Raw genomic sequence first — 56,711 nt, 5'->3', positions numbered from 1 at the left:
GCGGTGGTCTCCGGCCGGTCCTCCAGGAAGTCCACGAACACGTCCACCAGGTCGTGCAGCGCCCGCCGGACCTCGCCCGGCCCGCTGTGCAGGGCCTGCCGGGCGCGCCCGGCCGCCGCCTCGAGCGCCTCCCGCTCGGCGGCGAAGACCCGCGCGAAGCAGGCGTCGTAGAGTTGCGCCTTCGTACCCGTGTGGTGCGAGACCGTGGCGACGTCGACGCCGGCGGCCGCCGCGACCTCCCGCAGCCCGACGGCGTCGAAGCCCCGCCGGGCGAACAGCGCGGTCGCGGCGGTGAGCACCACCTCCCGGGTCGGTCGGGTCTCCTCGCGGCGGGGCCGCCCGGGTCGACGGCGGGGCATGGTCATGGCCGCCATTCTGCCCCTACAATCCAGCATCCGTTGGATTGCGGGCGGCGTGCCCGCCGAGGAGGCCGCCATGACCGGGCTCGACCAGCAGCCGGCCGGTACGGACACCACCACCACCGCCCTGCCCCGGGGGCCGTTGCTCGGCTTCGCCGCCGGTTCCCTCGGCATGGGCGTCTGGGTGACGGTCCCCGGCCTGCTGCTGCTCTACTTCCTCACCGATGTGCTGGCCGTCGCCCCCTGGCTGGCCGGCCTGGCACTGCTGCTGCCGAAGATCGCCGACGTGCTGCTGCACCCCTGGATCGGGCACCGCTGCGACGTCGAACAGGCCCGCCGGGGCGACCGGCGCCGGCTGCTGCTGCTCGGCTGCGCCCTGCCGCTGGCCTTCGCCACGCTGTTCGCCGTGCCCGGCGGGCTCACCGGCGCGCCGGCCGCCGCCTGGGTGGCGCTCGCCTTCGTCGCCGGCAACCTGCTCTTCGCCGCCTACCAGGTCCCCTACCTGGCCACCCCCGCCGACCTGCGGATCGGCTACCACGAGCGCACCCGGCTGATGGCCTTCCGGATGGTGGTGCTGACCCTCGGCATCCTCGTCTCCGGGCTGCTGGCGCCCCTGCTGACCGGCGGCGAGGACGCCACCCGGGCCGGCTACCAGCGGATGGGCGTGCTGCTGGCCGTCGGGATGCTGGCCGCCATGCTGGTCGGCGTGGCCGGCATCGCCCGGCTGCGCCGGGCCGCCGCCGCGACACCCGCACCGCACGGCGGCGGCTGGCGGGCGCTCGTCGTGGCGCTGCGCGACCGACAGTTCCGTTGGCTGGTCGCCGCGTACCTGGCCATGTCCACCACCACCCACCTGGTCCTGGCCGCGGTGCCCTACTACGCCGAGTACGAGCTGGGCCGCCCCGCCCTGACCACCGTGCTGGTGGCCGCGTTCGTCGCCCCGGCGCTGCTGGTCACCCCGGCGTGGCTGGTGATGGCCCGCCGCGTCGGCAAGCAGCGGGCGCTGCTGGGCGCCCAGGGCGCCTTCGCGGCCGGCTCGCTGGTCCTCGCCGTCGGCCGTCCCGCCGGGTTGCCCCTGCTGGTGGCCGCCGTCGCGGTGCTCGGAGTCGCCTTCGCCGGCATGCAACTGCTGCCGTTCTCGATGGTGCCCGACGTCATCCGCGCGGGCGGCGGCGCCGCCGGCACCTACACCGGGGTCTGGACGGCCACCGAGGCCACCGGCGCGGCGCTGGGCCCGTGGGCGTACTCGCTGTGCCTGGCCGCGGGCGGGTTCGTCGCCTCCACCGCCGGCGAGGGCGTCACGCAGCCCGACGGCGCGCTGACCGCGATCCGCTGGGGCTTCGGGCTGCTGCCCGCGGCGGCGATGCTCGTCGCGCTGCTGCTGCAACGCCGCTACACCCTGGACCGCACGGCCCGCCCGGCCGGCTGAGCGGCCGACCGCCGCCGCCCGTCACAGGTCCGCCGCCGTCGCGCACCCGTCTTCGTCACGGGTCGGGCAGGCCGGGATCGCGGCGACCCGGGGGCGGCGGGCGCACCGCTGGTGGCCACCGGACCCGGCAGTAGACTCCGCCCTCGATGGACGCCGAGCCCACCCCCGCCGAGACCCGCCCCTGCGCCCACTGCGGACGCCAGGTGCCGCAGCGCGTCGGCGCCGGCCGGCCGTTCCGCTACTGCCGCGACAACGACGGCGCCTGCCAACGGGCCTCACGCAACAGCCGGATGCGGCACCGCAACGCCCCCGGCCTGCCCGGCCAGGTGGCCCGCACCTGGGAGGCGGTCGACCGGCTGGAGCAGGTCGCGGAGACCCTCGCCGACGCCCTGCACGCCGAGTTGTCCCCGGTGGGGGTGGAACGCCAGCTCGCGCAGGCCCGCGCCGACGCGGCGACGCAGGTCGCGGCGGCCCAGACCGAACGCGACGAGGCCCGCCGCGACGCCGAGGACGCCGCCGCGTCCGCCGTCCGGGCCCGCGAGGAGGCCCGGTCCGCCGCCGCCGAACGCAACGCCGCCCACGACGAGGCCCGGCGCGCCGGCGAGCGGGCCACGGCCGCCGTCGAACGCGCCGACCGGGCGGAGGCCGCCCGCGACGACGCCCGTCAGCAGGCCAGCGCCGCGGAGGCCCTGCGCACCCAGGCCGAACGCGACCGCGACACGGCCCGCCACGAGCTGCGCGCGCTACGCGTCGAGATCGACGCCGAACGCCGCCGCGGCACCGAACTCACCGGCGAACGCGACGCCGCCCGCGCCGACGCCGACCGGGCGACCCGCGCCGCAACCGAGGCCCTCGACCGCGCGCAGCGCCTGCACGCCGAGGCCGAGCAGGCCCGCGAGCGCGCCGGTCAGGCCCGCGCCGAGGCCGACGCCGCCCGCACGGCCGCCGCCGAGGCCGACGCGGCCCGGCAACGCGCCGAAGCCACGCACCGGGACGCCGAGGCCGCCAGGCGGCGCGCCGAGGCCACCGCCGAGCAGGCCCGCACGGAACTGGCCGCGCTCACCGGCCGGCACGACACGCTGCGCGCCGACCTGGCCGCCGCGCGCGAGGCCGCGAGCGCCGCCGAGGGCCGCGCTGCCGAGTTGACCGTACGGCTGCGCGCCGCCGAGACCGACCGCGACGAGGCGCAGCGGCGGGCGGCCCAGCTCGCCGAGCAGGTCAGCCACCTCGCCGCCGCCCTGGCCCACCTGGGCCCCCGCGCGACCGGCTGAGCTATCTCCGGTCACCCACGGGCGGTGGCGGTGTAGCGGCGGGCCAGCCGCGCGAAGGCGTCCCTGAGCTCGGCCGGGCCGACGACCTCGATGTCGACGTCGAAGCGGCCGATGGAGGCGGCCAGCCCCACCCACGACCACGAACCCAGGACGAGCCGGCAGCGGTGCGGGCCGAGTTCCTCGACTAGCGCGTCGTGCAGGTACCCGGACACCACAGCGGCCGGCAGGTCGAGGATCACCTCCCCGCGGCAGGGCCAGCCGTCGGCGCCCCCGGAGCCCTGGAAGCGGCTGGTCACGAAGGTCGCCACGTCACCCCCGGGCAGCTCACGTGGGGTGAACCGGGGCCCGGTGGGGGTACGCGGGCTGATCCGGTCGGCGCGGAAGGTGCGCCAGTCCCCGCGGTCGAGGTCCCACGCCACCAGGTACCAGCGTCCGCCCCACGTGACGAGGTGGTGCGGCTGCACCCGGCGCGGCGCGGGCAGCCCACCGTCGCCGTCGGCCTCCGGCGGGGTCACGGGGGTGTAGTCGAAGCGCAGCACCTCGCGGGCGTGCACGGCGGCGCCGAGCGCCATGAGCACGCCGCTGTCGACCTGCCGGGCCGCCCGGGTCGGGGACCGCTCGACGGCGGTGACCTGGAGGATGTCGATGCGGTGGCGCAGCCGGGCGGGCATGACCTGCCGGACCGTGTGCAGTGCGCGCGCCGCAGCTTCCTCGATGCCGGCACCGGCGGTCGTGGCGCTCTGCAACGCGATGGCCAGGGCCACGGCCTGCTCGTCGTCGAACAGCAGCGGCGGCAGCTGCGCACCGGCGGCGAGGCGGTAGCCACCGTCGGGTCCCTTGACGGCCGCGATGGGGTAGCCGAGCTCGCGCAGCCGCTCGACGTCGCGCCGTACGGTGCGCGCGCTCACGTCCAGCCGCGCGGCCAGCAGCCCTCCCGGCCAGTCCCGGCGTGCCTGCAACAGCGACAGCAACGCCAGCAGGCGTGCGGAAGTTTTCGGCATTCCCCCATGGTGCCCGCAGAAGCGGACACATCCTGTCCGCTTCGGCTGCGAACGTGGTCCACGTGCCCACCGATGACGACACGAAGGACCCGAACGCCGTGACCGACACCGCCACCGCCACGCCCCCGACGACCCTCGACCCCGAGCGGGCCGACCTGCTCGCCGCGCTCTCGACCGCCCGATCCGCCCTGACCGGCACCGTCCGCGGCCTCACCGACGAGCAGCTCGGCCAGCGCCCGACGGCCAGCGCGCTGTGCCTGGGCGGGCTGGTCAAGCACGTTGCGGCCATGGAGCAGTCGTGGCTGCGCTTCGTGGTCGAGGGCCCCTCGGCCATGTCCTTCGCCCTGCCCGACGGGGTCACCTGGGCCGACATCACGGCCGGCACCGCCCGCGAGGTGCCGCAGTGGCTCGTCGAGCACGAGGCCGGCTTCCGGATGCTGCCCGGCGACACCCTGGCCGGGATCCTCGACCACTACGCGCAGGTCGCCGCCCGCACCGAGGAGACCGTCGCCGCCGTCGCCGACCTGTCGGCGACCCACCCGCTGCCGTCGGCGCCGTGGCACGAGGTGACGGGGGTGCTCAGCGTACGGGGGGTGCTGATGCACGTCATCGCCGAGACCGCCCAGCACGCCGGGCACGCCGACATCCTGCGCGAGAGCCTCGACGGGCAGCGGGCCACCTGAGCGCCCGGCGGGTTCCGGCCACCTGACCGGGACCCGCCCGACCCCCGCCTCCGCCGACCCGCAGGGAAGACGTGCACCGATGACCGTTCTCGACGCCCGGGCGCTCAACCGCGCCACGCTGGCCCGGCAGCTGCTGCTCGACCGCGCCGACGTACCGGTCCTCGACGCCGTCGCGCACCTGTGCGGTCTGCAGGCGCAGGAACCACAGGAGCCGTTCGTCGGGCTCTGGTCCCGGGTGCGCAGGTTCGACCCGGCGGCGCTGTCGGACCTGCTGACCGGCCGGCGCGTGGTGCGGATGCACCTCATGCGCCGCACCGTGCACCTCGTCACCGCCGACGACGCGCTGGCGTGGCGGGCCCGCCACGACGGCATGCTGCGCCAGCGGGTACTCGGGGTCTACCGTCGCGAACTCGCCGGCGTGGACCTCGACGAGCTCGCCACGGCGGGCCGGGAGGTGCTGGCCGACGGCGAGCCCCGCTCGATGACCGGGCTCGCGCGGGCGCTCGCCGACCGGTGGCCGGCACCGGGACCGAGGGCGCTGGGCGAGATGCTGCTCGCCGCCCTCGTCCCGGTGGTGCAGCTGCCGCCGCGCGGGCTGTGGCGCACGAGGGCGGGCGTACGCAACGCGCTGCTCTCCTCCTGGCTGGGCCGCGAGATCGACCCGCCGGCCCCGCCGGGCTGCGACCCGGTCGGCGAGGCGATCGTGCGGCGCTACCTGGCCGCCTTCGGTCCGGCCTCGACGGCCGACCTGCGCGCCTGGTCCGGCCTCGCCGGCCTGCCGGCGGCGGTGACCGCGATCCGCGAGGAGCTGGTCGTCCTGCGCGACGAGCGCGGGCGGCGGCTGTGGGACCTGCCCGACGCGCCGCGCCCCGACGCCGACACGCCCGCGCCGGTGCGGTTCCTGCCGGCGTTCGACAACGCGCTGCTCGGCTACGACGACCGCAGCCGCATCGTCGACGACGCCCACCGTGGCCTGTCGGTCGCCGGCGAGCGCGTCGTCCTGGTCGACGGCCGGGTCGCCGCCACCTGGAGCGTCGCGGCCGACACCGTGACCGTCGCCCCGCTGCGGCGCCTCTCCCGCGCCGAACGCGCCGCCGTGGCCGAGCAGGGACGGGCGGTGGCGTCGTTGCTCTCCGACGACGCCAGCGACCGCGTACGCATCGCCGCGTCCACGCCCTGAGCACCGCACCGCCCGGGGCAGCGGGGCGGCCCGCCGCCGGGCCATGATGCCGGGGTGGGAAAGACACACGAGCGCATCGAGGGCCGGCTGCGCAGCTTCATCGAGGACCAGCCCCTGTTCTTCACTGCCACGGCGCCGCTGTCGGGCGACGGCACCATCAACCTGTCCCCGAAGGGGCTGCGTGGCTCGTGGGCGGTCGTCGACGCGCACACCGTGGCCTACCTGGACTTCGCCGGCAGCAACGCCGAGACGATCGCGCACCTGCGGGAGAACGGGCGGATCACGCTCATGTGGTGCGCGTTCGACGGGCCGCCGAACATCGTGCGGGTGCACGGGCGCGGCGAGCCGGTGTTTCGCGACGACCCCCGCTGGGCGGAGCTGACGGGCCACTTCCCGGACATCGACACCAGCCTCCACGGCCTGCGGGCGATCATCGTCGTACGCGCCGAACTGATCCGCGACACCTGCGGCTACGCGGTGCCGTTCATGTCCTACGACGCCGACCGCGACCTGCACGGCCGGCGGTTCGCCCGGGAGGACGACGCGTCGCTGAGCGACTACTTCGCCGGCAAGGACCACGTGGCCCGCAGCATCGACGGGCTGCCGGGCCTGCCGCTGCCGCTGCCACCGACCCCGGCGACCTGAGCCGGCCGCCGGCGTTCCCGGCGCGGGCTCACGGGCGAGCGGGGCGACGGCGAGGGGCGCGGCCGGCGCGTCACCGGCCGTGGCGACCTGCGCGGCTTCGGGGCGGCTACCATCGCCGGTGGCACAGCGAAACCCTCCACCCGCCCGACCCGGCCCGGGGCGACCCCGCCGGGCGGCTGGCGTGGCCGGCTACCCTTGTGCAGGCTCGCCCGGCGTACGGGCGGGAATGGCCCGGCGGGAACGGACCGTTACACCGAGAAGACCAGCACCACGAACGAGGGGAAGTCGATCATGGGCGAGCGTATGCTGCGTGGCAGCCGTCTGGGCGCGGTCAGCTACGAATCCGACCGCAACACGGAGCTCGCGCCGCGTCAGACCCGCGAGTACCTCTGCGCCAAGGGCCACCAGTTCGAGGTTCCGTTCGCCGTCGACGCCGAGGTCCCCACGACCTGGGAATGCAAGTTCGACGGCAGCGTGGCCCGGCTGGTCGACGGCAACGAGCCGGAGCAGAAGAAGGCCAAGCCGCCGCGTACCCACTGGGACATGCTGCTGGAGCGGCGTTCCATCGCCGAGCTGGAGGACATCCTCGCCGAGCGGCTGCAGGAGGTCCGCACCCGCCGCGGCCGCGCCTGAGCCGCACCGTCAACGCCACGGCGCCCCGGGAGCATCGCTCCCGGGGCGCCGTCGTGTCCAGGTCAGCTTCGGCCGGGCTCCACGATCTCCCCCTCGATGGCGCGGCCCCCGTCGACGACGGTGGGCTCGGCAGCCGGCTGCGGCTGCGGCGGCTGCTGCTGCGGCGCGCCCCGGCGCACCCGCACCCGGCGCGGCCCGAACAGGTCACCGGCGACCATCGACGACACCCGCCGCTCCGCGGCCCGCTGCACCCCGTTGCGGGCCAGCCGACGCACCGGCGGCACCAGCAACGACACCCCCACCAGGCCACTGAGCAGGCCCGGCATCGCCAGCAGCAGCGCCCCGAGCAGCCCCACGAGACCGTCGGTGACCTGCCGGCCCGGCGGCTGACCGGCCTGCGCGGAGGCCTTGAAGCCACGCCAGGCGCGCATCCCCTCCCGACGCAGCAGCACCAGCCCCAGCAGCGACACCGCGAACACCACCAGCAGCGCCGAGCCGAACCCGATCGCCCGCCCCACCACGACGAACACCACCAGCTCCAGCAGCGTCGCCGCCAACAGGGCCAACGGCACAAACCTCAGTCCTCGGCGCATCTCACCCCATTCGCCATCAGCGGCGCCTACGGCGGGGCCACCCCGCGCGGGCGCCGGCGCCCCATCCAGCATGACACGCCGCCGCTCAGGGCCACCGCACCTGACCGGTGGGGGTGCCGTGCAGGCCACGCCGTACCGCCTGCCGCCGGTCCTGCACCCCCCACGTCGTGATCCGCCACAACGCCTCCGCCACGATCAGCGGGCTCATCTTGCTGCTGCCGCGCTCCCGCTCGGCGAACGTGATCGGCACCTCCACGATGCGTGCCCCGGACCGGTGCGCCAGCCGGGACAACTCCACCTGGAACGAATACCCCTGCGAACAGACCGACGCCAGGTCGAATGCGTCCAGGGCCGCCAGCCGGTACACCCGGTAGCCGCCGGTGGCGTCGGACAGCGGCATGCCCAACACCAGCCGCGCGTACAGGTTGCCGCAGCGCGACAGCAGCAGCCGCCGCAGCGGCCAGTTCACCACCCGCGCCCCGGCGGTCCACCGGGAGCCGATCACCACGTCGGCGTCGCGGGCGGCGGACAGCAACGCGGGCAGGTCCTCCGGGGCGTGTGAACCGTCGGCGTCCATCTCCACCACCGCGTCGAAGCCGCGCTCGCGGGCCCACGCGAACCCCGCCAGGTAGGCCGCGCCGAGGCCCTGCTTGCCCTCGCGGTGCAGCACGTGCACCCGGCGGTCGGCGCCGGCCAGGGCGTCGGCGAGCGCACCGGTGCCGTCGGGGCTGTCGTCGTCGGCGACCAGGATCTCCACCGCCGGCGCGGCGCGACGCACCCGCGCCACGATCCCCGCCACGTTGTCGGCCTCGTTGTAGGTCGGGATCACCACGAGCACCCGACCCACCCCCGGATGACCGGTGTCGGCCCGGGTGCCGGTCGTCTCGCCCACCGTCGCTCCCCCTTCGCCGGCGTACCGGCTGGTGTCACCCGGCGCGCGGCCGGCGGCGCAGCACGCCCGCGCCGACCAGGGCCGCCACGGCCAGGGTGGCCAGCGCCACCTCCGGCCACAACCCGACCCGGGTGGCCAGGGTGCGCCCGTCGTCCAGCCGCAGCTGCCGCACCACGACCGCTCGGGTGTTGAACCCGGTGGCGTCGCTTACCCGCCCGTCCGGGGCAACGAACCCGGACACCCCGACAGTGGAGGCCATCAACGCCGGCCGGCCGTGCTCGACCGCCCGCAGCCGCACCATCGCCAACTGCTGGCGCGCCTCGGCCACGTCGAACGTGGCGTTGTTGGTCTGCACCACCAGCAGCTGCGCGCCGCCGACGACGGTGTCACGCACCACCTCGTCGTAGGCGACCTCGAAGCAGATCACGTCGCCGAGCACCGCCGCCCCGGTCCGCAGCACCCCCGGCTCGCTGCCCGGCACGAAGTCGGCGCGTACCCGGTCGACCTGCTTGCTGACCATCCGGGCGAGATCACGCATCGGCACGTACTCGGCGAACGGCACCGGGTGCCGCTTCGTGTACAGCTGGTCCAGGTCCGGGCCGCTGCCGGGCCGCCACAGGATCCCCGCGTTGCGCACCTGCCCCTCCCCGGGGCCGCGCAGGACCGCACCGACGAGGATCGGGGCGCCGACCGCGTCGGCGGCCTGCGAGATGCGCGCCCCGGCGTCGGTGTCGCGCAGCGGGTCGATGTCGCTGGAGTTCTCCGGCCACACCACCAGGTCGGGGCGGGGCCGCACGCCCGCGGACACCTGCCCGGCCAGCTCGATCGTGGCGTCGACGTGGTTGTTCAGCACCGCCTGCCGCTGGGCGTTGAAGTCCAGCCCGAGCCGCGGCACGTTGCCCTGCACGATCGCCACCGTGACCGCGGCGCCGCCCCCCGCGCCCGACACCGGCACCAGCAGCCCCACGACGGGCACCGCGACCGCCGCGGCGGCCAGCCCAGCCACCGGCACCCACCAGCGCCGCCGCCCGCCCCACGGCCGCCACAGCGCCGCGACCAGCAGCCCGCCCGTCAGCGCCACCGCGAACGTCACCAGCGGCGCGCCACCCCACGCGGCCAGCCGCAGCAGCGGCGAGCCGTCCTGGCTGAACGCCAGGCGCCCCCACGGGAACCCGCCGAACGGGGTGCGGTCGCGCAGCGCCTCCTGCCCCACCCACAACAGGCCGGTCACCAACGGCCAGCTCCACCGCGCCCGCTCTACCAGCGGCGACACGTACGCGCCCGCCGCGCCCAGCAGCGCCAGGTAGCCGGCCTGCAACAGCGACAGCAACACCCACGGCAGGTAGCCGGTGTGCAGGTTCGTCCAGCTCAGCAGCGGCGCGAACAACGCCACCCCGGTCAGGAGACCCAGCCCGGCGCCGGCGCGTACCCGACGCCGGTGCGTCGCCGCGGCCAGCAACGCCACGCCCAGCGGCGCGAGCGGCCACAGCCCGTACGGCGGGAACGCCGCCAGCAACGCCAGCCCGGCGACCACCGCCATCGGCACGGCCACCCGCAGCGGCAGCGGCCGCCGCGGCGCTCCGGGCGTCCCCGCCCCCACGGCGCCCGGCTGGCTGCTGTCCCCGGCCGGCGCCGGCACGTTGCCCACGATCACGGGCCGAAGGCTACCCGGCCACGAGTTCCCGCCCCGCCCGGCGCCGCACCCGACGCCCCGTCGCGGCGCGTAAGGGCGATTCCTCCCCGGCAGGGGGCCGCAGACACAAATCGGGGCGCGGCTCACGCCGCGCCCCGATGCTCCCAGGCCCTTCCCGGCCGGTGGGGCGAGAATGAGCTGCGCCGACCTTCGGACCGACCCGACGTGGACTGGCTGCCCCCGCCTGGCCGTTGTCTACTGGCCGTGCACCTCACCCTGCCCGTACACCGGTAACCGCGGCCGGTTCGCGCCGCCCCGCCGACCCCCGCCCGCTGGACCTGGCCGCCGCGACGCACTGCTCACATGTCGCTCGGCCAGCGGACGAAGGGACGAAGCGAACAACAGCCGCTTCCCGTAGTAGGACTCAAAGACGGTACGGCGTGGACCCCCGCCGCTGTCAACCCACCCGGGCCTGTCGTGTGATGCACCACGGCGTGTCGCGTCGGCGAGTCTCAATCCGTCGCGAGGTGCCGGCGCAGCAACGCCCCCGCCGCCGCCGGATGCTCGGCGGCCAGCAGCCCACCGGCGGCCAGCACGTAGTCGACGTCGACGACCGGCCGCGCCGCACGCGGCAACGGCCACCCACCGGCGTGGTCGGCCAGCACCGCACCCAGCACACCCGCCGCATCCGCCGGCGCGGCGTGCCGCAGCACCCCACCGGAACCCACCAGCAGCCGCACGTCGCGCAGGTCCCGCCCGGCCCGCTCACCCGTGGCCGCGCCCCGGGCGTGCCGACGCAACGCCACCGTCGCCGCCAGGGCCGCGATCCGGGCGTCCACCGCACGCTCCGCGTCCCCCACCGGCAGGAACCCCGGATCGCCCGCGCGCACCGCCGCCCCCGTTGCCAGGTCGTCGCCCTGCGCGTCGGTCAGCAGCCGCTCCTCGACGGCCGCCCGCACCACCCCCGGCGCGCTCCACCGCATGCCCAGGTCCCCCTCGACGGTACGGGCCCGCCACAGCGACCCCGCCACCTCCCGCCCCGGCCCGGTGGCCCGCTCGTCCGGCGTGAGCACCGAATACACGTCCGTGGTGGCGCCACCCACATCCACCACCACCAGATCACCACCCAGGGTGTCGGCCAGCACCTCCACGCCGGTCAGCACCGCGTCGGGAGTGGCCGCCCGCACCAGCCGCGCGAACCGCGACCCCCGCGACAGCCGCTTGCCCCCGATCACGTGCCGCAGGAACACCTCCCGGATGGCCGAGCGCGCCGACGCCGGCGCCAGCACCCCGATGCGCGGCAGCACGTTGTCGGCCACCGTCACCGGCACCCCCGCCGCAGCCAGCACGGCGTGCAGGTCGTCGCGGACGTCGACGTTGCCGGCCAACACCACCGGCACCCGCCAGCGGGCCCGCGCCAGCCGCGTCGCGTTGTGCGTCAACGTCTCGGCGTCACCACCGTCGGTGCCACCCACCAGCAGCACCACGTCCGGGCGGGCCGCCCGCAGCCCCGCCAGGTCCGCCGCACCGAGCCGACCCGCGGCCACGTGCACCACGTTCGCGCCCGCCGACAGACCCACCCGCCGGCCCGCCTGCGCGGTCACCAGCCGCTCGTAGCCGACGACCGCCAGCCGCAACCCACCACCGGCCGACGAACACACGTACCAGGGCGCCTGACCCGCCGCCAGGCCGGCGGTGGCCGCCGCCACCGCCGCGTCCAGGCCGTGCAGCACGTCCGTGCCCACGGTCGTCGGCGCCGACGCCCCCGCCACCAACGCGCCCGCGTCGAGGTCCACCACCGCCACCTTCGTGTACGTGGACCCGACGTCGGCGCAGACCGCGTACCTCACGCCACCGGCGGCACGACCACCGTGCCGGTCGCGGTGACCGCCACGATCGGCACGTCGAGCACCTCGGCCGCCGACTCACCCCGATCCGGACGCCCCCGGCACACCACGGCCGCGACGAAGTCGATCGTGCGGCTGCGGGTACCCACCCGGGTCACCGTCGCCGTCACCTCCAACACGTCACCCGCCCGCATCGCCGCCCGGAACTGCACGTCCGAGTACGACGCGAACAACCCCTCGTCACCGTCGGTGCGGATACACACCTCCGTGGCCACGTCCCCGAACAGCCCCAGCGCGTACGCCCCGTCGACCAGGTTGCCGGCGTAGTGGGCGTGCGAATACGGCACGTACCGCCGGTGCACGACCGTCAGACCCACCCGGGAATCACTCATGCCTTCGCCTTCTTCTCCGTGACCAACGCGTGCACCAGGAAACTCGCCACCTCACCCGGGGTGGTGCCCCGACCGAAGATCCGGTCCACGCCCAACTCGCCGGCCATCGACTCGTCGAAACGCGGCCCACCCACGATCAGCAACGGCCGGCGCCCCGCCGGCATCGCCTCCCGGAACGCCGCCGACATCTCCCGCGTGTTGTGCAGATGCGCGTCGCGCTGCGTCACCACCTGCGACACCAGCACCGCATCCGCGCGCTCCACCCGCGCCGCCTCCACCAACTCCGGCACGCTCACCTGCGCACCCAGGTTCGTGACCTTCAACTCCCGGTAGTACTCCAGGCCCTTCTCCCCCGCGATGCCCTTCACGTTGAGGATCGCGTCGATGCCGACCGTGTGCGCGTCCGTGCCGATGCACGCCCCCACCACCGACAACTTGCGCCGCAACCGCCGCTTCACCACCGCGTTGACCTCCTTGGCGCTCAGCAGCGGGAAGTCACGCTCCACCACCTGCACCGCCGACAGGTCCACCAGATGGTTCACCCGCCCGTACACCACGAAGAACGTGAACCCGTCACTCATCGGCTTGGCGTGCACCAGCATCGCCGGATCGATGCCCATCTTGTTCGCCAACTGCACCGCCGCGCCCTCGGCCCGCTTGTCGTGCGGCACCGGCAACGTGAACGACACCTGCACCATGCCGTCGCCCGTGGTGTCCCCGTACGGCCGGACGATCTTCTTCCCGGCGTCCCCGCCGGCCTCGACGGCGCTCACGCCCGTGCCACCTCTCCACCCGCCACCGGCGCCTCCAGGATCTCCGTCGCCGGATTGAAGTAGCCGGCCTCGTGCGCGGCCACCCCCGCCAACCCCTTGCCCCGGTCCGCCGGCCGCTTCATGATCCCGAACGTGCCCTCGGCGATCGCCGTCAACAGCGACTGATCACCGATGCGCTCCAGCAGGTCGACCGCCTCACCCAGCACCCGGTTCGCCCGCTGCTGGATGAACCCGCCCGACGCCGGCACGAAGTCCTCATGCAACCCACCGGCCGCACCCAGCACGTACCGCACGTTCTGCAGGGCGATGTCCCGGTCCGACAACCACGGCGTCACCACCGCCTCGGTCATCATCCCCACCAGCAGGATCCCCTGACCGGTCATCGTGCCCACCAGGTTGAAGAACCCGTCCAGCAGATTGCCCCGGAACACGTCACCCGTCATGTGCTTCGTCGGCGGCATCCACTTCAACGGCGCGTCCGGGAACAACTCCCGCGCCAGCAACGCGTGCGCCAACTCCAGCCGCAACGACTCCGGCACGTCCGGGTTGATCTCGAACGCGTGCCCCAGGCCCAACTGCCAGTCCGCCAACCCCGCCTCGTGCGCGAAGAACTCGTTGAGCAGCTGCGACACCGTCACCGTGTGCGCCTCGTCCACCGCGTCCGCCGTGGTCAGGTAGTTGTCCTCACCGGTGTTGATGATGATCCCCGCCCGCGCGTGCACCTGCCGCGAGAACCGCTGGTCCACGAACGTGCGGATCGGGTTGATGTCCCGGAACAGGATCCCGTACATCGAGTCGTTCAACATCATGTCGAGCCGCTCCAGGCCCGCCAGGGTCGCCATCTCCGGCATGCACAGACCCGACGCGTAGTTCGTCAACCGCACGTAGCGGCCCAACTCCCGCGACGACTCGTCCAACGCCGCCCGCATCAACCGGAAGTTCTCCTGCGTCGCGTACGTGCCCGCGAAACCCTCCCGGGTCGCCCCCTCCGGCACGTAGTCCAGCAGCGACTGCCCCGTCGACCGGATCACCGCGATGACGTCCGCACCCGCCCGCGCCGCCGCCTGCGCCTGCGGAATGTCCTCGTAGATGTCGCCCGTCGCCACGATCAGATAGATCCACGGCCGCTGCGCCGGATCCCCGAACCGCTTCACCAGCCGGTCACGCTCCGCACGCCGCCGGTCGATCGCCCGGATCCCCGCACCCACCGCCCGCCGCGCCGCCTTCCGCGCCGCCGTGGCCGCCTTCCCCGTCGGCACCTCGAACCGCACCGACCCCGCCGCCGCCTTCTGCGCCAGCAACGTCACGTCCCCGAGCTGCTCCCGGGCGAGCGCGTCGAACACCGGCAACGCCACCCCGTGCCCCAACCCCACGTCCGCGACCACCGCGTCCACGAGCCGGTTCACCCACGGAATACCGTCCGGATCCGCGCCGGCCACCCCGGCCAGCCGCAGCACCGCCCGCTCCACCGACACCGTCGTGTGGCTGCGCGCCAGATCCACCACCGGCTGCCCGGCGCGACGCGCCAACTCCCGCGCCCGCGCCACCAGCCGCGGATCAAGGTCAAGCTTGCCCGTCACACCGTCACCCGACCCTGCCCCGCGACGGCGCCACACGCCGTACCGATGGTTCGCTCGCTCACGAAGACCCTTCCTCGTAGATCACGTCACCGCGCAACACCGTGCGCCGACACACCGGCAGCGGCGTCGGGTCCTGCGGACCACGCGCCTCCGGGTCCGCGGCCAACAACACCGGCAACCCCCGGTCCACCCCCGCCGGCGTCGACCACACCGCGAACGTCGCCGGTGCCCCCAACGCCAGCACACCCTCGTTGTCCAGCCGCACCGCACGCCACCCGCCACGGGTGTGCGCCGCGAACGCCGACCGCACACTCATCCGCTGCGTCGGACTGTGGTGCCACACCGCCGCCCGCACCGAACCCCACGGATCCAGCGGCGTCACCGGCGAATCCGACCCGAACGCCAACGCCACCCCGACACCGTGCATCGCACCCATCGGATTCGACTCCAACGACCGCTCCAGGCCCAGCCGCGACTCGTACATCCGACCCGCGCCACCCCACAACCGGTCGAACGCCGGCTGCATGCTCGCCACGATCCCGTACTCCACGAACCCGGCGATCAACCGCTTGTTCATGATCTCCGCGTGCTCGATGCGGTGCCGACCCGCCCGCACCCGGTCCGTGCCCAACCTCTCCGCCGCCCCCGCAAAACCCTCCAGCACCGTCGAGATCGCCGCGTCACCGATCGCGTGGAACCCACCCTGCACAGCGTGCGCCGCACAGTCCAACAGATGCTCACGCACCTGCTCCGCACTCAGGTAACCGTGCCCGCAACCCCCCTCACCATCCAGGTAGTCACGCGACACGTGCGCCGTACGCGACCCCAACGCCCCGTCGGCGAACAGATCACCCCCCGCACCCACCGCACCCAACTCACGAGCCCGCGCCGCCCCCAGCAGCTCACCCCAGTACCCGTACACCTCAGCCACGCCGTCACCCGACAACGCCAACAGACCCGTGAAGTCCTCCTCGTCGGAGATCTCCGGACCACCGCACTCGTGCACCGCCGCGATACCCAGCGACGCCGCGTGCGCCAACGCCGCCCGCTGCGCCGCCACCCGCTGCGCCCGCGTCACCGACGCGAACGCCGCCGCCCGCACCACGTGGTGCGCGTCCCGCCGCAACCACCCCGACGCGTCGTACCCCGCCGCCGACACCACCTGCGGACACGCCGCCAGCAACGCCGCCGACACCAACGCCGAATGGATCGACGCCTGCGACAGATACAGCCGCCGCCCCCCGGCCGCCCGGTCCAACATCGCCGCGTCCGGCAACCGCGGCACCGGCCAACTCGACTCGTCCCAGCCGTGCCCCAACACCACCGCGTCCGACGGCAACCCCGCCGCGAACCCCGCCACCGCGTCCAGCAACTCCGCCGCCGAACGCACCGCCGACAGATCCAGCCCCGACAACGCCAACCCCGTGTCCGTGGCGTGCACGTGCGCGTCGACGAACGCCGGCGTCACCAACGCCCCGTCCAGATCCACCACCCGCTCGGCGACCGGCGCGTCCGCCTCCACCCCCAACCAGGAGATCCGGCCATCGGTCACCAGCAGAGCCGTCGCGCTCGGATCGGCCGGGCAGTGCAGCGTCCCGCCGCGGTACAGAGTCGAGGGGTTCGTCATGACCATCAGTCTGCCGCCAGACGCGCCTCGAACAACGCCCGCACCCCCGACTCCGAGCGCAACAGACCCAACGCGAACTCCGCGTGCCCCGGCACGTACCCGTTGCCGACCAGCATCGTCACGTCCGCCGCCAGGCCCTCCGCCCCCAACGCCGCCGCCGCGAAACTCGTCGCCATCGAGAAGAACACCACCGTGCCGCCGTCCTCCGTCGCCAGCACCGCACCGTGCTCACACCCCGGCACGTCCACGCAGACCACCGTCACGTCCGCCGGCGCCCCCAACGCCGTCGTCACCGCCGACGACAACGCCACCGGATCCCGGGCGTCGGCCAACGCCACCACGTCCGCCAGACCCACCGCCGCCAGCGCGTCACGCTCCGCCACGACCGGCACCACCCCGACCGTACGGGCGGCACCCGCCCGCCGCGCCGCGGCCAGAGACAGCGACCCGCTCTTGCCCGCGCCACCGATCACCGCCACCCGCACCGGCGTCGGATCCTCCGCCCGCTCCCGCTCCGCCACGTACCGCGACACCACCCGCGCCGTCAGCGCCGGCGCCCCGCACACGTCCAGTACCGCCAGGGACAACTGCGGATCGAGATCCGCCGGCAGCACCGCCGCGATCGACCGGGCGAACAGGATCGCGTACCCGTCGCACGGCACCTGCTCGCTGCGCCCGTCCCAGCGGGCCAGCCCGTCGAGGATCGTCAGCGGCGTCAACGTCAGCGACACCAGGGTCGCCACCCGCTGCCCCGCCCGCAGCCCCAGCGGGGACCGCCGTCCCGCCTCCTCCACGGTGCCGATCAGCATCCCGCCCGAGCCCGTCACCGGGTTCTGCATCTTGCCGCGCGTCGACACGATCTGGAGCACCTCGGCGCGGACCGCGTCGCCGTCCCCGCCGTGCTTCTCCCACAGCTGCCGGAAGCTCGCCGCGTCCAGGTTCAACCGCTCCACCCGGATCCGCACCTCGTTCGGCGCGATCTCCGGACTCGCGTCCAGCCGCCACGCGGCCTGCGGCAGCACCCCCGCCGGTTCGACAACGCGGTGCAGACCCACCGGTGACGTCACGCCGACCTCCCCTGTCACGCCGCTCGAAGCCCCGACCAGGGCTCGCGTAGCGGGAAAACTTACGGCAGACTAATTTCTTCACCGAATATTTTCCAGTAGCCTTCGGGGTCGCTGATCAACCGCACCACATCGAGGAGGGGCCGTGACCCAGACCCAACCGGTAGAGACCCCGCCTGCGCCCCGCCCCGCGCCGGTCGCCGTCCCCACCGCCGGACAGCCCTACGAGTACCGCCGCGCGCCCCTCGTCGAACCCGACTGGACCCGCTTCCCCGGCTGGCGCCACGTCACCCGCGACCAGTGGGAGAACGCCCAGTGGCAGCGCGTCAACTGCGTCAAGAACATCAAGCAGCTGCGCACCGTCCTCGGCGACACGGTCGACGAGACCTTCTACGCCGACCTCGAGGCCGACCAGAAAGCCCTGGCCACCATGTCCATGCTGGTGCCGCCACAGATGATGAACACCATGGTCCCGTTCGCGCCGATGACCACCGAGGCGTTCCTCGCCGACCCCATCCGGCGCTACATGATCCCCGTCGCCTCCGACCGGCGCACCGACTGGCCCTCCCACCCGTACGCCAGCCGCGACTCCCTGCACGAACACGACATGTGGGTCGCCGAGGGCCTCACCCACCGCTACCCCACCAAGGTCCTCGCCGAGCTGCTCTCCACCTGCCCCCAGTACTGCGGGCACTGCACCCGCATGGACCTCGTCGGCAACTCCACCCCCGCCGTCGACAAGCTCAAGCTCACCCTCAAACCCGTCGACCGCTACGACGCCCACATCGGCTACCTCAAGGCCCACCCCGGCGTCCGTGACGTCGTCGTCTCCGGCGGCGACGTGGCCAACGTCCCGTGGAAGAACCTCGAGTCCTACCTGATGCGGCTGCTGGAGATCGAGACCATCCGCGACATCCGGCTCGCCACCAAGGCCCTCATGGGCCTGCCCCAGCACTGGCTCCAGCCCGACGTCGTCGAGGGCCTCGAACGGGTCGCCCGCACCGCCGCCCGCCGCGGCGTCAACCTCGCCATCCACACCCACGTCAACCACGCCCAGTCGCTCACCCCGCTGGTCGCCAGGGCCGCCCAGACCGCCCTCGACGTCGGCGTACGCGACGTCCGCAACCAGGGCGTGCTCATGCGCGGCGTCAACGCCACCGCCCCCGACCTGCTCGACCTCTGCTTCGCCCTCCAAGGCGAGGCGGGCATCCTGCCGTACTACTTCTACATGTGCGACATGATCCCCAACGCCGAGCACTGGCGGGTCCCGGTCTGGCACGCCCAGCAGCTCCAGCACGACATCATGGGCTACCTGCCCGGCTACGCCACCCCGCGCATCGTGTGCGACGTGCCCTTCGTCGGCAAGCGCTGGGTGCACATGCTCACCGAGTACGACCGCGACCGCGGCATCTCGTACTGGACGAAGAACTACCGCACCTCCATCGAGTCCGCCGACGCCGAGGCGCTCAACAAGCGCCACGCCTACTACGACCCGATCGACACCCTGCCCGAGACCGGGCAGCAGTGGTGGGCCGAGCACCGCAACGACTGACCAACCCGCGACACCCGCACCCCCGGAGCCGACACCGGCCCGGGGGTGCCGCGTCTCCAGCCCACGACGCCACCGCCGCTCCTCGCTCGAGCGACCGCGAGGGTACAGCGCACGCTTTACCTTGAACAGGAACGCCATGCTGCACAGGTGAGGCCCTGCCCTTCTTAGTACACCGCCGAATGTACTATCGGTGATGTGGAGACGTTGACGCACGGGCAGGTGCTGGCCCGCTTCGGTCATGCCCTGTCCGACCCGACCCGGGCGCGACTGCTGCTGGCGCTGCGCGACGGACCGGGATACCCGGCGGAGCTGGCCGAACTACTGAGCACGACCCGGCAGAACCTGTCGAACCACCTGTCGTGTCTGCGCGGCTGCGGCCTGGTGGTCGCCGTGCCCCAGGGCCGCCGCACCCGGTACGAACTGGCCGACGCCCGGCTGGCACACGCCCTCGCAGACCTGCTCGGCCTCGTCCTGACGGTAGACCCGGCCGCGTGTCCGGACTCCGGTGAAAAGGGCTGCTGCTGATGACCCTCCCCCTCATCGACCTGACACCGGCGGAACCGTCGCCGGCGCGCCGCGCGGTGCTCGCCCGCCGGGTGCGGCTGCTGGTCGCCGCGACGATCACCTACAACGTCGTCGAGGCGGTCGTCGCGATCACCGCCGGCACGATCGCGTCGTCGACCGCCCTGCTCGGCTTCGGCTTGGACTCCGTGATCGAGGTATCGTCGGCAGCCGCGGTGGCGTGGCAGTTCGCCGGTCGCGATCCGGAAGCTCGGGAGAAGGCGGCGCTGCGGATCATCGCGGTCTCGTTCTTCGCCCTCGCCGCCTATGTGACGGTGGAGTCGGTGCGTGCCCTGCTCGGCGGCGCCGACGCCGAGCACTCCAGCATCGGTCTCGTGCTGGCGACACTGTCGTTGGCGATCATGCCGGGCCTGTCGTACGCGCAGCGCCGCGCCGGCCGGGAACTCGGTTCGCGGTCGGCGGTCGCGGACTCCAAACAGACCCTGCTGTGCACCTACCTGTCCGCCGTCCTCCTCGTGGGCCTGGGTCTGAACAGCCTGTTCGGCTGGTCCTGGGCCGACCCGGTCGCCGCGCTGGTCATCGCCGTGGTGGCGGTCAAGGAGGGCCGTGAAGCGTGGCGCGGTGACGCCTGCTGCACACCCGGGCTCCCCCCGGCCGGGCCGGCGACAGGCAGCACGGACGGTTGCGTGGACAGTTGCTGCGCTGACGAGGGTTCGCGGTGACGGCCGGCCTGGCACTCGCCCTGTAGCTGCTGGGCCTGGTGCTGGCGTTCGGGTGTCGCACCCTGGCGCGGTGGCGGGTTACCGGCGACACCAGGCTGCGGCTGGACGCCGGATCGGCGTCGACCCCCGCGAGCGCACCAGGCTGGTCACCACCGGCGCGTTCGCGTTGGCGCGCAACCCCATCTTCACCGCGATGGCCGTCACCAGCCTCGGCCTGGCCGCGATGGTGCCCAACCCGATCAGTCTTGCCGCGACCGCGGTCCTCGTCGCGTCGGTACAGGTGCAGGTCCGCGCGGTCGAGGATCCCTACCTCATCCGCACCCACGGCGCCACCTACCTCACGTACGCCGCCTGGACCGGACGGTTCTGGCCCGGCCTCGGCCGCCGCACGACCCCGGTCAACGGACCGGTCATGCGGTAAGCCCCCCAGCCGAGCCCGTCCCGGCCATCGGCCGCCACCAGGCGAGCAGCGGGACGGGCACGCACAGATCGAAGCCCTCCCTGATTCCCCGACGTTCTCGCCGCGCAAAGCCGCAGCCGCGGGCCAGGACGTCCGGCGGCCCCCGGCGAGGGTGCCGGGAGCCGCCGCCGTACTCGGGTCACCTGGTGAAGGCGTCCTTCACGTCCCGGCCGGCGTCCGTGAGGTGCTCCCCGGCCTGTCGGGCACGCGCGTCGCTCTGCTGCGTGGCCCCCTCGTCGCGCATCCGCTCGCTGTGGGTGGCGCCGCCGAGTCGCTTCCTGGCGGCACCCGCCACCTGTTGGACCTTGTTCTTCGCCTTGCCGGTGAAGCCCATGTCGCCTCCTCAGCACGGGCCGGGCCTCCCCCGGCCCTCGCTCGGTCGGGTGCCCTCATCACGCCGTGGGAAACCCCGCAGTGCTGTCATGGCGGGTGCCACACCCGCTAAGGCGTCCTAGGACACTAGGTGAACGGTGGGAAGAGGCCGTCTGGTTGACTGGACGGATGGGAGAGCTTCTGCTGATCCGGCACGGCGAGACCACCTGGAGCGCCAGCCGCCGGCACACCTCGTACACCGACCTCCAGCTCACCCCCGACGGCGAGCGGCAGGCCCGCGCCCTCGGCCGATTCCTCGCCGGCCGCCGCTGCGCCGCGGTCCTGACCAGCCCCCGCGCCCGGGCGCTGCACACCGCGCGGCTCGCCGGCCTCACGGTCACCGACACGCTCGACGACCTGGCCGAGTGGAACTACGGGGAGTACGAGGGGCGCACCACCGCCGACATCCGCGACGACCACCCGAACTGGTCCATCTGGGCCGACGGCTGCCCCGGCGGGGAGTCCCCGAACCAGGTCGGCGAGCGCCTCGACCGGGTGCTCGCCCGGGTCCATCCGCTGCTAGACCGGGGCACCGTCGCCCTCGTCGGGCACGCCCACAGCCTGCGCGTGCTCGGCGCCCGCTGGGTCGGCCTGCCCCCGTCCGCCGGCGGGCTGCTGCGCCTGGACACCGCCACGGTCAGCGTGCTCGGCCACGAGCACGGCCGGCGGGTCATCCTGCGCTGGAACCAGCCGGTTCCCCCGACCCCCGCGAGCGCACCCGAAGCTGGGGCTCGGCACTGATCTTCGGCGACCGGTTCTCGTACGGCGTCGACAGCACCACCGTCGTACGGGTGGTCACGTTCGCCGCCGTCCGGATCTCCTGGAGCAGCCGCTCCAGGTCGGCCGGGCTGGCCACGCGCACCAGCAGGAGATAGAAGTCCTCCCCCGCCACCGAGTAGCACGAGTCGATCTCGGGCAGGTGGGCCAGCCGCTCCGGCGCGTCGTCGGGCTGCGACGGGTCGAAGGGCCGGATCGCCACGAACGCGGTCAGCGGCAGGTCCAGGGCCTCGAAGGAGACCCGGGCGGCGTACCCCTTGATCACGCCGCGCTGCTCCAGGCGGCGCACCCGTTGGTGCACGGCGGAGACCGACAGGCCCACCCGCTCCGCCAGATCGGTGTACGACAGCCGACCGTCAGCGGTCAGCGCGGCGATGATGGCGCGGTCGATCTCCTCCACGGCGTGCAACCTACCGGGAAAACCGCGTCGCGGCGACGAGGCGGCCCGCCGGCGCGACGCGGCGCCGGCGGGGCGACGCCCGTCAGCCCTTCGCCAGCGCCCTGGAGATGACCAGCCGCTGGATCTGGTTGGTGCCCTCGACGATCTGGAGCACCTTGGCCTCGCGCATGTAGCGCTCCACCGGGTGGTCGGCCACGTAGCCGGCCCCGCCGAGCACCTGCACCGCGTCGGTGGTCACCCGCATCGCCACGTCGGTGGCGAAGAGCTTCGCCTTCGCCGCCTCGATCGAGTACGGCCGGCCGGCGTCGCGCAGCCGGGCCGCGGCCAGCATCAACGCCCGGGCCGCAGAGATCTGGGTGGCCAGGTCGGCGAGCGTGAAGCCCAGTCCCTGGAAGTCGATGATCGCCTTGCCGAACTGCTGGCGCTCCCGGGCGTAGCCGACCGCGTAGTCCAGCGCCGCCTGGGCCAGCCCGACCGCGCAGGCGGCGATGCCGAGGCGTCCCGAGTCGAGGGCGGACATGGCGATGGTGAAGCCCGCCCCCTCCCCGCCGATCAGCCGCTCGGCCGGCACCCGGGCCGAGTCGAAGGCGATCTGCGCCACCGGGGAGGCGCGCAGCCCCATCGTGCGCTCGGCCGCCTGCGGCGCGATGCCTGCCGTCGCGCGGTCGGCCAGCAGGCAGGAGATGCCCTTCGGGCCGGGCCCGCCGGTGCGGCAGAAGATGTTGTAGAAGTCCGCCACCTGCGCGTGGGTGATCCACGCCTTGGTGCCGTCGACCACGTAGTCGTCGCCGTCGCGCACGGCCTTCGTGGTCAGCGCGGCGGCGTCCGACCCGCCCTGCGGCTCCGACAGGCAGTACGCCCCGAGCAGCTCCCCGCCGATCATGTCGGGCAGCAGCTTGCGCTGCTCGTTCGTCCCGAACTGCGCCAGGGGGTAGCAGGACAGCGTGTGCACGCTGACCGCCTCGGCGACCGCCAGCCAGCGGCTGGCCAGGATCTCCAGCACCTGGAGGTAGACCTCGTAGGGCTGGGCGGCGCCGCCGTGCTCCTCGGCGTAGGGCAGGCCGAGCAGGCCGGCCCGCCCGAGGGTGCGCAGCACCTCGCGGGGGAACTCCGCGCGCTCCTCGAACCCGGCGGCCCGCGGCGCGAGCTCCCGGTCGGCGAGTTCGGTGGCGAGGTCGAGCAGGTCGTGGGCCTCGTCGGTGGGGAGGATCCGGTCGACAGTCATAGCGCGATGAGCTCCGTGGGGGTGGTGTTGAGCCGTTGCACGCCGTCCGTGGCGCAGACGACGATGTCCTCGATGCGGGCGCCGTGGCGGCCCGCCAGATAGATGCCCGGTTCGACGGAGAACGCCATCCCCGGCTCCAGGGGGCGGGCGTTGCCGGCCACCACGTAGGGCTCCTCGTGGCCGTCCAGGCCGATGCCGTGGCCGGTCCGGTGCAGGAACGCCGCGCCGAAGCCGGCGGCCGCGATCGGCTCCCGGGCCGCCGCGTCGACGTCCCCGGCGGTGATCCCGGGGCGGACCGCGGCCACCGCGGCCCGCTGGGCGGCGTGCAGGACCGCGTAGTAGTCGACGAACTCGGCCGGCGCCGGGGCGCCCGCGACGTAGGTGCGGGTGCAGTCCGAGCGGTAGCCCGACGGCATCGTCCCGCCGATGTCCACGACGACCGGCTCGCCGGCACCGATGGGGCGGTCGGAGGTGCCGTGGTGCGGGCTGGCGGCGTTCGGGCCGGCGGCGACGATCACGAAGTCCACGCTCACGTGGCCGGTGGCCCGGATCGCCGCGGCGATGTCGGCGCCCACCTCCGCCTCGGTGCGTCCCGGCCGCAGCCACTGGCCCATCCGCGCGTGCACGGCGTCGATCGCCGCGCCCGCCTCGGCCAGCGCCGCGACCTCGGCCGGGGACTTGCGCAGGCGCATCTCGCACAGCACCTCGGAGGCCAGCCGCTGGGTGGCGCCGGGCAGCGCCGCGCGCAGGGCCAGGACCTGCTCGGCCCACATCCGGTCGGCCAGGCCGACCGTCGCCACCGGTCCGCCGAGCGCGGCGACGAGCAGCGGGTACGGGTCGGTGCCGTCGGCGTGGTCGACGATGCGTACGCCGGTGGCCGGGGCGGGGGACGCCTCGGCGGCCGGCCGTTCCAGGGTGGGCACGATCAGCGTCGGCTCGCCCTGCGCGGGCAGCACGAGGCAGGTGAGCCGCTCCCCCTCGTGGGCGTCGTAGCCGGTCAGGTAGCGCAGGTCGGAGCCGGGGGTCAGCAGTAGCGCGTCCAGGCCCGCGGCGGCGGTGGCGCGCCGGGCATCGTCCAGCCGCCGTGGCGGATACAGCTCGTCGGATCCCACGCGCTCAGCTTAACGGTCGTTCGGGGCCGGAACCCAGCCCACCCGAGGTCGGGCAGTGCCCGCATCCATCGAACATCATCGTTGACGTGACAGTTAACAATCCTTAGGATTTGGCTGCCTCGAGGATGTCCACCCCGTCCCCACCCGTACGCCCGCACCCGGCGCCCCGCCGCCGACGCGGGCGGCACGGCCGCCACGACCCGCCCACGGGAAGGCCCCCGATGCCCTCATCGCTCTCCCACCTCAGGTCGGCCCTCGCCGCCGGCCTGCTCACCCTCGCCACCGCCGCCACCACCCTCACCCTGGCCCCCGCCCCCGCGCAGGCCGCCGCGCTGCCCAACGACTTCCGCAGCGTCGGCTACCTGCCTTCCTGGACCGGCGACGTCAACGCGGTGCAGTACGCCAAGCTGACCCACGTCAACTACGCGTTCGTGCTGCCCAACGGCGACGGCAGCCTCCGCCCGGTGGAGAACCCCGCCAAGCTCTCCCAGCTGGTGTCCCGCGGCCACGCCAGCAACGTCAAGGTGTCGATCGCGATCGGCGGCTGGAACAACGGCGACGACTCCGCCTTCGAGGCGCTCGCCGCCAACGCCGGCAGCCGCACGACGTTCGTCAACAACGTCGTCAACTTCGTCAACCAGTACAACCTCGACGGCGTCGACATGGACTGGGAGTACCCGGACCCGGGCGCCTCGGCCACCAACTACACGGCGCTGATGCAGCAGCTGGCCGGCGCCCTGCACAGCCGGGGCAAGCTGCTCACCGCCGCCGTCGTCTCCGAGGGCTGGTACGCCGAGGGCGTGCAGCCGGCCGTGTTCGGCCACGTGGACTGGCTCAACATCATGGCGTACGACGGCGGCAGCCCGCACGCCAACTACGACTGGTCGATCAACGCCGTCAACTACTGGAAGTCCCGGGGCCTGCCCGCCCGCAAGGCGGTACTCGGCGTGCCGTTCTACAGCCGACCCGGCTACCACACGTACGCCGCACTGGTCGCCATGGACCCGGCCAACGCCAACCGCGACTGCACCACGGTCGGCGGGACCCAGCAGTGCTACAACGGCATCCCGACGGTCAAGCGCAAGACCCAGTGGGCCATGGCCAACGCCGGCGGCATGATGAACTGGGAACTGAGCCAGGACACCACCGGCGCCACCTCCCTGGTCAGCGCCATCTACGACACCGCCACCGGCGGCACCACCCCGCCGCCCGTCGGGCGCACCGGCCCGATCACCGGCATCGGCGGCAAGTGCGTCGACGTGGCCGCCGCCGGCACCGCCAACGGCACCGCCGTGCAGCTCTACGCGTGTAACGGCACCAACGCCCAGAGCTGGACGGTGGGCACCGACGGCACGCTGCGCGCCCTCGGCAAGTGCGCCGACGTGACCAGCGCCTCCACCGCCAACGGCGCCAAGGTGCAGCTGTGGGACTGCAACGGCACCGGCGCGCAGGTCTGGCAGGCCCAGGCCAACGGCACGCTGCGCAACCCGGCGTCCAACAGGTGCCTCGACGCCACCGGCAACAGCTCCGCCGACGGCACCCGGCTGCAGATCTGGGACTGCTTCGGCGGCGCCAACCAGGTCTGGCGGCTGCCCGCCTGAGCGGCACGGGCCCCGTCACCGCCTCGGCGGGGCGGGGCCCCACCCCGCCGGCACCGCCCGCCATCGGCTGGCCCTCGGCACCACCCGCACGTCGGCCCGGCCCCGTGCGCCGCCGATCCGCAGCGACAGCCGCCATCTCCCCCTCGGCCCGGCCCGCGTCAGCCCGGTCGGTCCGCCGCGACCGGCAGCGCGGCGGCGAGCCGGCGGACCCGGTGCGCGTGGGTCAGCACGTCGACGTTGTCGACGTACTGGTCGACCGCGCCGAGGGGCGGACGCCCGCGCAGCACCGGGTCGGTGATGGCGGCCCGTAGCGCGCCGGCGATCCGACCGGCGTCCAGGACCAGGAACGGCCGCCGGTGGAAGGGCCGGGACCGGGCGCGCACCGGGGCCGCCAGGCCGGTGTCGTCGGTCCGGGCGGCGAGAGCCTCCAGCGCCCGGACCAGCCCGTCCTCCCGCCTGCGCCAGTCGCCCGGGCCGAGCGCGTCCGCCAGGGCCGAGACCAGGGGCGCCGCGTCGGGCAGCCGGGCGAACAACGTGCCCAGCCACTTGTCGTACGGGGGCCAGCGGCGGTGCAGCAGCAGGCCGAGCCGCATCAGGTCCCGGGCCAGCCCGGCGGCGACCACCCGGCTGCCGAGCTCGTCGCCGGTCTCCGCGCACCGGCCGGGCAGGTGTTCGGCCTGGGCGACGCGGGTCCACGCGGCGGCGAGCACGTGCCGCCACACGTCGTCCGGGTACCACGCCAGCGCCGCCCGGGCCCCGGTCAGCGCGCCGTCGAGACCGTCGTGGAACACCTCGCCGCCGGTCACCTCGGCCAGCCGCTGCGTCGGCGTGGCCAGCCAGTCCGCCGTGGTGACGCCGGCAGCGGGGTCGAAGCCCAGCCGCTCGCGCCACCAGCCGCCCGGCTCGTCGATCGTGACGCCGTGGCGGCTGCCCGCCCGGTCGGCGACCCCCAGCCGGCCCTCCCCGGTGAAGCGGGTGGGCCAGCCGAGGAACTCCGCCGGCAGGTCGGCGTCCAGCGCCGCGCGCAGGTGCGGGATCCGCGCCGCGTCGGCCGCGCCGACGAAGAGCTGCCCGCGCGGCCCCCAGTCGTGGTCGGTGGAGCGCGGGGTGTCCAGGCCGAGCAGCTCCGAGCCGCCGTCGAGCAGCCCGGCCGCGTACCGCAGGTCGGGGAAGCGTCGACGCAGGATCGGGGCGAGCACCTCGTCGTGAAACCGGCGGCCGAGCGTCAGGCCCGCAACGAACGTCACACCGGCAAGTCTGCGCGCGGAGCGGCGGGCCTGCAGCCCGGTTTCGCCGCCGGCGGCCGTACGCGCCGATAGGCTGGGCGCGGACGGGTCGCCGACGGAGAGGACCGACCGCCGTGGCAGCGACGGACCGGGAGCGCGCCGCGACCCGACGCCGCCGGCTGCTCTGGGCGGGCCTCCTCGCCGTCGCGGGCCTGGTGCTGCTGGCCGTCGGGGTGACCGTCGCCGACGGCACGGCGGCCTGGCTCGAGGTGTCGGTCGCGATCGTGCTGCTGCTCGCCAGCTACGGCCTGCAGTACGTGGCCCGCCGCGAGACGCTGTACCGCGACCACGAACGTCCCTGACCCGCCGCGCCGCGCCCCCTGATCGTCGGTGGGGTGTGCCAGGCTGTCGGGCGTGGCACAGCGACCCCCGATCCTGCTCATCGACGCGCCCAGTCTCTACTTCCGGGCCTACTTCGGCATTCCCGAGTCGGCGGCCCGGGCCGCCGACGGCAGCCCCGTCAACGCGGTGCGCGGCTTCCTCGACATGCTGGCGAGCCTGATCCGCACCCGCCGGCCCGACCGGATGGTCTGCGCGATGGACCACGACTGGCGGCCCGACTGGCGGGTGGCGCTGCTGCCGTCCTACAAGGCCCACCGGGTGGCCCCCGAGGGCGGCGAGGTGGTGCCCGACACGCTCAGCCCGCAGGTCCCCCTGATCCTGGAGGTGCTCGACGCCGTCGGGATCGCCCACGTCGGCGCCACCGGCTACGAGGCCGACGACGTGCTCGGCACCCTCTCGGTGACCCAGCCGGCGCCGGTCGAGGTGGTCTCCGGCGACCGGGACCTGTTCCAACTCGTCGACGACGCACGCCCCGTGCGGCTGCTCTACGTCGGGCGGGGCGTGGCCAAGCTGGACGACTGCGACGACGCCGCGGTGCGCGCCCGCTACGGGGTGCCGGCCGACCGCTACGCCGACTTCGCCGCCCTGCGGGGCGACCCCAGCGACGGGCTGCCCGGGGTGGCGGGCGTGGGCGAGAAGACGGCCGCCCGGCTCGTCGAGCGCTACGGCGACATCGCGGGCATTCTGGCCGCCCTGGACGAGCCCAACTCCGGCTTCGCCCCCGGGCTGCGCACCAAGCTCGCCGCCGCGCGTGACTACCTGGCCGTCGCGCCGCAGGTGGTCCGGGTCGCCCTCGACGTGCCGCTGCCCGAGCTGGCCACCGAACTGCCGACCGAGCCGGCCGACCCCGACCGGCTGCTGGAGCTGGCCGGCGAGTGGAACCTGGCCGGCTCGGCACGCCGCCTGGTCGACGCCCTCGCGCAGCGCGCCTGACCCACGTCCGCGCGGCCACGGGGCAGGCCCGTGGCCCCGGTGCGGGCGCCGGAGCTGTCCCGGCACACCGTCTCGACGCCGGGTGCTCGCGCGGCCACGCCTGCAAGGTGTCGGCCCGACGGTCGGGCGACACGTCGATGCGCTCACCCGTCATCGCGCGATCAGGGCGGTGGCGCAGCGCTGCCGGTGTCGCCAATCCGTCGGTCTCCGCACGGGGTGTGCCACGTAGCGTCGTAGCGACCGATCAGTTGCGTGGAAGGAGCCCTCATGACTGAGCTCGCCGCACCGCAGCTCGTGGTGAACAGCCGGATGATCTATTTCGGCTGGGTTCCGGCCGACCCCGACGCGGTTGCCGCGTTGGTGCCGCAGGGCCTCGAGCCGGCCCCGAACCGGCAGGTCTTCATGAACCAGTACGTCGTTGACGACGCCGTGCAGACCTCCGGCTTCGGCGCCTACTCGCTGACGTATCTCGGTCCGGACCTGTCCGGGGTCGACGCCCCGGACGGGGTGACCCCCGGCCGCTGGTGGACGCACTACGTCAACTCCAGCCCGGTGGTCCGCGACTACGCCGTCGCGCGGGGCGCCCCGGCGAGCGCCGGTACCACCACGATCGAGGTGAAGGGGCATCGGCTGGTCGCCACCACCGAGGCGGACGGCGTACCGGTGATCCGCACGACGGCCCGGGTCGGACGCACCGGTGACGCCGTGAACCGTGGACAGCTCCGCTACCTGACCCGGCTCGACGGCAGGCTGCTGAGCGGGAACTACCCCTTCGTCGCGGAGCCGGTCGATCCCTTCGAGATCGAGTCGGTGGAGTTCCTGGCACCCGACCACCCGGTCCACGCCCTGCGTCCCGCCGAGCCGCTCGAAATCGTGTGGGGCTTCTATTCACCGCGCTCGTCCTTCGCCTACCCCGGCGGTGAGTCGGCGTTCGACTGAGCGGGGGCATCCTCGATCACAGCCCCAAAGCCAAGATCCTCACCGCCGCGCACCGCGGCCAGTGGCGCGACGCCCCGGAAACCTCCCGGTCCGTCCCTGAGCCAACAGGCTCCGCTACCGGCGGCGGGGCAGGGCGAGCCTCGATAGCCTGGTGGAATCCCCTGCGGCGGCTTGGGTACGGGCTGCACGGCGGCGGAGACGACAGGCGGAGGAAGCATGCCGGGAGACGGGCCAGCTCCGGACGGCATCGGCCCGGACAGCGAGCGACGGAGCCGGCGCTACCTGGCGGCGGTGCTGTTGGGCGCGGCCGGGGGGATCGACTTCCTCACCGGGCTCGCCATCGTTCCGCTCGAGCCGTACGTCGACATTGCCAGCGCGGAGATGTTCCACCTCGACATCACCAGCTGGGGCTGGGTCCGACTGGTCGGCGGGGTGGCGACCGCCGTGGCCGGGCTGGCGGTGCTCGTCGACCGGCGCGCCACCACCGTCGCGGCGATCGTCACCGCAACGGTGGGCATCGGGCTCGGTATCCTGCTGCTGCCGTACCGTCCGCTGGCGGTCTGGATGACGGCGGCGCTCGCCGCCGTGGCCCTCTGGTTGCTCGCCGGGCAGCTGCGCGCGGCGAGCCGGACCCCCGCTTCGCGGGTCTGAACTGGTTGTCAGTCTGGTTGCCGCAGCGGACGGCAGTAGAGTGCCGTCGAGAAGGCCGGCGTGCCGGACGGCACGGTGGGTTCCCAGACCGGGTTGATGCGCAGCGCCAGGTTGGGTGCGTGCCAGGCCGCACCCAGCCGCTCCAGGAGGCCGTACTCCCGGCGCCGGACGTTGACATCCTCGCCGGCGAGAAAGTCGATCAACTGGTCCTCGATGACCGGGCGACCGATGAGCCCCCCGTGGAAGGACGGTGCCTCGACCGTCGGGATGCGGATGTACGGGTCCGGTGGCGCCTCGGACGCGGTGACCGTCGGCAGGAAGGCGATCGCCCGGACCCCCGGGACGGGACACATCATGTGCAGGCGGAAAAAGGGCCCGTCTTCGTCCATCAGTGAACGGATGAACGGCTCGTCCGGCGTGGTGGCGGCTGTCCTGCCGACCTGCGTGACAGCGAACATCCCCCGCAGCAGCCAGCCGGCGGCCAGACCCCAGCCGGTGCTGACGTCCGGGGGTGGGTAGTACGCGCGTCCGGCGCGGACCAGCGGGCTGAACATCGCCAGTGCCTGCACCCGCGGGTCCGGCCGATCGCCGAGGTAGCGCCGGGCCACCATCGCCCCCTCACTTCGGCCGACCAGGGCGATGGGCCTGCCGGTCCGCCGATGCAGCGCGTCCACCTGCGCGGCGAGCAGTTCCGCGCTGGAGTCCAGCGACCGGTGGGTGTCATACCGCCGGTACGGCAGCGGGCGGCCACCCGCGTCCAGGCCAGCGTATGAGAACCACTCGGCCGCCGGGTCCCCCAACGGGCGGCCGTCGTACGCGGATTCGTGCCCGGCCAGCAGGATCACCGCGTAGCGCACCCTCGCGGGCAGCGGCCGGTCGAAGACGGGCGGGACGAAGGTGCTCCGTTCGTGGCGGGGCGAGGTGATCACCTGCGACACCAGCGGAGTGGCCAGCGCGAGCACCACAGCGATCGGCACCACCGGCACCCGCCGCCACCGTACCCGCGGCTGCAGCACGGCCGCCCGCACCGTCCGGTTCCACAGCAGGCCGTTGGCCGCGCCCGCGCCCGCGGCGACGAGCGGCGTCATCAACGCGGGAACCTGCCACACCGCGCCACCGGCCACCGAGATCACCACGAAGTCGAGCAGCGACCAGCCGACGAGCTCGGCCGAAGGCAGTCCCCGCCACAGGCCCCGGCCCACGGCCATCCGCTGCAGGAAGGGGGCGAGGATGATCATGGGGCCCAGCGAGGCGAACAGGAACCAGGACAGCGACACCACCGACGCGGCGACCGCGTACGCAGCGAACGGTAGGACGAGGACCGCCGTGAACGCCGCGACTTCGAGGTTGCGCCGCGCCAACGCCCGGAACGGCGGCCGCCGTACGCCTGCCGGCCAGGCCAGGCCGACCAGGGCCGCGGAGTAGAGCCCTCGCAGCACGATCGCGCCCAGCAAGAGGAGCCCGAACATCAACCAGGAGTTGTGGTAGACCAGCAGCCAGCGCATGTCGTGGTACGAGTCGTACGGCCATACCGCAGAGCTCTGTGGTATCAGACCCTGCGCATTGCGGAACGGTATCCAGACAAGGATGACGGCCGCGACCAGGGGCATCGCCGCAGCGAGCCCGAGCAGCGCCAGTAGCCGGCGGGTGGGTCGCACGAGTCCTCCTTCGACACGCGGGCCTCTGCGCCGACTCTCCCTGGTACCGGCTGGCCGCTGAGCCGTATGCCCGAAAATCAACCGCTCCCACGACCTCGATCCGGCCGACACCACCTCGTGGTCGGCGGCGGCGCGCTCATCGTGGTGGCAGCCCACGCCATCGACCAGCAAGCGCCGCCCGCCGTGCCGCGGCACGGCGGGCGGCGTCGACCCGCTGGACGGGTCAGCGCGGCGGGTTGCCCCGGCGGGACGGAAACGGGGTGCCCGGCTGGCCGAGTGTGGACCGGGCCCGCAGCCCCACCGGGTCCGGCGCCGGCGGCGGCGGCGACGCCTCGGCCGGCTCCTGGCCCCGCAGGTCGTCGAAGTACGCGGTGGCGGCCCGGTCCTCGGCGGTAGGGGCGGCCAGCAGCGCGTAGACCAGCCCGACCACGCCGAACACCACCGCGAGGATGATCGGCACGAGCAGGGTGCTGACGCCGGCGCCGGACACCTCGCCCTGCCCGGCGTGCCGATGCACCGACATGGCGCTCATCCCGGTGAAGTGCATGCCGTTGACGGCGACGCCCATCAGCAGCGCCGAGCCGACGATCGCCAGCCCCCGGCGGACGGTCATCGCGAGCCAGAGCGCCACCGTGGCCGCGACCACCGCGATCACGACCGACAGCACGACCCGGGTGGTGTCGTAGTCGATCCGGCCGTTGAGCCGCATGGCCGCCATGCCGGTGTAGTGCATCGCGGCGACCCCCGCGCCCGTGAACAGGCCCCCGGCGGGCAGCCGCACGGCGGAGAACCGCCCGGTGCCCACGATGGCCAGGCCGATGCCGACCGCGATCACCGCGATCATCGCGCTGGCCACGGTGATGGGCACGTCGTACCGGATCCGGGTGCCCTCGACGGCGAAGCCGAGCATCGCCATGAAGTGCATGGTCCAGATGGCGGTGCCACCGATGGCCCAGGCCGCCAGGGTTCCCCACCAGGCACGCTGGCCCGCGCTGCCCGCCGTGCGGATCCGGCCCGCGCAGATCAGCCCCAGGGCCGAGCCCAGCACCGACAGCGCGTAGCTGAGCGCGGGGGTGATCCATCCGTACTCGAAGTGATTGATCTCCGCCACGGCGGCCTTCTCCCAGATCGTTCCACCGACGCGCGATCCCGCGCCGCAGCAATGATCAGGGATGCCGTGACCAGGCACGACGGCACCCCCCGGACAATTCGGGGGGTGCCGTCGCGGTGACTAAGCGATGCGTCGATTTCGATATCTGGTGACGGACAGTGACGGTCAGGCGGGGGCGTGGTAGGCCAGCACACCCCGGTTCACGGCGCCGATCGCCTGCCGGGCGGTGGACCTGAGCTCCGCCGGGGCGCCGCCGGAGTCGGCGAGCTGGCCGAGCAGGTCGACCACCTGCCGCGCCCAGCGGACGAAGTCGCCGGCCGGCATCTCGCCGTCGATCTCGTGGCCGCTGCCGAGGACCTTCGCGAGCGCCTCGCCCCGCGCCCAGCGGTAGACCGGCCAGGCGAAGCCGAGGTCGGGCTCCCGGGTGACGGTGAGGCCCCGGGCCGCCTCGTCGGCCTCGATCTCGCTCCACAGCTTGAGCGTCTCGTCGACCGCCTCGGCCACGGGGCCGCGCGGCAGCGACGCCCGCTCGTCGACGTCGCGGCGCGCCTCGAAGACCACCACGGAGACCGCCGCCGCCAGTTCGGCCGGGGAGAGCCCGTCCCACACCCCGCGCCGCAGGCACTCGGCGACCAGCAGGTCCGCCTCGGTCCAGATCCGGCCGAGCATCCGGCCGGCGTCGGTCACCGCGCCGTCGGGCGCCAGGTAGCCCCGGGCGGTGAGCAGCGCCACGATCCGGTCGAACGTGCGGGCCAGCGAGCCGGTCCGGCCGGCCACCCGCTGCCGCAGCTCCTCGGTGTCGTTCTCCAGGCGGCGGCGCCGCTCCGCCCAGCGGGCGTGCTCCTCGCGGTCGGGGCAGGCGTGGCAGGGATGCCGGCGCAGCTCGGTGCGGAGCTGGCTGAGCCGGTGGTCCTCGCCGACGGCCTGCCGGGACCGGCCGCCGCGGCGGCCGCCGTGCCGGTCCAGCCCGGTGCCGCTGACCTCGGCGGCCAGATCGCGCCGGGCCGCCGGGGACCGGTGGTTGAAGTGCTTCGGCACCCGGATCCGCGCCAGCACCTCGGCCGGGGTGGTGAAGTCCCCCGGGCTGACCCGGCCCGCCCAGCGGTCCTGGGTCAGCACCAGCGGCCGGGGCTCGCCGAAGCCGCCGGTGGCCGGGTCGAGCACGACGGCCAGGCCGGCCCGCCGGCCCGACGGCACCCGGATCACGTCGCCGATCCGCAGCCGCTCCAGCGAGGCCACCGCGGCGGCCTTGCGCTGGCTCTGCCCCTGCCGGGCGATGGCCCGCTCCCGCTCGCCGATCGCCACCCGCAGCGCGAAGTACTCGTCGAAGTCGCCGTGGTGGCAGGCCGCCTCCGCGCCGTACGCCTCGATGGTCTCGGTGTTGCGCTGCACCTGCCGGGCCAGGCCGACCACCGAGCGGTCCGCCTGGAACTGGGCGAACGAGGACTCCAGCAGCGCGCGGGCCGGCTCGGCGCCGACCGTGCCGACCAGGTTGACCGCCATGTTGTACGACGGCCGGAAGCTGGACCGCAGCGGGTAGGTGCGGGTGGAGGCCAGACCGGCCACGTGCCGGGGATCGGTCTCCGGGGACCAGACGACGACGGCGTGCCCCTCGACGTCGATGCCGCGCCGGCCGGCGCGGCCCGTGAGCTGGGTGTACTCCCCCGGCGTCAGGTCGACGTGCGCCTCGCCGTTGTATTTCACCAGGCGTTCCAGCACGACGCAGCGGGCCGGCATGTTGATGCCCAGGGCGAGCGTCTCAGTGGCGAAGACCGCCTTGACCAGGCCCCGGACGAAGAGCTCCTCGACGACCTCCTTGAACACCGGCAGCATGCCGGCGTGGTGGGCGGCCAGGCCGCGTTCGAGGCCGTCGAGCCACTCCCAGTAGCCGAGGACGGTCAGGTCCTCGCCGGGGATGGCGGTGACCCGCGACTCGACGACACGGCGGATCTCGGCCCGCTCCTCGGGGGAGGTGAGCCGCAGGCCCGCGGCGAGGCACTGCTGCACGGCGGCGGCGCAGCCGGCGCGGCTGAAGATGAACAGGATCGCCGGCAGCAGCCCCTCCCGGTCGAGCCGGTCGACGATGTCGGGGCGCATCGGGCCGCGCCAGCGGGGCCCGCGCCGGCCGCCGCCGGGACCGGCGCTGCGCCCCTCGCCGAGCTCGAGGCGGCGCATGGTGTCGCGGGTGTAGCGCAGCAGTTCGGGGTGCACGTCGTGCTTGCGGGCGGCGTCGGCGTCGTGGAACAGGTCGAACATCCGCTTGCCGACCAGCATGTGCTGCCACAGCGGCACCGGGCGGTGCTCGCTGACCACCACGGCCGTCTCGCCGCGCACGGTGACCAGCCAGTCGGCGAACTCCTCGGCGTTGGACACGGTGGCCGACAGGGAGACCAGGGTGACCGAGGCGGGCAGGTGGATGATCACCTCTTCCCACACCCCGCCACGGAACCGGTCGGCGAGGTAGTGCACCTCGTCCATCACCACGTAGGCCAGGCCGTCGAGGGTGGCCGAGCCGGCGTAGAGCATGTTGCGCAGCACCTCGGTGGTCATCACCACCACCGGGGCGTCGCCGTTGATGGCGTTGTCGCCGGTGAGCAGCCCGACCTGCTCGGCGCCGTAGCGGTCGACCAGGTCGTGGTACTTCTGGTTCGACAGCGCCTTGATCGGGGTGGTGTAGAAGCACTTGCGCCGGCGGGGCGGGGCGGCCCCGTCGCCGGCCGGGGGCGCCGGCGTGCCGCGCAGGGCCAGGTGTACGGCGAACTCGCCGACCACCGTCTTGCCGGCGCCGGTCGGGGCGCAGACCAGGACGCCGCTGCCCCGTTCCAGCGCCTGGCACGCCTCCCGCTGGAAGTCGTCGAGGTCGAACCCCAGATCGAGGGCGAACTCGTCAAGTGCCGGGAACTGTGAGGCCTGCGCGGCCCGGCGGCGCGCCGCTGCGTACCGCTCGGCGGGGCTCGACATGCCTCCAAGATTAATGCGTGCCGCCGACAGCCACCGGACAAGGCCGACCGGCAGCGGGGTCGGAGGCGGTCGGTAGGGTGCACGACGTGCCGGATCATGCCGAACCGCCCCACGCCTCGCGCGGCGCCGACGACGCCGTCCGCCCGGGTCCGTCCCGCCGGCCGGTGGAGGCGGTCCTGCTCGACTTCCACGGCACCCTGGCCCAGGTGGAGGAGCCCCGGGACTGGGTGCTCGCGGCCGCCGCCGCCTGCGGGGTGACCCTGGAGCGGATGCGGGCCACCGCGCTGGCCGACCGGCTGCTGACCGCCGGCCGGGCGGGCGGGCCGCTGCCGACCCGGGTGCCGCCCCGGCTGGCCGAGCTCTGGGCCGACCGGGATCTCTACCCGTACGCCCACCGCGGCGCCTACACGGGGCTGGCCGAGACCGTGGACGCGGGCATCGAGGGCTTCGCGGAGGCGCTCTACGAGCGGGTGCTGGTGCCCGAGGGCTGGGTGCCCTACCCGGACACCGCGGCGACGCTGGACGCGCTGCGGGCCGGGGGCGTCCGGGTGGCCGTCGTCAGCAACATCGGCTTCGACATCCGGCCGCACTTCGAGGCCTGGGGGCTGGCCGGGCTGGTCGACGCGTTCGTGCTCTCGTACGAGGTGGGGCGCTGCAAGCCGGACCCGGGGATCTTCCTGCGCGCCTGCGGGATGCTCGGCGTCGATCCGGAGCGGACGCTGATGGTGGGCGACACCCCGGCCGACGCGGGGGCCGTCGCGGCCGGGTGCGCGGTGCTGGTGCTGCCGGCCGCCGAGGCGGGTCGGGCCAACGGGCTGGGCGCCGTGCTGGACCTGGCCGGCGTCGAGCAACAGCGCTAACGGCACCTCGACAGCACCGTTAACACCTGGCGCTAACGCGAAGGCGTTATCGTCGGTACCATGATCACCGAGACGTCGCCCCGGGACCGGATCGTCCGGGCCGCCGCCGCGCTACTCGCCGAGGGCGGCCGGGAGGCCGTCTCCACCCGCGCGGTCAGCCGGGCGGCGGGGGTGCAGGCGCCCACCATCTACCGGCAGTTCGGCGACATGCGCGGCCTGCTGGATGCGGCGGCCAGCTATGGGTTCGCCGCGTACCTGCACGCCCAGGCGGCCGGGGACCTCGCCGACGACCCGGTCGACGACCTGCGCCGGGGCTGGGACCTGCACGTCGGCTTCGGCGTGGCCAACCCGGCCTTCCACGCCCTCATGTACGGCGACCCGCGCCCCGGCGAGACCCCGACCGCGGCCCGGGTCGCGGCCGACATCCTGCGCCAGCTCGTGCACCGGGTGGCCGAGGCGGGTCGACTGCGCACGAGCGTCGACCAGGCGACCGAGATGCTGCACGCCACCGCGTGCGGGGTCACCCTCACCCTGATCCGGACGCAGCCGCCAGGGCGCGACCCGGCCCTGTCGACCCGGACCCGGGAGGCGGTACTCGCCGCCCTGGTCACCGACTCCCCCGCCGCCCGGGCGACCTCCCGGGCCGACCGTCCGGTCCGGCACGCGGTGGCGCTGCGCGCCGCCCTCGACACCCTCACCACGGATTTCACCCCCGCCGAACGAACCCTGCTGGCCGAATGGCTAGACCGCATCACCCGCACAACCCCCTGACCACGCCCTCGACGCCCTCGACTGGTCGATCATGCACTTCTGGTGCCGGTTTTGCGGGCATACGCGGCTTGTGCGGGGCACCGCGACTGCATGATCGGCGCCGGAAGGGAAGGAGGGAGGAGGGAGGGGAGGGCGGGTGGGAGGGAGGGCTCAGCGGAGGAGGTGGAGGGCGGCGGGGGCGGCCGTGACGGTCAGAGGGAGGGCCAGGGCGCGCTCGCCGTCGGCGTACGTGGTGATGCCCTCGGCGCTCAGCTCGACCGTACGGGCGTGGTAGCTGCGCACCAGCGGGTGGGTCACGTGGGTGCCCCGGTAGATGCGCGGCTTGACCCGCATCAGGGTGCGCCGGTGGAACCGGCCGCCCACCACCACGTCGAGCAGGCCGTCGGTCGGGTCCGCGTCCGGGCAGATCCGCATGCCGCCGCCGTAGCTGGCGCAGTTGCCCACCGCCACCAGCACGGCGTCCACCTCGTGCGGCACCCCGTCGAGGCGCAGGGTGTAGCGGCGCGGGCGCAGCCGGGCCAGTTCCACCAGAATCGCCAGGTCGTAGCGGCGCGGGCCGCTCGGCCAGCGCATCCGGTTGGCGCGCTCGTTGACGATCGCGTCGAAGCCGGCCGCGAGCACGGCCCCGTACCACCGGTCCGCACCGTCGGCCCCCGTCATCCGGGCCAGGTCCACCAGGCGGGTGCGGCCGTCGCGCAGCGCCGCCGCGATCACGTCGACGGCGGCGAGCGGGTCGGCCGGGAAGCCGGTGTCGGCGGCGAAGTCGTTACCGGTCCCGGCGGGCACCGGGCCGAACGGGACCCCCGTCCCGGCGACCGCCTGCACCGCGCGGTGCACGGTCCCGTCGCCGCCGACCGCGACCAGGGCCGACGCCCCGTCGCGCACCGCCGCCCGGCAGGCCGCCTCGGCCTCGTCGGCGGTACGCGCGCGCAGCGGGCGTACCGGCCGGCCGGCAGCCGCGAGCCGGTGCAGGACCTGCGGCAGCAGCCCTCGGTGCCGGCCCCGGCCAGCGGTCGGGTTGGCCAGCACGGCGACGGGCCCGACGCCGGCGACGGAGGGGTGATCGTCTGCGGTCACGGCGAGCACCGTACCGCCCCGGGACGGGCGGGGGCACCGCCCACCGTGCGGTCGGCGACCCGCCAGCGGGGCACCGCGCACCTCGGGCGCAACTGACTTTTGTCACGGCCGACCCGTGCGGCACGCATTCGTCGTCATGACTGAACGCACTGGAACCGCCATGGCCCGAACGGACAGACTCAGATCCGTCAGCAGGACGAAGACATCGGTCGAACGGCAACAGCACCGGCCGAACAGCGGAGGGAGTGGTCACGGTGGACGAACGCTACGACAGCTACTGCGCCGCCGACCGGCTCTTCTACGACTCCCTCGGCAGCGCGGTCGAGCAGCCCACCTTCGCGGCGGCGAAGCGGCCCGTCCCCGACGGCTGGCGCTCCGAGCCGCTCGACGACTGGCTGATCTACGCCCCCGAGGGCGGCGCGCTGCCCCAGCAGGGCTGGAAGATCCACGTGTCGGCGACGCTCGACAACGCCGAGCGGGTGCTGGACGCCGTCTGGGACTACTGCGTCCCCCGCGGACTGTCCTTCAAGTTCCTGCGGGGCCCGCGCACCCTGCTGCTGCGCAACTCCAAGTACGCCTCCCGGGCGGCCAGCGGCAAGTTCGTCACCGTGTACCCCCGCGACGACGCGGAGCTGGAGCTGGTCTGCAAGGAGCTCGACGAGCTGCTCGCCGGCGAGCCCGGCCCGTACATCCTCAGCGACCTGCGCCACGGCGCCGGCCCGGTGCACGTACGCTACGGCGGCTTCGCCGCGCGGTACTGCCACTCCCCCGACGGCCAGGTGGTCCCGGCGATCGAGGACGACACGGGCACGCTGGTGCCCGACCGCCGCGACCCGGTGTTCCACGTGCCGTCCTGGGTGACGCTGCCCGACTTCCTCGGCCCGCACCTGGCCGCCCGCAACGCCACCAGCACCGACGAGGTGCCGTACCGGATCGAGAAGGTCATCCACTTCTCCAACGGCGGCGGCCTCTACGTCGGCCGGGACGTGCGGACCGACACCCAACTGGTGCTGAAGGAGGCCCGGCCGCACGCCGGTCTCGACGCCGACGGCAACGACGCGGTCGCCCGCCTGGCCCGGGAGGCCGACGCGCTGCGCCGGCTGGCCGACCTGCCGCAGGTGCCCCGGGTGCACGACGAGTTCGCCCTCGGCGAGCACCGGTTCCTCGCGCTGGAGTTCATCGAGGGCCGCCCGCTCAACAAGGTCCTGGTCGACCGGTACCCGCTGATCGACGCCGACGCCACGGACGCCGACCGCGCCGACTACACCCGCTGGGCGCTGGACGTGCACCGGCAGGTCGAGGAGGTCGTCACGGCGGTTCACGACCGCGGCCTGGTCTACGGCGACCTGCACCTGTTCAACGTCATGGTCCGCCCGGACGACCGGATCGCGCTTGTCGACTTCGAGGTCGCCGCGCCGATCGACGGCCACCGCCGGCCGGGGCTACGCAACCAGGGCTTCGCCGCGCCCCGGGACCGCACCGGTCCCGCCGTCGACCGGTACGCCCTGGCCTGCCTGCGGCTGGCGCTGTTCCTGCCGCTGACCCAGCTCGTCCGGCTCGGGCCGGACAAGGCCGCGCACCTCGCCGACGTGATCGCCGCGCACTTCCCGGTGCCGAGGGATCTCCTCGACGACGCCGTACGGGAGATCACCGGCCCCGCCCCGGCGGACGCCGGAGGGGCACCCGACCTCACCGTCGACGTCGGGCCGGCCCACCGGGACCGGCTCGCCCGGGCGATCCTCGCCAGCGCGACACCCGACCGGGACGACCGGCTCTTCCCCGGCGACATCGAGCAGTTCCGCAGCGGCGGGCTCAACCTCGCCCACGGTGCCGCCGGCGTCCTGTACGCCCTGCACGTCAGCGGCGCCGGACGGTGGCCGGAACACGAAAAGTGGCTGGTGCGCCACGCCACGGCACCCCCCTCCGGCACCCGGTGCGGCTTCTACGACGGCCTGCACGGCGTCGCGTACGCCCTCGATGCGCTCGGCCGCCGGCAGGACGCCCTCGACGTGCTCGACATCTGCCTGCGCCAGCCGCTGGACGGCCTGGACCACAGCCTCTCGGGCGGCCTCGCCGGCATCGCGCTCAACCTGGCCGAGCTGGCCGGACGCACCGGCGAGACGGCCCTGCGCGACGCGGCCTGGCGGGTTGCCGAGCGGGTGGTCGACCAGCTCGCCGACGACCCGGGGCCGGACATCAGCGGCGGGCGCAACCCGTACGCCGGGCTGCTGCGCGGCCGCACCGGGCCGGCGCTGCTGCTGGTGCGGCTGCACGAGCTGACCGGCGACGAGGCCCTGCTGGACCACGCCGCCACTGCCCTGCGCCAGGACCTGCGCCGCTGCGTGGTACGCCCCGACGGCGCGCTGGAGGTCAACGAGGGCTGGCGCACCATGCCCTACCTCGGGCAGGGCAGCGTCGGCATCGGGCTGGTGCTCGACGAGTACCTGCGGCACCGCGCCGACGAGCGGTTCGCCGAGGCCAGCGCCGGCGTACGCCGCGCCGCCCGGTCACCGTTCTACGCGCAGTCCGGCCTCTTCGCCGGACGAGCCGGCATCATCGCCTACCTGGCGGCGTACCCCGACGATCCGGGGCTCTGCCGCGAACGCGACGCCCAGGTGTCCCGGCTGGCCTGGCACGCCCTGCCCTACCGCGACGGCACCGCCTTCCCGGGCGAGCAGTTGCTGCGGCTGTCCATGGACCTCGGCACCGGCACCGCCGGCGTGCTGCTGGCGTTGGCCGCCGCGCGGCCCGACGCCCCGGTGCGCCTGCCGTTCCTCGCGCCCCTGGCGGGCGCCCCCGACTCCCTCGCCTCGGCGAGGGCGACCGACCCGACCGACCAACACGGAAGGAGGTGACACGACATGGCGCTTCTGGACCTCCAGGGCCTCGAGATGGCCCCCGCCGACCGCACGGGCGGTGGCAGCCGGGCGAGCCTGCTGCTCTGCGGCGACAGCTCGCTGTCCGTCACGACCTGCAACTGAGCCGGACGCCCTCACGGGCGACATCCAGCGCAGGACCATCCGACCGACCAGCACAGAAGGAGATGATCGACATGGCGCTTCTCGACCTTCAGGGCATGGAGATGGCCCCCGCCGACCGCACCGGCGGTGGCAGCCGCGCGAGCCTGCTGCTCTGCGGCGACAGCTCGCTGTCCGTCACGACCTGCAACTGACCAGGTCATCACGCGAGGCCCTGGGCGGACGCCGTGTCCGCCCAGGGCCGCACGTCTTTCGCGGGAGAAGCCATGGGGACGCCGACCGGCACCGACCGGCTGCTGCGGCGGGTGGTCCGCGACGGCGGCGGGTGGACGGTCCTGCTCGGCGCGGTCGCGCTCACCGGCGCCGCCGCCGAACTCGCCCTGCCCGCCGCGCTCGGGCTCGCGGTCGACGCCGCCGTCGGCGGCGACGGCGGCGTGCGGTGGCCGGCCGCCGCCTGCGGCCTGATCGCCGTCCTCATGGTCACCGACATCCTCGCCGACGTGGCCAGCGGGTACGGCGCGGCCCGGGCCACGGCACGGCTGCGCCGGCGCCTGCTGCGGCACCTGTTCGCCTGCGACGTACGCACCGTCCGCCGCCACCCGGTGGGCGACCTGGTCGGTCGGCTCGTCGGGCAGGCCGCCGAGGCCGGGCAGGCCGGCACCGCCGTGGTGCTCGGCGTCGTCGCGCTGCTCCCCCCGGTCGGCAGCGTCGTGGCGCTCACCCTGCTCGAACCGCTGCTCGGCGTCACCCTCCTCGGCGGGCTGGCCCTGCTCACGCTGCTCATGCGCGCCTTCGTCACCGACGCCTCCGCCGCCGTCGCCGGCTACCAGCGGGTACTGGGGGACATCGCCGGGCGCCTGCTGGAGGCCCTCGGCGGCGCCCGCACCATCGCCGCCGCCGCGACCGTCGACCGGGAACGCGACCGGGTGCTCGCGGCCCTGCCGGAACTGCGCGGGTACGGACTGCTCAGCTGGCGGCTGCTGGCCAGGGCCAGCGCCCGCACCGCCGCCGTGGGACCGCTGCTCCAGGTCGCCGTCGTGGCCGTCGGCGGGTACGCGCTGACCGTCGGCTGGCTCTCCCCCGGCCAACTCGTCGCCGCCGTGCAGTACGCGGCCCTCGGCGCCGGACTGGGCGCGGTGCTGGCCACCCTGAACCGCCTCGTCCGCGCCCGCGCGGCGGCCGGCCGGATCGCCGAGCCGCTGGCCCACCCGGTACGCCCCGACGGCACCGAGCCGCTGCCGCCCGGTCGGGGGGAACTGCGGCTGCGCGGGGTGGGCGTACGCACCGAGGACGGGCGGGTGGTCCTCGACGGGATCGACCTGACCGTCCCGGCGGGCGCCACGGTGGCCGTCGTCGGCCGCTCCGGCGCCGGCAAGTCGACCCTCGCCGCGGTGGCCGGCCGCCTGCACGACCCGGAGACCGGCGAGGTGCTGCTGGACGGGGTGCCGCTGCGCCGGCTCGACCCGTCCGCGCTGCGCCGGGCCGTCGGCCACGCCTTCGACCGGCCCGTGCTGGTCGGCGAGACGGTGCACGACGCGATCGGGCTCGGGCTGCCCGCCGGCTCGGCACGACCGCCCGCCAGCACCGCCGCGGCCACCCCGGCGGTGCTGGCCGCGGCGCGGGCGGCGCAGGTCGCCGACGTCGTCGCCCGGCTGCCCGAGGGCTTCCGCACCCGGCTGACGGACGCGCCACTCTCCGGCGGCGAGGCGCAGCGCCTCGGGCTGGCCCGCGCGTTCCCCGCCGAGCGGCTGCTCGTCCTCGACGACGCCACGTCCAGCCTGGACACCGCGACCGAACACCGGATCGTCCGGGCGGTGGCGGCCGGCGCCGGCGGGCGTACCCGACTCGTGGTGACCCACCGCGCGACGACGGCGGCGGCGGCCGACCTGGTGGCGTGGCTCGACGGCGGGCGGCTGCGGGCCGTGGCGCCGCACCGGCAACTCTGGGCCGACCCGGCCTACCGGTCGGTCTTCACGCCCGGCGGAGACGCCCGATGAACGGCCCCGGCGTACGCCGCAGCACCTGGGCGGCACTGCGGGCCCGCCGGCGGGCCCTGGGCCGGCTGGCTGCCTGGTCGGCGGTGGAGGCCCTGCCGGCGCTGCTGGGCGGGGTGTTCGTGGCCCGCGCCGTCGACCGGGGTTTCCTGGCCGGTGAGTTCGGCACCGGCCTGGCCTGGCTGGCCGGGCTCGCCGCGGCCGTGCTGGTGGGCGCGGCGGCCACCGGGCAGGTGTACCGCAGCCTCGGGGCAGTGGTGGAACCGTTCCGCGACGAGTTGGCCGCCCGGGTGGTGCGGGGGGCCCTGCACGACGCCACCCGGGCCGGCGGCCGGGCGGACAGCGCCACCGTGGCCCGGCTGACCCACCAGGTCGAGGTGGTCCGGGACACCTTCGGCGGGCTGCTGCTGGTGGTCCGCGGGTTCCTGTTCACCGCCGGGGCGGCGCTGCTCGGCCTGCTCGCCCTGGCCCCGCCGCTGGCCGGTGCGGTGGCGGCCCCGCTGGTGGTGGGGCTGGCCGTGTTCGGGGCGTCGCTGCCGGCCATGGTGGCGCACCAGCGGGCCCAGGTGACCGCCGGCGAGCGGCTCGGCCGCTCGGCGGCGTCGGCGCTGGCCGGGCACCGCGACGTCGTCGCCTGCGGCGCGCAGGAGCGCGTGGTGTCCGACGTGGACCGGCGGGTCACGGCGCAGGCCGACGCGGAGCGGACGCTGGCCCGGATGGCGGCGCTGCGCAGCCTCAGCCTCGGCGTGGGCGGCTGGCTGCCCGTGGTGGTGCTGGTGCTGGCCGCGCCGTGGCTGGTCCGGCAGGGGCTGAGCGCCGGCGCCGTGCTGGGCGCGCTGGTCTACGTCACCACCGGGCTGCAACCCGCCCTGCACGCGGTCGTGCAGGGCGTCGGTGGCGGCGGCCTGCGCTACGCCGTCACCCTGGGCCGCATCCTGCGCACCAGCCCGCCCCCGGGGCCCGACCTCCGGCCGCCCACCGCCCCGCCGTCCCGCCCCGCCGCCGTCCCGGCGCCCCCGGTCGCCGCCGGCCCGGCGGGTCCTTCACCGACCGCCGCCGGCCCCGCGCCGTGGGCCGCCGCCGTCGGCGGCCCGCCGGCGGTCGCGCTGCGGGGGCTGACCTTCCGGTACGGCCCGCACGCCCGCCCCGTCCTGGCGGACCTCACCCTGACGGTGGCGGCCGGCGACCATCTGGCCGTGGTGGGGCCGAGCGGCGCCGGCAAGTCCACCCTGGCCGCGCTGGTCGCCGGGCTGGCCGCACCGGAGTCGGGCACGGTCCACCTGGCCGGCGTACCCGTCGACGGCACACCGCCGGAGGCGCTGGCCCGGCTGCGGGTGCTGGTGCCGCAGGAGGCGTACGTGCGCACCGGTTCCGTCGGCGACAACCTCCGCTACCTGCACGCCGACGCCGACGACGCGACGGTCCTGGCCGCCGTGCGCACCCTCGGCGCCGGTCCCCTGGTGGCCCGCCTCGGTGGCCTGGACGCCGAACTGGACCCCGCCGCCCTCTCCGCCGGGGAGCGTCAGCTCGTCGCGGCGGTCCGGGCCTACCTCGCCCCGGCACCGCTGGTGATCCTCGACGAGGCGACGTGTCACCTGGACCCGACCCTGGAGGCGACCGTCGAGCACGCCTTCGCCCGCCGGGGCGGCACCCTGGTGGTCATCGCGCACCGGATCAGCTCGGCGACCCGGGCCCGGCGGGTGCTGGTGTTCGACGGCGACCGGCCGCTCGTCGGCAGCCACGACGACCTGCTGACCCGCTCGACCACCTACCGCGAGCTGGTCGGGCACTGGGAGGACGTGACGCCGCCGGACCGCGTGCCGCTCGGCCGGCCCTGACGGTCCCGGGGCCGGCGCCCGTCGTCAGATCCAGCCGGCCTCGCGGGCGACCCGCACCGCCTCCACCCTCGTGCGCGCGCCCGCCTTGCGGGCGATCCGGCCGAGGTGGTTGCGCACGGTTCCCGGGGCGAGCCCGAGCGCCCGGGCGACCTCCACGACCGGCGCCCCGGCCGCGGTCAGGTCGAGGATCTCCGTCTCCCGCGAGGTGAGCGGGCTGTCCCGGCTCAGTGCCGCCATCACCAGGTCGGCGTCGACCACCGACTCGCGGCGGGCCAGCCGCCGAATGCCGTCCAGCACCCGGTGCGGGGAGACGTCGGCGCCGAGGATCCCGACCGTGCGCCCCGGCACGAAGACCCGGTGCAGGCTGCGCGCCCGGCGACGGTCGGCGAGCACCAGCAACGGGCAGTGCCCCGCCACGCCCGTGTCGCCGATGAGGTCGAGGTCCACGACCGCCACGTCGGGACGCTGCGTCCGGACCGCCGGTGGCAGGGCGTCGCCCCGGTCCAGTTCCGCCACCACGCTGATGTCCGCCTCGGCGGCGAGCACGAGCGACAGGGCGCCACGGACCAGGGCGCCGTCGAGAGCGAGCAGGGTACGGATCACCGTTGACCCTCCGGAGCGTCGTCAGACAGATCACGGACCGTCAGAATTCAAACACGTCCCGCCAGATTCCGCTCGGCGGGCGACCCGCCACTGTCCAGGCCGTATCCGGCGGGCGACCCGCCACCGTCCAGGCCGGACGAGGGGCGGGACGGCGCTGGCCCGCCCCGGCCCGGGCGGGCGGGGCCGGCCCGCTACATCCAGCCGTCGCGGCGGGCGCGCCACACCGCCTCCATCCGGTTGCGGGCACCGGTCTTGCGCATGATCGCCGACAGGTGGTTGCGTACGGTCCCGTGCGCCAGGTAGAGCCGGCGGGCGATCTCCTTCAGCGGCAGACCCTCCGCGGCCACCCGCAGCACCTCCACCTCCCGGCGCGTCAGCGGGCTCGACGCGGGGCGCAGCGCCGTCACGGCGGCGGCGGCGTCGATGACCTTCCCCCCGGCGGCGAGCTCCCGGACGGCGTCGACGAGCGCCTCCAGGGACGCGTCCTTGCCCACCAGGCCCCGTACGCCGGCGGCCAGCAGGTCCCCGACGATCCGCTGGCTCCACCGGCGGCCCATGGCCAGCACGGCGGTGTCGGGCATCGCCCCGGTGATCTCGGCGACGACCTCGACCGGATGCGGGGCGTCCGGCGCCAGGTCCACCAGCACCACGTCCGGCCGGAGCCGGCGCACCAGGGCGGGCAGCTCCGCCACCCCGGTCACCTCGGCGACGACCTCGATTTCCTCCTCGCTCGACAGTGCCGCGCACAGCGCGGTGCGTAGCAGGCCCATCTCCTCGACAACGACGACGCGGATCAACGGGTAGCTCCGATCTTGGGGGGGTGCGGGGGCGACGGGCGGTCCCGTTGACGGGACTACGCAGGCCGGCCGGACGGAACGACTGGATCATCAAGCGCGACAACGACGACCGACGGTCAGGGGCATCCGGGTGGCCCGACGCGGCGCGGAAAGGCCGGAGGGACCGGACGAGCGCGCGGGCGGGCCCGCCGGGACTCAGCCGGGACGGGCACTCACCCCGGGGGACCGGTCACCCGGGGCGGCCGGCGCGGGAGGCGGCCCGCCGTCGGCTCCCGCCGGAAGGGCCGCGCCGTCGCGGTGCCCGGGCGGCGCCGGGGCGCGGCCGTGCCTGGCGGCCGGGACGGCGGCTCCCCGCCGCACGACGAGCCGGGCGACGGGCACCCTCGGCCGCCGCAGCGGGGAGGCGGCCTCCGGCCCGGGGACGGGTGGACGACCAAACGTCGGGCGACGCACTGGACAGCGACCTCCCTCGTCGGACACGTCGACACATCGTAAAGATCTGCTTACCCGATTGCAGCTCGTGGATGCCTCGTGACGGATTGCCGACTGGGTGCTGACGGCTGACGCGCCGTGCGTTAGAGAGGCCGCCCGTGGTGCCGTACGCACCGGGGCGGCAACGGAACAAGCCCCCCGGTAAGGAGGGCTTGTGTCCGTTCGTCGTCGGGGACGATTGGCCGGTCAGGTCATGTCGTCGTAGCGGCGCTCGATCGGCGCCGGCGCGGCGACCGGCTCGGGGGCCGTGATCGGCGCGCTGGCGTCCACCCGCTGCCCGGCCTCCACCGGCTCGGGGTCGAACTCCAGCGGCGACACCTCGTCGTCGCCGACGCCCGCGTAGACCTCCTTGCCACGTCCCCTGCGCTTGTCGTTGAGGAACGCCACCCCGACGGCGACGAAGTAGAGCAGCGACAGGCAGAGCGCCAGCAGGGTCATGCCGAACGGCCCGGGGTCGGGGGTGGCGATCGCCGCGAACGCGAAGCAGATGAAGACCACGGCCCGCCACCAGCTGAGCAGCCGGCGGGCGCTCACCACCCCGGTGAAGTTGAGCATCAGCAGGGTGAGGGGGAACTCGAACGCGACCCCGAAGAGCAGGATCATGTTGGTGACGAACGAGATGTACCGGGTCACCTCAAGCTGCGAGTCGGTGCCGGTGACGCCGGCCTCCAGCAGGAAGGCCAGGCCCTTGTCCACCACGAAGAAGGCCAGCACCGCGCCGGCGGCGAACAGGGGCGCCGCGATCGCCACGAAGACGTACGCCCACTTGCGCTCGTGCCGGTGCAGACCCGGCGCGATGAACGCCCAGAGCTGGTAGAGCCAGACCGGCGCTCCGATGATCAACCCGATCCAGAGCGCCAGCTTCAGCTTGAGGACGAAGCCGTCGGTCGGTGCGAGCTGCAGGAAGTTCTGGCACTCACCGTCGACGATCATGCCGGGAAGCCGGCAGTACGGCTGCTTGAGCAGGTCGAACGCCGGCTGGGCGAGCAGGAAGCCGATGATCAGGCCGAACGCGATAGCCAGTGAGGCGCGGAACAGCCGGTTGCGCAGCTCGCGGATGTGCTCGATGAGCGTCATCGAGCCGTCGGCGGCCCGCTCGAAGTTGCTCGGACCGCGCTTCTTGAGGGCGAAGGCCACGGGTCTCGGGCCCTTCGGTCAGTTGTCGCGGACGCGCTGCACCGGGTCGTTGACCGGGGGTGCGTACGGCTGCTGCTGCGGGGCGACGTGCGGCTGCTGCCCGGCGGGCGGCGGCGCGTACGGCTGACCCTGGACGGTCTGCGGCGGGAGCGGCTGGTAGCCGGACTGCGCGTCGGCCTTCTCGGCGAGGTCCCGGTCGTCGTCGTGCAGGCTCTTGGTCTCGGCCTTGATGATCCGCAGCGAACGGCCCAGCGAACGGGCCGCGTCAGGGAGCCGCTTCGCGCCGAAGAGCAGGATCAGCACGACCACGAGTACGGCGATGTGCCACGGCTTGAGGGCACCCATGGGAAGCTCCAGTCGCTCTGTGTCGTCGTGAGGGGTGTACCGCAGCCCATCGTACGTCCGTCGACGGCCGCTGCCACCCCGCCGGGTGGTGGTGGTTCGTCCCGGCCGGTGAAGTCTTGACCAACGCGGGACGTCCCGTCAACCATCTGCCGCAGGATCGTTCCTGCGTGAACCGGAGCGGTACGCGCAGGAACCGGGCACCGATCGATCAGCCGCCGCGTTTCGCCTTGATCACGGCCAGCCGCCGCTGGGTGGTGTCGAGTTGCTCCTGGAGAGCCTCTGCCCGTGCCTGGAGGGTCTCGGCGGTCTCCCGCAGCGACTCCGCCTCGGTCGCCCGGCGTTGCAGGGCAACGGCCGCGCGACGCAGCCGGGGCAGCCGCGCCAGCACCGGCCGCAGGGCCAGGGCGAACACGACGAGCGCGAACAGCACCACCGCGAGCACGATCCACTTCACCACGGCGGTCAGCCTACTGCGTGCCCGCGGTGACCGCCGGGTCGGCCGGGGAGACCGCCCGCGCCGGGTCCGGCCCGCCGACGGGCACGGGTGGCGCGGCCGGCACCGGCGACGCGTACGCGTCGAGGGCGGCGACCGCTGCGGCCCGTACCTGCTCGGCCAGCTCGACCGGGGCGACCACCGCCACGTCCGGGCCCAGGCCCAGCACGAACCGGCGGGCCCAGCCCAGGTCGGTGACCCGCAGCGACACCAGCCACTGGTCGCCGCCGCCGGCCTCGACCCGCTCGCACGGGTAGTACTCGGTCAGCCACCGCTCGCCCCGACCGATCCGCAGGGTGATCAGCGGCAGATCCGGCGACGGGCGGAACACGCCCTCCGTGAGGTCGTGCGGGCGGGCCTGCGGCGGCACCACCGCCCGCTCCTCCAACTCGGCGACGGCGTCGATGCGGTCGGCCCGGAACAGCCGCACCGCCTCCGCCCGGCGGCACCACGCCTCCACGTAGGCCCGCCCGCCGACCATCAGCATCCGCAGCGGGTCGACGACGCGGTCGGTGGTCTCGTCCCGCGCGGCCGTGTAGTAGGTGATGCGCAGCGCCCGGCCGCTCTCGACGGCCGTCCGCAGCTCCGCCACCCGCCGGGTGTCGGCGGGCAGCCGGACCTCGACCGGTGCCGCCACCAGGTCACCGGCAGCATTCTCGATCTTCGCGAGGGCCCGCTCGACGGCCTCCCGGTTGGTCACCCCGGGCGTCTCGGCGAGCATCCGCAGCGCCACCACCAACGCGAGGGCCTCGTCCGGGGTGAGCCGCAGGGGCCGGTCGATGCCGGCGTCGTAGGTGATCGTCACCCGGTCGCCGTCGAAGGCCATGTCGATCAGGTCACCGGGGCCGTAACCGGGCAACCCGCACACCCACAGCAGCTCCAGGTCCTCGCGCAGCTGCCGCTCGGTGACGCCCAGGTCCCCGGCCGCCTCGGCGAGCTCGATGCCGGGCCGGGCCAGCAGGTAGGGCACCAGGTTCAGCAGCCGGGCCAGCCGATCGGCCGACGCGCGGGAGCCGCCCCGGGCGGCCGGCCGAGTCACCGGACACCCCCGGCGACCGCGAGGTCGTCGTGCCGGGCGGCGATCTCCTTGAGCCGTTGGATCACCGCGTCACGCACCTCCGGCGGATCGAGCACCCGCACGTCCGGGCCGTAGCCGACGAGCTGGCCCGCGAGGACGTCCGCGTCGGCGTAGGGCAGGACGAGCCGGTCGCCCTCCGGGCAGGCGGTGACGTCGACAGCCCAGCGGCGCAGCCCGGCGGCGCGGCCGGCGGCGACCAGCACGGTGGCCCGCCCGGTGCGCTCCGCCGGCCCCGACCAGCGGGCCACGTGGCTGATCAGGTCGACCCCGGCCGGTGGCTCGTAGCCTCCGGGAGCGCCGGTCGCCCGGACCGCGCCGACCACCCGGGACAGCCGGAAGCAGCGGGTCGCTTCGCGGTCGAGGTCGTGCCCGACCACGTACCAGCGGCCCCGCCAGCAGACCACGCCCCACGGCTGGAGGCGGCGGCGGGTCGAGTCGTCGCGGTCAGGCACCCGGTAGTCGAAGCTGACCTCGCGCCGGTCCCGGGCCGCGGCGGTGAGCGGCGCGAACGCCGGGTCCACCGTGACCATCGGCTCCAGGCCCAGCGTGGCCTGCGGGTCCACGTCGACGCCGGCGGCGCGCAGCTTCGCCAGCCCGGAGGAGGCGGCGGCGGCCAGGCCCGCGTGCTGCCACAGCCGGGCGGCGATGCCGACCGCGGCGGCCTCGTCCGGTTCGAGCGGGATGTCGGGCAGCGCGTACTCCCGGTGGGCGATCCGGTAGCCGGGCTCCGCGTCGAAGACGCTCGCCGTCCCGGTCTCCAGCGGCACGCCCAGCTCGCGCAGCTCGGCCTTGTCCCGCTCGAACTTGCGCTGGAAGGCCTCGTGGTCACGCGCGTCATCCGGATCGTGCTCGTAGCCGGGCACGGTCGCGGCGATCTGCGCGGCGGTCAGGAACCGCCGCGTGGACAGCAGGCAGATAACCAGGTTGACCAGGCGTTCGGTGCGGGTCCGCGACACGCGGTAGACGCTAGCAGCCCACCCGCCGCGCCCGTGCACCCACGCGGGCAGGACGTGCCCCGCGTCGCGCCCGGCCGGTTCACCGGTCGCCGGGCGGCCGGCCACCGACGACCCTACAGTGACGTGGTGGCCCAGCCGGAGGTCAGGACCGAGAGCGTCGCCACCGTCGTGGTGGCGGGGGCCGCCAACCTCGCCATCGCGGTGGCCAAGCTCATCGCCGGGGTGATCTCCGGGTCGGCGGCGATGCTCTCCGAGGCCGTGCACTCCGTCGCCGACACCACCACCGAGGTGCTGCTGTACCTCGCGTTGCGCCGCGGGGCGCGGCCCGCCGACGCCCGGCACCCCTTCGGGTACGGCAAGGAGAGCTACGTCTGGGCGTTCCTCGCGGCGCTGTTCACGTTCGTCGCCGGCGCCGGATTCGCGATCACCCACGGCGTCACCACCATCCTGGTGCACAAGCACAGCGGCGATTACCTGGTCACCTACATAGTGCTGGCGGTGTCGTTCGCCATCGAGTCGGTCTCGCTGGCCCGCGCCGTGCACCAGGTCCGTGCCGAGTCCCGGCGCTGGCGCACCACGCCGCGCCGGTTCCTGCACCTGACCTCCGACACCCCCCTGAAGGCGGTGTTCCTGGAGGACAGCGCCGCTCTGATCGGGCTGGTGCTGGCCGCCGCCGGGGTGGCCCTGTCCCAGCTCACCGGCGACGAGTTCTGGGACGGCGCCGCCTCCATCCTGATCGGCGTGCTGCTGCTCGTGGTGGCCGCCGTCCTGGCGCACAGCAACATCTCGCTGCTGGTCGGCCGCTCCGTACCGGAACGACTGCGCGGCGAGATCACCGAGGAACTGGCCGGCCTGCCCGCCGTGCGGCGCATCGACACGCTGCTGACGATGCAGCTCGGCCCGAGCGACGTCCTGGTCGCCGCGAAGGTGGACTTCGACGACGACGCGAGCGGCGCCACCATCGAGGACGCCGCCGACCAGGCCGAGCGGCGGCTCACCGCCCGTTACCCACAGATCCGGTACGTTTTCCTCGACCCCACCCGCACCGGCGACGCCCCGGAGCCCGACGGCCCCGGCGGCTGACCGACGACCGGCCGCACCGCCCCGGGCGCGCCCGCTGCGGGTGGCGACGCTAGCGTGCCGGGCATGGTGCGATGGCGGTCAGGAACGGTGACGGCGCTGCGGCGGCAGTGGACCGGGGCGGTGGAACTGGACGTCGAGCTGCCCGACGGCGGCACCGTACGCGCCCTGGCCTACCCCGCGCTCGTCGGGCGGCCCGAGCCCGGCGACCGGGTGCTGCTCAACGCCGGCGCGCTGCTGATGGGCCTCGGCACCGGCGGATACGCCCTGGTCGTGGCGCTGCCCGACCGGCTGCCCCCGGACCCGCCGCAGGCCCTCGACAGCCGCGACGCCGGTCACCTCGTCAAGGCCCGCTACACCCCGCTGCAGCCGATCCTGCTCGGTGTCGACGAGGATGCGTCCCCGCACCGGGAGGTCATGGAGGCCGCCGACGACCTGGCCGGCCTGCCCGTCGTCACCGCCGACCTGCACTCCGCGCTGCCGGCCGTCCTGGCCGGCATCCACGCCGACGCCCCCGCCGCCCGGGTCGCCTACCTGCTGACCGACGGCGGGGCGCTGCCGGCCTGGTTCTCCCGCACCCTCGCCGCGCTGGGCGACCACCTCGTCGGCACGGTCACCGTCGGCCAGGCGTTCGGCGGGGACCTGGAGGCGAGCACCGTGCACAGCGGGTTGCTGGCCGCCCGGCACGTGCTGCGCGCCGACGTGGCGATCGTCGCCCAGGGACCGGGCAACCTGGGCACCGGCACCCGGTGGGGCTTCTCCGGGGTGGCCGTCGGGGAGGCCGTCAACGCCGTCGCCACGCTGGGCGGGCGTCCGATCGGGTCGCTGCGGATCTCCGACGCCGACCCCCGGCCCCGCCACCGGGGCGTGTCGCACCACAGCCTGACCGCGTACGGCCGGGTGGCCCTCGCCCCCGCCGAGCTGGTCGTGCCCGACGGACTGGCCCCGGCGCTGGCCGGCGAGGTCGACGCGGCGCTGGCACCCCTCACGGCGCGGCACACCGTCGTCCGGGTCCCGACCGACGGGCTGGACGCCGCGCTGCGGGACACCCCGGTGACGCTGTCCACCATGGGTCGTGGCCTCGACGCCGACCACGCCTACTTCCTGGCCGCCGCCGCAGCCGGCCGGCACGCCGCGCGCCTGCTGTCCTGACCCGCGGCCACCACCGGGCCCCGGTGCCTGCGGGTGCGGCGGTCGCCCGCCCCCGAGCGGCAGGTGCCGGGACCCGGTGGTGGTCGGTCAGCTCGCCCCGTAGCCGTACCGCACGATGCGCTCGGCGGCCATCTCGTACACCGCCGGGTCCTCCGGGGCCAGCGTGCCCAGCCCGTCCACGTACCGGTTGAACATGCAGAACGCCGCCGCGATCAGGACCGTGTCGTGGATCTCCAGATCCGTCGCGCCGGCGCCCCGGGCGACCTTGACCAGGTCCGCCGTCACCTCCCGGCCACTGCGCTGCACGGCACCGGCGATGTCCAGCAACGCCCGCAGCTTCTCGCTGACCTCGGCGGCCGCCGGATCGGCACGGACCTGCTCCACCAGCCGCATGCCCGAGGGCAGCTGCGCCGCCGCGAAGGCCGAGTGCGAGGCACAGCAGAAGTTGCAGTCGTTGAGCCCCGACACGTACGCCGCGATCAGCTCCCGCTCCCCCGCCGTCAGCGTGGGATGCGGGGCACGCAGCAGCGCCTCCGCCAGCTCGCCGAGCGGCTTGGCCGTCTCGGGACGGAACCGCAGCGGGCCGTTGATGCCCGGATGCTCCCGCTCGTCGAGGCCGAGGTCGATGTGTGCCATACGGTCACCCTCCCTGCCGCGACCACGCAGCGCGCGTGGCCCGTCACCGACAATGCCGAACGGGCACGACGGTTCCAGCTCAGCCGGGACGGCACAACTTCCAGAATGCGGCGTCGCCCCGGCCGGGGTGGCCGTGTCGGACCGGCGGCCTGGCGCCCCACTTCGCGGCCGCCGGGGAGACCTGGTTCGGCGTCCAGCGTGGAAGCCGACCCGGCCCATGGCGCCCGTCCGCGCCGTCGGCCGGGGTCAGACCAGGAAGATGAGGGCGAGCCAGGCGCCCACGATCAGCACCAGCGCGAGCGCCAGCACCCAGGTGGGCACCGTGTACTCGCCGCGCCGGTTGCGCTCGATCTCGGCGCGGATCTTCTCGCGGCGGCGCTCGGCCCAGTTCTGTCGCTGCTGGCCGCGCTCGGGGGGTTCGGAAGTCGTCATGGCGCGGTCAGCCTACCGGCCCGGCCGGCCCGGACGGTGATCGCCACCGCACCGGGCCGGCCCGCCGCCGTCACATGCTGGCGATCAGCCGTTCCACCCGCTCGTCGTACGCCCGGAACGGGTCCTTGCAGAGCACCGTGCGCTGCGCCTGGTCGTTGAGCTTGAGGTGCACCCAGTCGACGGTGAAGTCGCGCCGCTTCTCCTGGGCGTGCCGGATGAACTCCCCGCGCAGCCGGGCCCGGGTCGTCTGCGGCGGGGTCTCCTTGGCCTCGAAGATCTCCGGATCGGTCGCCACCCGGTCCACCTCGCCGCGCCGCTCCAGCAGCCCGTAGAGGCCACGGCCCCGGCGCAGGTCGTGGTAGGCCAGATCCATCTGGGCCACCCGTGGGTGCGACAGCGGCAGGTCGTGCTTGCGCTGGTAGCGCTCGATGAGCCGCAGCTTGGTCACCCAGTCGATCTCCCGCGACACCGGTTCCAGGTCGCCGGTCTCCACCGCGCTGAGCACCCGGCCCCACAGCTCCACCACCCGCTTGGCGGTCTGGTCGCCGCCGCGCCGCTCCACGAACTCGGTCGCCTTGGCCAGGTATTCCTGCTGGATCTCCAGCGCGCTGACCTCCTTGCCGGAGGAGAGCCGGACCTTGCGGCGGCCGGTGATGTCGTGCGACACCTCGCGGATCGCCCGGATCGGGTTCTCCAGCGTCAGGTCACGCATCACCACCCCGGCCTCGATCATCCGCAGCACGATGTCGGCGGTGCCGACCTTCAGCAGCGTGGTGACCTCGTTCATGTTCGAGTCGCCGACGATGACGTGCAGCCGCCGGTAGCGCTCCGCGTCCGCGTGCGGCTCGTCGCGGGTGTTGATGATCGGCCGGCTCCGGGTCGTCGCCGACGAGACGCCCTCCCAGATGTGCTCGGCCCGCTGCGAGAGGCAGTAGACCGCCCCACGCGGCGTCTGCAGCACCTTGCCCGCCCCGCAGATCAACTGCCGGGTGACCAGGAACGGGATCAGCACGTCGGCCAGCCGGCCGAACTCCCCGTGCCGCGACACCAGGTAGTTCTCGTGGCAGCCGTACGAGTTGCCGGCCGAGTCGGTGTTGTTCTTGAACAGGTAGATCTCGCCCGCGATGCCCTCGTCGTGCAGCCGCTTCTCCGCGTCGACGAGCAGACCCTCCAGGATCCGCTCGCCGGCCCGGTCGTGCGCGACCAGGTCCACCACCGAGTCGCACTCCGGGGTGGCGTACTCCGGGTGCGAGCCGACGTCCAGGTAGAGCCGGGCGCCGTTGCGCAGGAAAACGTTGCTCGACCGGCCCCACGACACCACCCGGCGGAAGAGGTACCGGGCGACCTCGTCAGGGGACAGCCGCCGCTGCCCGCGATAGGTGCAGGTGACGCCGTACTCGGTCTCGAGGCCGAAGATTCGCCGCTCCATGATGAGACATTAGCCGCCCGAGGCCCCAGATGGGCAGCGCACACCGTGCCGGTCTCACACGGGATCGGTGACGGTCGACCCCGGGCACCCCAGCGCCGGTCCCGGCGGGCGCACGGCGGCCACGGCCGCTCGTCCGTACGCCGCCGGCGGGGTGCGGTGCGTCGCTGCCGCCGCCCTTCCGCCCGGGCGTCCCGGTTGGACGCTCCGGGCTGCGGAGCCGCGACGGGCGGGCGGGTCCCGGACGGCGGCGTCGGAGGGCCCCTGAGCCGGCCGGCACGGCGCGGGGTGACCCTTGAACGCGCGGGAACGGCGGGCGACCCGTGAGACGGCCGGGAAC

At 74.6% G+C, this 56,711-nt stretch carries 55 protein-coding genes (1 of these 55 only partly in view); 25 read left to right on the top strand and 30 right to left on the bottom strand.

Annotated elements, in window-relative coordinates:
- Positions 1–365, bottom strand: partial view of a TetR/AcrR family transcriptional regulator gene (locus ABZ573_RS12945; protein ID WP_225852478.1) — the 5' portion only. Its footprint begins 286 nt before the window's first position; only the first 365 of its 651 coding nucleotides appear in the window; its start codon is at positions 363–365; its stop codon lies off the left edge, out of view.
- Between the two features lie 70 nt (positions 366–435).
- Here ABZ573_RS12945 and ABZ573_RS12940 point away from each other — a divergent pair, with 70 nt between their 5' ends.
- Both ABZ573_RS12940 and ABZ573_RS12935 read left to right on the top strand, forming a co-directional pair.
- Positions 436–1,788, top strand: a complete 1,353-nt coding sequence (locus tag ABZ573_RS12940; protein ID WP_358118073.1) for an MFS transporter — start codon at positions 436–438, stop codon at positions 1,786–1,788.
- 146 nt (positions 1,789–1,934) lie between these two features.
- On the top strand, positions 1,935–3,059 hold the full coding sequence (locus tag ABZ573_RS12935; protein ID WP_327028306.1) for a hypothetical protein: 1,125 nt from the start codon (positions 1,935–1,937) through the stop codon (positions 3,057–3,059).
- Between the two features lie 11 nt (positions 3,060–3,070).
- On the opposite strand, the gene ABZ573_RS12930 is transcribed toward ABZ573_RS12935, so the two are convergent.
- Positions 3,071–4,060, bottom strand: a complete 990-nt coding sequence (locus ABZ573_RS12930) for a WYL domain-containing protein (RefSeq protein WP_327028305.1) — start codon at positions 4,058–4,060, stop codon at positions 3,071–3,073.
- Positions 4,061–4,122: 62 nt separating this feature from the next.
- Between ABZ573_RS12930 and ABZ573_RS12925 the strand changes: the two genes are divergently transcribed.
- From ABZ573_RS12925 to ABZ573_RS12910, 4 genes are all read left to right on the top strand, one after another.
- The gene (locus tag ABZ573_RS12925) at positions 4,123–4,743 is read left to right on the top strand and encodes a DinB family protein (RefSeq protein ID WP_358118070.1); all 621 of its coding nucleotides are present in this window, start codon (positions 4,123–4,125) and stop codon (positions 4,741–4,743) included.
- A gap of 79 nt (positions 4,744–4,822) precedes the next feature.
- Positions 4,823–5,923, top strand: a complete 1,101-nt coding sequence (locus ABZ573_RS12920; protein ID WP_358118068.1) for a winged helix DNA-binding domain-containing protein — start codon at positions 4,823–4,825, stop codon at positions 5,921–5,923.
- A 54-nt stretch (positions 5,924–5,977) separates the two neighbouring features.
- Positions 5,978–6,568 (top strand): pyridoxamine 5'-phosphate oxidase family protein, encoded by a 591-nt coding sequence (locus tag ABZ573_RS12915; RefSeq protein WP_358118066.1) that lies wholly within the window; start codon positions 5,978–5,980, stop codon positions 6,566–6,568.
- 291 nt (positions 6,569–6,859) lie between these two features.
- A complete protein-coding gene (locus ABZ573_RS12910) occupies positions 6,860–7,201 on the top strand; it encodes an RNA polymerase-binding protein RbpA (protein WP_007460094.1) in 342 nt (113 codons plus the stop codon).
- Between the two features lie 62 nt (positions 7,202–7,263).
- On the opposite strand, the gene ABZ573_RS12905 is transcribed toward ABZ573_RS12910, so the two are convergent.
- The 9 genes from ABZ573_RS12905 to ABZ573_RS12865 form a co-directional block, all read right to left on the bottom strand.
- A complete protein-coding gene (locus tag ABZ573_RS12905; RefSeq protein WP_358118064.1) occupies positions 7,264–7,794 on the bottom strand; it encodes an FxsA family protein in 531 nt (176 codons plus the stop codon).
- Between the two features lie 85 nt (positions 7,795–7,879).
- Positions 7,880–8,686, bottom strand: a complete 807-nt coding sequence (locus ABZ573_RS12900; protein ID WP_151456919.1) for a polyprenol monophosphomannose synthase — start codon at positions 8,684–8,686, stop codon at positions 7,880–7,882.
- Positions 8,687–8,720: 34 nt separating this feature from the next.
- Entirely contained in the window at positions 8,721–10,340 is a 1,620-nt protein-coding gene (lnt, locus tag ABZ573_RS12895) for an apolipoprotein N-acyltransferase (protein ID WP_358118062.1), read from the bottom strand.
- Positions 10,341–10,831: 491 nt separating this feature from the next.
- Positions 10,832–12,169, bottom strand: coding sequence for a glutamate mutase L (locus ABZ573_RS12890; protein WP_358118060.1), 1,338 nt, complete (start codon positions 12,167–12,169; stop codon positions 10,832–10,834).
- Entirely contained in the window at positions 12,166–12,558 is a 393-nt protein-coding gene (locus ABZ573_RS12885) for a hotdog domain-containing protein (RefSeq protein ID WP_358118058.1), read from the bottom strand. Before ABZ573_RS12885 ends, ABZ573_RS12890 begins: the two co-directional genes overlap by 4 nt.
- Positions 12,555–13,256, bottom strand: a complete 702-nt coding sequence (locus ABZ573_RS12880) for an OAM dimerization domain-containing protein (RefSeq protein WP_255474808.1) — start codon at positions 13,254–13,256, stop codon at positions 12,555–12,557. The genes ABZ573_RS12885 and ABZ573_RS12880 overlap by 4 nt, the downstream gene beginning before the upstream one ends.
- Before the next feature lie 71 nt (positions 13,257–13,327).
- Positions 13,328–14,911: a lysine 5,6-aminomutase subunit alpha gene (locus ABZ573_RS12875; protein ID WP_151457593.1), complete on the bottom strand. Its 1,584-nt coding sequence runs from the start codon at positions 14,909–14,911 to the stop codon at positions 13,328–13,330.
- Positions 14,912–14,969: 58 nt separating this feature from the next.
- A complete protein-coding gene (locus ABZ573_RS12870; RefSeq protein ID WP_358118055.1) occupies positions 14,970–16,538 on the bottom strand; it encodes an amidohydrolase family protein in 1,569 nt (522 codons plus the stop codon).
- Positions 16,539–16,543: 5 nt separating this feature from the next.
- Positions 16,544–17,593, bottom strand: coding sequence for a zinc-binding alcohol dehydrogenase (locus tag ABZ573_RS12865; protein WP_192581549.1), 1,050 nt, complete (start codon positions 17,591–17,593; stop codon positions 16,544–16,546).
- A gap of 154 nt (positions 17,594–17,747) precedes the next feature.
- Between ABZ573_RS12865 and ABZ573_RS12860 the strand changes: the two genes are divergently transcribed.
- From ABZ573_RS12860 to ABZ573_RS12845, 4 genes are all read left to right on the top strand, one after another.
- Positions 17,748–19,154 carry a lysine 2,3-aminomutase gene (locus ABZ573_RS12860; RefSeq protein ID WP_151456843.1) on the top strand — a complete coding sequence of 469 codons (1,407 nt, stop codon included), beginning with the start codon at positions 17,748–17,750 and terminating at the stop codon, positions 19,152–19,154.
- Positions 19,155–19,349: 195 nt separating this feature from the next.
- Positions 19,350–19,679 carry a metalloregulator ArsR/SmtB family transcription factor gene (locus tag ABZ573_RS12855; protein ID WP_151456844.1) on the top strand — a complete coding sequence of 110 codons (330 nt, stop codon included), beginning with the start codon at positions 19,350–19,352 and terminating at the stop codon, positions 19,677–19,679.
- Complete coding sequence (locus ABZ573_RS12850) at positions 19,679–20,398, top strand: cation transporter (protein ID WP_358118051.1); 720 nt, start codon at positions 19,679–19,681, stop codon at positions 20,396–20,398. The genes ABZ573_RS12855 and ABZ573_RS12850 overlap by 1 nt, the downstream gene beginning before the upstream one ends.
- Before the next feature lie 70 nt (positions 20,399–20,468).
- Positions 20,469–20,819 carry an isoprenylcysteine carboxylmethyltransferase family protein gene (locus ABZ573_RS12845; protein ID WP_358118048.1) on the top strand — a complete coding sequence of 117 codons (351 nt, stop codon included), beginning with the start codon at positions 20,469–20,471 and terminating at the stop codon, positions 20,817–20,819.
- A 178-nt stretch (positions 20,820–20,997) separates the two neighbouring features.
- On the opposite strand, the gene ABZ573_RS12840 is transcribed toward ABZ573_RS12845, so the two are convergent.
- Positions 20,998–21,192 carry a CsbD family protein gene (locus ABZ573_RS12840; protein ID WP_151456846.1) on the bottom strand — a complete coding sequence of 65 codons (195 nt, stop codon included), beginning with the start codon at positions 21,190–21,192 and terminating at the stop codon, positions 20,998–21,000.
- 167 nt (positions 21,193–21,359) lie between these two features.
- Here ABZ573_RS12840 and ABZ573_RS12835 point away from each other — a divergent pair, with 167 nt between their 5' ends.
- Entirely contained in the window at positions 21,360–21,971 is a 612-nt protein-coding gene (locus ABZ573_RS12835; protein ID WP_151456847.1) for a histidine phosphatase family protein, read from the top strand.
- On the opposite strand, the gene ABZ573_RS12830 is transcribed toward ABZ573_RS12835, so the two are convergent.
- The 3 genes from ABZ573_RS12830 to ABZ573_RS12820 form a co-directional block, all read right to left on the bottom strand.
- A complete protein-coding gene (locus ABZ573_RS12830; protein ID WP_151456848.1) occupies positions 21,901–22,407 on the bottom strand; it encodes an Lrp/AsnC family transcriptional regulator in 507 nt (168 codons plus the stop codon). The two genes, ABZ573_RS12835 and ABZ573_RS12830, sit on opposite strands and share 71 nt — an antisense overlap.
- Positions 22,408–22,489: 82 nt before the next feature.
- Entirely contained in the window at positions 22,490–23,632 is a 1,143-nt protein-coding gene (locus tag ABZ573_RS12825; protein ID WP_151456849.1) for an acyl-CoA dehydrogenase family protein, read from the bottom strand.
- Positions 23,629–24,744, bottom strand: coding sequence for a Xaa-Pro peptidase family protein (locus tag ABZ573_RS12820; RefSeq protein WP_327028294.1), 1,116 nt, complete (start codon positions 24,742–24,744; stop codon positions 23,629–23,631). Before ABZ573_RS12820 ends, ABZ573_RS12825 begins: the two co-directional genes overlap by 4 nt.
- 221 nt (positions 24,745–24,965) lie before the next feature.
- On the opposite strand from ABZ573_RS12820, the gene ABZ573_RS12815 reads away from it, so the two are divergent.
- The gene (locus ABZ573_RS12815) at positions 24,966–26,345 is read left to right on the top strand and encodes a glycosyl hydrolase family 18 protein (RefSeq protein ID WP_358118041.1); all 1,380 of its coding nucleotides are present in this window, start codon (positions 24,966–24,968) and stop codon (positions 26,343–26,345) included.
- 158 nt (positions 26,346–26,503) lie between these two features.
- On the opposite strand, the gene ABZ573_RS12810 is transcribed toward ABZ573_RS12815, so the two are convergent.
- Positions 26,504–27,592 (bottom strand): DUF4037 domain-containing protein, encoded by a 1,089-nt coding sequence (locus ABZ573_RS12810; protein ID WP_358118037.1) that lies wholly within the window; start codon positions 27,590–27,592, stop codon positions 26,504–26,506.
- Between the two features lie 113 nt (positions 27,593–27,705).
- On the opposite strand from ABZ573_RS12810, the gene ABZ573_RS12805 reads away from it, so the two are divergent.
- From ABZ573_RS12805 to ABZ573_RS12790, 4 genes are all read left to right on the top strand, one after another.
- The gene (locus tag ABZ573_RS12805; protein WP_358118035.1) at positions 27,706–27,933 is read left to right on the top strand and encodes a hypothetical protein; all 228 of its coding nucleotides are present in this window, start codon (positions 27,706–27,708) and stop codon (positions 27,931–27,933) included.
- A 52-nt stretch (positions 27,934–27,985) separates the two neighbouring features.
- Positions 27,986–28,906 carry a 5'-3' exonuclease gene (locus tag ABZ573_RS12800; RefSeq protein WP_151456256.1) on the top strand — a complete coding sequence of 307 codons (921 nt, stop codon included), beginning with the start codon at positions 27,986–27,988 and terminating at the stop codon, positions 28,904–28,906.
- Positions 28,907–29,173: 267 nt separating this feature from the next.
- Positions 29,174–29,845 carry a hypothetical protein gene (locus tag ABZ573_RS12795; protein WP_358118032.1) on the top strand — a complete coding sequence of 224 codons (672 nt, stop codon included), beginning with the start codon at positions 29,174–29,176 and terminating at the stop codon, positions 29,843–29,845.
- A 216-nt stretch (positions 29,846–30,061) separates the two neighbouring features.
- On the top strand, positions 30,062–30,496 hold the full coding sequence (locus ABZ573_RS12790; RefSeq protein ID WP_151456254.1) for a hypothetical protein: 435 nt from the start codon (positions 30,062–30,064) through the stop codon (positions 30,494–30,496).
- A gap of 8 nt (positions 30,497–30,504) precedes the next feature.
- Here ABZ573_RS12790 and ABZ573_RS12785 read toward each other — a convergent pair whose 3' ends face one another.
- From ABZ573_RS12785 to ABZ573_RS12775, 3 genes are all read right to left on the bottom strand, one after another.
- A complete protein-coding gene (locus tag ABZ573_RS12785; RefSeq protein WP_327028288.1) occupies positions 30,505–32,154 on the bottom strand; it encodes a hypothetical protein in 1,650 nt (549 codons plus the stop codon).
- A gap of 223 nt (positions 32,155–32,377) precedes the next feature.
- On the bottom strand, positions 32,378–33,265 hold the full coding sequence (locus tag ABZ573_RS12780; protein ID WP_358118028.1) for an MHYT domain-containing protein: 888 nt from the start codon (positions 33,263–33,265) through the stop codon (positions 32,378–32,380).
- A gap of 165 nt (positions 33,266–33,430) precedes the next feature.
- A complete protein-coding gene (locus ABZ573_RS12775; RefSeq protein WP_151456252.1) occupies positions 33,431–36,226 on the bottom strand; it encodes a DEAD/DEAH box helicase in 2,796 nt (931 codons plus the stop codon).
- Between the two features lie 164 nt (positions 36,227–36,390).
- Here ABZ573_RS12775 and ABZ573_RS12770 point away from each other — a divergent pair, with 164 nt between their 5' ends.
- Both ABZ573_RS12770 and ABZ573_RS12765 read left to right on the top strand, forming a co-directional pair.
- On the top strand, positions 36,391–37,086 hold the full coding sequence (locus tag ABZ573_RS12770) for an HAD-IA family hydrolase (RefSeq protein ID WP_225852380.1): 696 nt from the start codon (positions 36,391–36,393) through the stop codon (positions 37,084–37,086).
- 60 nt (positions 37,087–37,146) lie between these two features.
- Positions 37,147–37,857 (top strand): TetR/AcrR family transcriptional regulator, encoded by a 711-nt coding sequence (locus ABZ573_RS12765; protein WP_358118025.1) that lies wholly within the window; start codon positions 37,147–37,149, stop codon positions 37,855–37,857.
- A 150-nt stretch (positions 37,858–38,007) separates the two neighbouring features.
- Here the strand turns inward: ABZ573_RS12765 and ABZ573_RS12760 are convergent, their stop codons facing one another.
- The gene (locus tag ABZ573_RS12760; RefSeq protein ID WP_358118022.1) at positions 38,008–38,943 is read right to left on the bottom strand and encodes a diacylglycerol kinase; all 936 of its coding nucleotides are present in this window, start codon (positions 38,941–38,943) and stop codon (positions 38,008–38,010) included.
- A 245-nt stretch (positions 38,944–39,188) separates the two neighbouring features.
- On the opposite strand from ABZ573_RS12760, the gene lanKC reads away from it, so the two are divergent.
- From lanKC to ABZ573_RS12735, 5 genes are all read left to right on the top strand, one after another.
- Positions 39,189–41,789 carry a class III lanthionine synthetase LanKC gene (lanKC, locus tag ABZ573_RS12755; RefSeq protein ID WP_358118019.1) on the top strand — a complete coding sequence of 867 codons (2,601 nt, stop codon included), beginning with the start codon at positions 39,189–39,191 and terminating at the stop codon, positions 41,787–41,789.
- A 6-nt stretch (positions 41,790–41,795) separates the two neighbouring features.
- Positions 41,796–41,915, top strand: coding sequence for a SapB/AmfS family lanthipeptide (locus tag ABZ573_RS12750; RefSeq protein WP_013734295.1), 120 nt, complete (start codon positions 41,796–41,798; stop codon positions 41,913–41,915).
- A gap of 71 nt (positions 41,916–41,986) precedes the next feature.
- Positions 41,987–42,106 carry a SapB/AmfS family lanthipeptide gene (locus ABZ573_RS12745; protein WP_089003486.1) on the top strand — a complete coding sequence of 40 codons (120 nt, stop codon included), beginning with the start codon at positions 41,987–41,989 and terminating at the stop codon, positions 42,104–42,106.
- A gap of 72 nt (positions 42,107–42,178) precedes the next feature.
- Entirely contained in the window at positions 42,179–43,909 is a 1,731-nt protein-coding gene (locus tag ABZ573_RS12740; RefSeq protein ID WP_358118016.1) for an ABC transporter ATP-binding protein, read from the top strand.
- Complete coding sequence (locus ABZ573_RS12735) at positions 43,906–45,744, top strand: ABC transporter ATP-binding protein (protein ID WP_358118013.1); 1,839 nt, start codon at positions 43,906–43,908, stop codon at positions 45,742–45,744. The genes ABZ573_RS12740 and ABZ573_RS12735 overlap by 4 nt, the downstream gene beginning before the upstream one ends.
- Positions 45,745–45,768: 24 nt before the next feature.
- Here ABZ573_RS12735 and ABZ573_RS12730 read toward each other — a convergent pair whose 3' ends face one another.
- The 7 genes from ABZ573_RS12730 to ABZ573_RS12700 form a co-directional block, all read right to left on the bottom strand.
- Positions 45,769–46,347, bottom strand: a complete 579-nt coding sequence (locus tag ABZ573_RS12730) for a response regulator transcription factor (protein WP_151455839.1) — start codon at positions 46,345–46,347, stop codon at positions 45,769–45,771.
- A 191-nt stretch (positions 46,348–46,538) separates the two neighbouring features.
- Positions 46,539–47,144: a response regulator transcription factor gene (locus ABZ573_RS12725; RefSeq protein WP_225852331.1), complete on the bottom strand. Its 606-nt coding sequence runs from the start codon at positions 47,142–47,144 to the stop codon at positions 46,539–46,541.
- A gap of 678 nt (positions 47,145–47,822) precedes the next feature.
- Positions 47,823–48,773: a twin-arginine translocase subunit TatC gene (gene tatC, locus ABZ573_RS12720; protein WP_151455841.1), complete on the bottom strand. Its 951-nt coding sequence runs from the start codon at positions 48,771–48,773 to the stop codon at positions 47,823–47,825.
- A gap of 18 nt (positions 48,774–48,791) precedes the next feature.
- The gene (gene tatA, locus ABZ573_RS12715; protein WP_121398247.1) at positions 48,792–49,118 is read right to left on the bottom strand and encodes a Sec-independent protein translocase subunit TatA; all 327 of its coding nucleotides are present in this window, start codon (positions 49,116–49,118) and stop codon (positions 48,792–48,794) included.
- 208 nt (positions 49,119–49,326) lie between these two features.
- Positions 49,327–49,575, bottom strand: coding sequence for a DUF5320 domain-containing protein (locus ABZ573_RS12710; protein ID WP_151455842.1), 249 nt, complete (start codon positions 49,573–49,575; stop codon positions 49,327–49,329).
- 10 nt (positions 49,576–49,585) lie between these two features.
- A complete protein-coding gene (locus ABZ573_RS12705; RefSeq protein WP_311412750.1) occupies positions 49,586–50,650 on the bottom strand; it encodes a YafY family protein in 1,065 nt (354 codons plus the stop codon).
- Complete coding sequence (locus tag ABZ573_RS12700) at positions 50,647–51,645, bottom strand: WYL domain-containing protein (protein WP_358118006.1); 999 nt, start codon at positions 51,643–51,645, stop codon at positions 50,647–50,649. Before ABZ573_RS12700 ends, ABZ573_RS12705 begins: the two co-directional genes overlap by 4 nt.
- Before the next feature lie 126 nt (positions 51,646–51,771).
- Here ABZ573_RS12700 and ABZ573_RS12695 point away from each other — a divergent pair, with 126 nt between their 5' ends.
- Positions 51,772–52,728, top strand: a complete 957-nt coding sequence (locus ABZ573_RS12695; RefSeq protein WP_358118003.1) for a cation diffusion facilitator family transporter — start codon at positions 51,772–51,774, stop codon at positions 52,726–52,728.
- Between the two features lie 63 nt (positions 52,729–52,791).
- The gene (locus ABZ573_RS12690; RefSeq protein WP_358118000.1) at positions 52,792–53,877 is read left to right on the top strand and encodes a DUF3866 family protein; all 1,086 of its coding nucleotides are present in this window, start codon (positions 52,792–52,794) and stop codon (positions 53,875–53,877) included.
- 87 nt (positions 53,878–53,964) lie between these two features.
- Here ABZ573_RS12690 and ABZ573_RS12685 read toward each other — a convergent pair whose 3' ends face one another.
- The 3 genes from ABZ573_RS12685 to pafA all read right to left on the bottom strand — a co-directional run bounded on the left by ABZ573_RS12685 (position 53,965) and on the right by pafA (position 56,374).
- Complete coding sequence (locus tag ABZ573_RS12685) at positions 53,965–54,513, bottom strand: carboxymuconolactone decarboxylase family protein (protein WP_327028278.1); 549 nt, start codon at positions 54,511–54,513, stop codon at positions 53,965–53,967.
- A gap of 246 nt (positions 54,514–54,759) precedes the next feature.
- Positions 54,760–54,945 carry a hypothetical protein gene (locus ABZ573_RS12680; protein WP_151455848.1) on the bottom strand — a complete coding sequence of 62 codons (186 nt, stop codon included), beginning with the start codon at positions 54,943–54,945 and terminating at the stop codon, positions 54,760–54,762.
- 70 nt (positions 54,946–55,015) lie between these two features.
- Positions 55,016–56,374: a Pup--protein ligase gene (gene pafA, locus ABZ573_RS12675; RefSeq protein ID WP_151455849.1), complete on the bottom strand. Its 1,359-nt coding sequence runs from the start codon at positions 56,372–56,374 to the stop codon at positions 55,016–55,018.
- Between the last annotated feature and the right edge of the window lie 337 nt (positions 56,375–56,711).

Origin of the sequence: Micromonospora sp. NPDC007220 (assembly GCF_040634035.1) — a bacterium.
GTDB classification, from domain to species: Bacteria; Actinomycetota; Actinomycetes; order Mycobacteriales; family Micromonosporaceae; genus Micromonospora; species Micromonospora reichwaldensis.
This window is presented reverse-complemented; position numbering and strand designations above follow the sequence as displayed.

Bases quoted from the DNA above. Each gene is read 5' to 3' on its own strand.
- tatA (WP_121398247.1), bottom strand. From the start codon at position 49,118: ATGGGTGCCCTCAAGCCGTGGCACATCGCCGTACTCGTGGTCGTGCTG.
- ABZ573_RS12745 (WP_089003486.1), top strand. From the start codon at position 41,987: ATGGCGCTTCTCGACCTTCAGGGCATGGAGATGGCCCCCGCCGACCGC.
- ABZ573_RS12685 (WP_327028278.1), bottom strand. From the start codon at position 54,513: ATGGCACACATCGACCTCGGCCTCGACGAGCGGGAGCATCCGGGCATC.
- ABZ573_RS12750 (WP_013734295.1), top strand. From the start codon at position 41,796: ATGGCGCTTCTGGACCTCCAGGGCCTCGAGATGGCCCCCGCCGACCGC.
- ABZ573_RS12885 (WP_358118058.1), bottom strand. From the start codon at position 12,558: ATGAGTGATTCCCGGGTGGGTCTGACGGTCGTGCACCGGCGGTACGTG.
- ABZ573_RS12940 (WP_358118073.1), top strand. From the start codon at position 436: ATGACCGGGCTCGACCAGCAGCCGGCCGGTACGGACACCACCACCACC.
- ABZ573_RS12935 (WP_327028306.1), top strand. From the start codon at position 1,935: ATGGACGCCGAGCCCACCCCCGCCGAGACCCGCCCCTGCGCCCACTGC.
- ABZ573_RS12735 (WP_358118013.1), top strand. From the start codon at position 43,906: ATGAACGGCCCCGGCGTACGCCGCAGCACCTGGGCGGCACTGCGGGCC.
- ABZ573_RS12825 (WP_151456849.1), bottom strand. From the start codon at position 23,632: ATGACTGTCGACCGGATCCTCCCCACCGACGAGGCCCACGACCTGCTC.
- ABZ573_RS12795 (WP_358118032.1), top strand. From the start codon at position 29,174: ATGACTGAGCTCGCCGCACCGCAGCTCGTGGTGAACAGCCGGATGATC.
- ABZ573_RS12815 (WP_358118041.1), top strand. From the start codon at position 24,966: ATGCCCTCATCGCTCTCCCACCTCAGGTCGGCCCTCGCCGCCGGCCTG.
- ABZ573_RS12680 (WP_151455848.1), bottom strand. From the start codon at position 54,945: ATGACGACTTCCGAACCCCCCGAGCGCGGCCAGCAGCGACAGAACTGG.
- ABZ573_RS12765 (WP_358118025.1), top strand. From the start codon at position 37,147: ATGATCACCGAGACGTCGCCCCGGGACCGGATCGTCCGGGCCGCCGCC.
- ABZ573_RS12850 (WP_358118051.1), top strand. From the start codon at position 19,679: ATGACCCTCCCCCTCATCGACCTGACACCGGCGGAACCGTCGCCGGCG.
- ABZ573_RS12775 (WP_151456252.1), bottom strand. From the start codon at position 36,226: ATGTCGAGCCCCGCCGAGCGGTACGCAGCGGCGCGCCGCCGGGCCGCG.
- ABZ573_RS12835 (WP_151456847.1), top strand. From the start codon at position 21,360: ATGGGAGAGCTTCTGCTGATCCGGCACGGCGAGACCACCTGGAGCGCC.
- ABZ573_RS12790 (WP_151456254.1), top strand. From the start codon at position 30,062: ATGCCGGGAGACGGGCCAGCTCCGGACGGCATCGGCCCGGACAGCGAG.
- ABZ573_RS12905 (WP_358118064.1), bottom strand. From the start codon at position 7,794: ATGCGCCGAGGACTGAGGTTTGTGCCGTTGGCCCTGTTGGCGGCGACG.
- ABZ573_RS12880 (WP_255474808.1), bottom strand. From the start codon at position 13,256: ATGGTGCAGGTGTCGTTCACGTTGCCGGTGCCGCACGACAAGCGGGCC.
- ABZ573_RS12920 (WP_358118068.1), top strand. From the start codon at position 4,823: ATGACCGTTCTCGACGCCCGGGCGCTCAACCGCGCCACGCTGGCCCGG.
- ABZ573_RS12690 (WP_358118000.1), top strand. From the start codon at position 52,792: ATGGTGCGATGGCGGTCAGGAACGGTGACGGCGCTGCGGCGGCAGTGG.
- pafA (WP_151455849.1), bottom strand. From the start codon at position 56,374: ATGGAGCGGCGAATCTTCGGCCTCGAGACCGAGTACGGCGTCACCTGC.
- ABZ573_RS12910 (WP_007460094.1), top strand. From the start codon at position 6,860: ATGGGCGAGCGTATGCTGCGTGGCAGCCGTCTGGGCGCGGTCAGCTAC.
- ABZ573_RS12930 (WP_327028305.1), bottom strand. From the start codon at position 4,060: ATGCCGAAAACTTCCGCACGCCTGCTGGCGTTGCTGTCGCTGTTGCAG.
- ABZ573_RS12740 (WP_358118016.1), top strand. From the start codon at position 42,179: ATGGGGACGCCGACCGGCACCGACCGGCTGCTGCGGCGGGTGGTCCGC.
- ABZ573_RS12840 (WP_151456846.1), bottom strand. From the start codon at position 21,192: ATGGGCTTCACCGGCAAGGCGAAGAACAAGGTCCAACAGGTGGCGGGT.
- ABZ573_RS12870 (WP_358118055.1), bottom strand. From the start codon at position 16,538: ATGACGAACCCCTCGACTCTGTACCGCGGCGGGACGCTGCACTGCCCG.